General features: G+C 65.9%; 56 protein-coding genes (2 of these 56 cut by a window edge). 21 read left to right on the top strand and 35 right to left on the bottom strand.

Features of this window, described 5'->3' with window-relative positions:
- Positions 1-855, bottom strand: partial view of an acetyl/propionyl/methylcrotonyl-CoA carboxylase subunit alpha gene (locus VGN66_RS09185; protein WP_327518495.1) — the start only. Its footprint begins 1,026 nt before the window's first position; 855 of the gene's 1,881 nt are visible here — the first part of the coding sequence; the start codon lies at positions 853-855; the stop codon falls past the left edge of the window.
- A gap of 158 nt (positions 856-1,013) precedes the next feature.
- Here VGN66_RS09185 and VGN66_RS09180 point away from each other — a divergent pair, with 158 nt between their 5' ends.
- Positions 1,014-1,406, top strand: a complete 393-nt coding sequence (locus tag VGN66_RS09180) for an endonuclease domain-containing protein (RefSeq protein WP_327518494.1) — start codon at positions 1,014-1,016, stop codon at positions 1,404-1,406.
- A gap of 130 nt (positions 1,407-1,536) precedes the next feature.
- On the opposite strand, the gene VGN66_RS09175 is transcribed toward VGN66_RS09180, so the two are convergent.
- From VGN66_RS09175 to VGN66_RS09150, 6 genes are read right to left on the bottom strand one after another with little or no spacing between them, the layout of a single operon-like run.
- The gene (locus VGN66_RS09175; RefSeq protein WP_327518493.1) at positions 1,537-1,809 is read right to left on the bottom strand and encodes a hypothetical protein; all 273 of its coding nucleotides are present in this window, start codon (positions 1,807-1,809) and stop codon (positions 1,537-1,539) included.
- A 7-nt stretch (positions 1,810-1,816) separates the two neighbouring features.
- The gene (locus VGN66_RS09170) at positions 1,817-3,418 is read right to left on the bottom strand and encodes a carboxyl transferase domain-containing protein (RefSeq protein ID WP_327518492.1); all 1,602 of its coding nucleotides are present in this window, start codon (positions 3,416-3,418) and stop codon (positions 1,817-1,819) included.
- Positions 3,415-4,176 (bottom strand): hypothetical protein, encoded by a 762-nt coding sequence (locus VGN66_RS09165; protein WP_327518491.1) that lies wholly within the window; start codon positions 4,174-4,176, stop codon positions 3,415-3,417. The genes VGN66_RS09170 and VGN66_RS09165 overlap by 4 nt, the downstream gene beginning before the upstream one ends.
- Positions 4,173-5,789, bottom strand: coding sequence for an AbgT family transporter (locus VGN66_RS09160; protein ID WP_327518490.1), 1,617 nt, complete (start codon positions 5,787-5,789; stop codon positions 4,173-4,175). The genes VGN66_RS09165 and VGN66_RS09160 overlap by 4 nt, the downstream gene beginning before the upstream one ends.
- Complete coding sequence (locus VGN66_RS09155) at positions 5,786-6,247, bottom strand: hypothetical protein (protein ID WP_327518489.1); 462 nt, start codon at positions 6,245-6,247, stop codon at positions 5,786-5,788. Before VGN66_RS09155 ends, VGN66_RS09160 begins: the two co-directional genes overlap by 4 nt.
- A 9-nt stretch (positions 6,248-6,256) precedes the next feature.
- On the bottom strand, positions 6,257-7,414 hold the full coding sequence (locus VGN66_RS09150) for an isovaleryl-CoA dehydrogenase (protein ID WP_327518488.1): 1,158 nt from the start codon (positions 7,412-7,414) through the stop codon (positions 6,257-6,259).
- Between the two features lie 92 nt (positions 7,415-7,506).
- Here VGN66_RS09150 and VGN66_RS09145 point away from each other — a divergent pair, with 92 nt between their 5' ends.
- A complete protein-coding gene (locus VGN66_RS09145; protein WP_327518487.1) occupies positions 7,507-8,367 on the top strand; it encodes a LysR family transcriptional regulator in 861 nt (286 codons plus the stop codon).
- A 58-nt stretch (positions 8,368-8,425) separates the two neighbouring features.
- Here the strand turns inward: VGN66_RS09145 and VGN66_RS09140 are convergent, their stop codons facing one another.
- Positions 8,426-8,758 (bottom strand): hypothetical protein, encoded by a 333-nt coding sequence (locus VGN66_RS09140; RefSeq protein ID WP_327518486.1) that lies wholly within the window; start codon positions 8,756-8,758, stop codon positions 8,426-8,428.
- A gap of 216 nt (positions 8,759-8,974) precedes the next feature.
- On the opposite strand from VGN66_RS09140, the gene VGN66_RS09135 reads away from it, so the two are divergent.
- The 4 genes from VGN66_RS09135 (at position 8,975) to VGN66_RS09120 (ending at position 11,791) form a co-directional block, all read left to right on the top strand.
- Positions 8,975-9,430, top strand: coding sequence for a MaoC family dehydratase (locus tag VGN66_RS09135; RefSeq protein WP_327518485.1), 456 nt, complete (start codon positions 8,975-8,977; stop codon positions 9,428-9,430).
- Positions 9,427-9,933, top strand: a complete 507-nt coding sequence (locus VGN66_RS09130) for a (2Fe-2S)-binding protein (RefSeq protein ID WP_327518484.1) — start codon at positions 9,427-9,429, stop codon at positions 9,931-9,933. The genes VGN66_RS09135 and VGN66_RS09130 overlap by 4 nt, the downstream gene beginning before the upstream one ends.
- Before the next feature lie 220 nt (positions 9,934-10,153).
- Positions 10,154-11,008 (top strand): RcnB family protein, encoded by an 855-nt coding sequence (locus tag VGN66_RS09125; RefSeq protein ID WP_327518483.1) that lies wholly within the window; start codon positions 10,154-10,156, stop codon positions 11,006-11,008.
- Between the two features lie 84 nt (positions 11,009-11,092).
- Positions 11,093-11,791, top strand: coding sequence for a 2OG-Fe(II) oxygenase (locus tag VGN66_RS09120; protein WP_327518482.1), 699 nt, complete (start codon positions 11,093-11,095; stop codon positions 11,789-11,791).
- A gap of 169 nt (positions 11,792-11,960) precedes the next feature.
- Here VGN66_RS09120 and VGN66_RS09115 read toward each other — a convergent pair whose 3' ends face one another.
- From VGN66_RS09115 to VGN66_RS09105, 3 genes are all read right to left on the bottom strand, one after another.
- Positions 11,961-12,350, bottom strand: a complete 390-nt coding sequence (locus tag VGN66_RS09115) for a response regulator (RefSeq protein WP_224920632.1) — start codon at positions 12,348-12,350, stop codon at positions 11,961-11,963.
- 62 nt (positions 12,351-12,412) lie between these two features.
- The gene (locus VGN66_RS09110) at positions 12,413-14,839 is read right to left on the bottom strand and encodes an ATP-binding protein (protein WP_327518481.1); all 2,427 of its coding nucleotides are present in this window, start codon (positions 14,837-14,839) and stop codon (positions 12,413-12,415) included.
- Complete coding sequence (locus tag VGN66_RS09105) at positions 14,836-16,161, bottom strand: GGDEF domain-containing phosphodiesterase (RefSeq protein ID WP_327518480.1); 1,326 nt, start codon at positions 16,159-16,161, stop codon at positions 14,836-14,838. Before VGN66_RS09105 ends, VGN66_RS09110 begins: the two co-directional genes overlap by 4 nt.
- A gap of 597 nt (positions 16,162-16,758) precedes the next feature.
- Between VGN66_RS09105 and VGN66_RS09100 the strand changes: the two genes are divergently transcribed.
- Entirely contained in the window at positions 16,759-17,901 is a 1,143-nt protein-coding gene (locus VGN66_RS09100; RefSeq protein WP_327518479.1) for an SET domain-containing protein, read from the top strand.
- Here the strand turns inward: VGN66_RS09100 and VGN66_RS09095 are convergent, their stop codons facing one another.
- From VGN66_RS09095 to VGN66_RS09085, 3 genes are read right to left on the bottom strand one after another with little or no spacing between them, the layout of a single operon-like run.
- Entirely contained in the window at positions 17,902-18,564 is a 663-nt protein-coding gene (locus tag VGN66_RS09095; RefSeq protein WP_327518478.1) for a hypothetical protein, read from the bottom strand. It lies immediately after the preceding gene.
- A gap of 57 nt (positions 18,565-18,621) precedes the next feature.
- Complete coding sequence (locus VGN66_RS09090) at positions 18,622-20,469, bottom strand: CHASE4 domain-containing protein (RefSeq protein WP_327518477.1); 1,848 nt, start codon at positions 20,467-20,469, stop codon at positions 18,622-18,624.
- Between the two features lie 14 nt (positions 20,470-20,483).
- On the bottom strand, positions 20,484-22,334 hold the full coding sequence (locus VGN66_RS09085; RefSeq protein ID WP_327518588.1) for a two-component system response regulator: 1,851 nt from the start codon (positions 22,332-22,334) through the stop codon (positions 20,484-20,486).
- Between the two features lie 426 nt (positions 22,335-22,760).
- Between VGN66_RS09085 and VGN66_RS09080 the strand changes: the two genes are divergently transcribed.
- Both VGN66_RS09080 and VGN66_RS09075 read left to right on the top strand, forming a co-directional pair.
- On the top strand, positions 22,761-25,796 hold the full coding sequence (locus tag VGN66_RS09080; protein WP_327518476.1) for a TonB-dependent receptor domain-containing protein: 3,036 nt from the start codon (positions 22,761-22,763) through the stop codon (positions 25,794-25,796).
- A 78-nt stretch (positions 25,797-25,874) separates the two neighbouring features.
- Complete coding sequence (locus tag VGN66_RS09075) at positions 25,875-27,380, top strand: glucoamylase family protein (protein WP_327518475.1); 1,506 nt, start codon at positions 25,875-25,877, stop codon at positions 27,378-27,380.
- Between the two features lie 208 nt (positions 27,381-27,588).
- Here VGN66_RS09075 and lepA read toward each other — a convergent pair whose 3' ends face one another.
- Positions 27,589-29,397, bottom strand: a complete 1,809-nt coding sequence (gene lepA / locus VGN66_RS09070; protein ID WP_327518474.1) for a translation elongation factor 4 — start codon at positions 29,395-29,397, stop codon at positions 27,589-27,591.
- A gap of 65 nt (positions 29,398-29,462) precedes the next feature.
- Between lepA and VGN66_RS09065 the strand changes: the two genes are divergently transcribed.
- The 6 genes from VGN66_RS09065 (at position 29,463) to VGN66_RS09040 (ending at position 33,345) form a co-directional block, all read left to right on the top strand.
- A complete protein-coding gene (locus VGN66_RS09065; RefSeq protein WP_327518473.1) occupies positions 29,463-29,936 on the top strand; it encodes a phosphoglycerate mutase family protein in 474 nt (157 codons plus the stop codon).
- Between the two features lie 185 nt (positions 29,937-30,121).
- The gene (locus VGN66_RS09060; RefSeq protein ID WP_224920619.1) at positions 30,122-30,961 is read left to right on the top strand and encodes a CsgG/HfaB family protein; all 840 of its coding nucleotides are present in this window, start codon (positions 30,122-30,124) and stop codon (positions 30,959-30,961) included.
- A 188-nt stretch (positions 30,962-31,149) separates the two neighbouring features.
- Complete coding sequence (locus VGN66_RS09055) at positions 31,150-31,815, top strand: DUF6975 family protein (protein ID WP_327518472.1); 666 nt, start codon at positions 31,150-31,152, stop codon at positions 31,813-31,815.
- Positions 31,816-31,883: 68 nt separating this feature from the next.
- Positions 31,884-32,732, top strand: a complete 849-nt coding sequence (locus tag VGN66_RS09050; protein WP_327518471.1) for a MoxR family ATPase — start codon at positions 31,884-31,886, stop codon at positions 32,730-32,732.
- Between the two features lie 62 nt (positions 32,733-32,794).
- On the top strand, positions 32,795-33,043 hold the full coding sequence (locus tag VGN66_RS09045; RefSeq protein ID WP_327518470.1) for a type II toxin-antitoxin system ParD family antitoxin: 249 nt from the start codon (positions 32,795-32,797) through the stop codon (positions 33,041-33,043).
- The gene (locus VGN66_RS09040) at positions 33,040-33,345 is read left to right on the top strand and encodes a type II toxin-antitoxin system RelE/ParE family toxin (RefSeq protein WP_327518469.1); all 306 of its coding nucleotides are present in this window, start codon (positions 33,040-33,042) and stop codon (positions 33,343-33,345) included. Before VGN66_RS09045 ends, VGN66_RS09040 begins: the two co-directional genes overlap by 4 nt.
- A gap of 3 nt (positions 33,346-33,348) precedes the next feature.
- Here VGN66_RS09040 and VGN66_RS09035 read toward each other — a convergent pair whose 3' ends face one another.
- From VGN66_RS09035 to VGN66_RS09010, 6 genes are all read right to left on the bottom strand, one after another.
- Entirely contained in the window at positions 33,349-34,350 is a 1,002-nt protein-coding gene (locus tag VGN66_RS09035; RefSeq protein WP_327518468.1) for an NADPH:quinone oxidoreductase family protein, read from the bottom strand.
- Positions 34,313-34,942 carry a 3-isopropylmalate dehydratase small subunit gene (gene leuD / locus VGN66_RS09030; RefSeq protein ID WP_327518467.1) on the bottom strand — a complete coding sequence of 210 codons (630 nt, stop codon included), beginning with the start codon at positions 34,940-34,942 and terminating at the stop codon, positions 34,313-34,315. The genes VGN66_RS09035 and leuD overlap by 38 nt, the downstream gene beginning before the upstream one ends.
- 97 nt (positions 34,943-35,039) lie before the next feature.
- Positions 35,040-35,168, bottom strand: a complete 129-nt coding sequence (locus tag VGN66_RS09025) for a hypothetical protein (protein ID WP_327518466.1) — start codon at positions 35,166-35,168, stop codon at positions 35,040-35,042.
- Between the two features lie 3 nt (positions 35,169-35,171).
- A complete protein-coding gene (gene leuC, locus VGN66_RS09020) occupies positions 35,172-36,620 on the bottom strand; it encodes a 3-isopropylmalate dehydratase large subunit (protein ID WP_327518465.1) in 1,449 nt (482 codons plus the stop codon).
- Between the two features lie 71 nt (positions 36,621-36,691).
- Complete coding sequence (locus VGN66_RS09015) at positions 36,692-38,179, bottom strand: SulP family inorganic anion transporter (protein ID WP_327518587.1); 1,488 nt, start codon at positions 38,177-38,179, stop codon at positions 36,692-36,694.
- A gap of 76 nt (positions 38,180-38,255) precedes the next feature.
- Entirely contained in the window at positions 38,256-39,347 is a 1,092-nt protein-coding gene (locus VGN66_RS09010) for a transcriptional regulator (RefSeq protein ID WP_327518464.1), read from the bottom strand.
- 90 nt (positions 39,348-39,437) lie between these two features.
- On the opposite strand from VGN66_RS09010, the gene VGN66_RS09005 reads away from it, so the two are divergent.
- On the top strand, positions 39,438-39,980 hold the full coding sequence (locus VGN66_RS09005; RefSeq protein ID WP_327518463.1) for a hypothetical protein: 543 nt from the start codon (positions 39,438-39,440) through the stop codon (positions 39,978-39,980).
- A gap of 179 nt (positions 39,981-40,159) precedes the next feature.
- On the opposite strand, the gene VGN66_RS09000 is transcribed toward VGN66_RS09005, so the two are convergent.
- From VGN66_RS09000 to VGN66_RS08990, 3 genes are read right to left on the bottom strand one after another with little or no spacing between them, the layout of a single operon-like run.
- Positions 40,160-40,810 carry a CoA transferase subunit B gene (locus tag VGN66_RS09000; protein WP_327518462.1) on the bottom strand — a complete coding sequence of 217 codons (651 nt, stop codon included), beginning with the start codon at positions 40,808-40,810 and terminating at the stop codon, positions 40,160-40,162.
- Positions 40,811-40,814: 4 nt separating this feature from the next.
- Positions 40,815-41,756 (bottom strand): HAD family acid phosphatase, encoded by a 942-nt coding sequence (locus tag VGN66_RS08995; RefSeq protein WP_327518461.1) that lies wholly within the window; start codon positions 41,754-41,756, stop codon positions 40,815-40,817.
- On the bottom strand, positions 41,753-42,472 hold the full coding sequence (locus VGN66_RS08990; protein WP_327518460.1) for a CoA transferase subunit A: 720 nt from the start codon (positions 42,470-42,472) through the stop codon (positions 41,753-41,755). The genes VGN66_RS08995 and VGN66_RS08990 overlap by 4 nt, the downstream gene beginning before the upstream one ends.
- A 209-nt stretch (positions 42,473-42,681) precedes the next feature.
- Between VGN66_RS08990 and VGN66_RS08985 the strand changes: the two genes are divergently transcribed.
- Positions 42,682-42,903 (top strand): hypothetical protein, encoded by a 222-nt coding sequence (locus VGN66_RS08985; RefSeq protein ID WP_327518459.1) that lies wholly within the window; start codon positions 42,682-42,684, stop codon positions 42,901-42,903.
- Positions 42,904-42,965: 62 nt separating this feature from the next.
- Here VGN66_RS08985 and VGN66_RS08980 read toward each other — a convergent pair whose 3' ends face one another.
- Positions 42,966-43,238 carry a GlsB/YeaQ/YmgE family stress response membrane protein gene (locus tag VGN66_RS08980; RefSeq protein ID WP_414713188.1) on the bottom strand — a complete coding sequence of 91 codons (273 nt, stop codon included), beginning with the start codon at positions 43,236-43,238 and terminating at the stop codon, positions 42,966-42,968.
- 107 nt (positions 43,239-43,345) lie between these two features.
- Between VGN66_RS08980 and VGN66_RS08975 the strand changes: the two genes are divergently transcribed.
- Positions 43,346-43,870 carry a gamma carbonic anhydrase family protein gene (locus tag VGN66_RS08975; protein ID WP_327518458.1) on the top strand — a complete coding sequence of 175 codons (525 nt, stop codon included), beginning with the start codon at positions 43,346-43,348 and terminating at the stop codon, positions 43,868-43,870.
- A gap of 188 nt (positions 43,871-44,058) precedes the next feature.
- Positions 44,059-45,042 (top strand): nitronate monooxygenase family protein, encoded by a 984-nt coding sequence (locus VGN66_RS08970; protein ID WP_327518457.1) that lies wholly within the window; start codon positions 44,059-44,061, stop codon positions 45,040-45,042.
- 262 nt (positions 45,043-45,304) lie between these two features.
- Here the strand turns inward: VGN66_RS08970 and def are convergent, their stop codons facing one another.
- Positions 45,305-45,832: a peptide deformylase gene (gene def / locus VGN66_RS08965; RefSeq protein WP_224920602.1), complete on the bottom strand. Its 528-nt coding sequence runs from the start codon at positions 45,830-45,832 to the stop codon at positions 45,305-45,307.
- A gap of 69 nt (positions 45,833-45,901) precedes the next feature.
- Entirely contained in the window at positions 45,902-46,498 is a 597-nt protein-coding gene (gene recR, locus VGN66_RS08960) for a recombination mediator RecR (RefSeq protein ID WP_224920601.1), read from the bottom strand.
- A gap of 53 nt (positions 46,499-46,551) precedes the next feature.
- Here recR and fmt point away from each other — a divergent pair, with 53 nt between their 5' ends.
- Both fmt and truA read left to right on the top strand, forming a co-directional pair.
- Positions 46,552-47,517 (top strand): methionyl-tRNA formyltransferase, encoded by a 966-nt coding sequence (gene fmt / locus VGN66_RS08955; protein ID WP_327518456.1) that lies wholly within the window; start codon positions 46,552-46,554, stop codon positions 47,515-47,517.
- The gene (truA, locus tag VGN66_RS08950; RefSeq protein WP_327518455.1) at positions 47,514-48,254 is read left to right on the top strand and encodes a tRNA pseudouridine(38-40) synthase TruA; all 741 of its coding nucleotides are present in this window, start codon (positions 47,514-47,516) and stop codon (positions 48,252-48,254) included. The genes fmt and truA overlap by 4 nt, the downstream gene beginning before the upstream one ends.
- On the opposite strand, the gene VGN66_RS08945 is transcribed toward truA, so the two are convergent.
- The 8 genes from VGN66_RS08945 to VGN66_RS08910 form a co-directional block, all read right to left on the bottom strand.
- Positions 48,251-49,447, bottom strand: coding sequence for a class I SAM-dependent RNA methyltransferase (locus VGN66_RS08945; protein ID WP_327518454.1), 1,197 nt, complete (start codon positions 49,445-49,447; stop codon positions 48,251-48,253). The two genes, truA and VGN66_RS08945, sit on opposite strands and share 4 nt — an antisense overlap.
- Complete coding sequence (locus VGN66_RS08940) at positions 49,444-50,841, bottom strand: NAD(P)H-hydrate dehydratase (RefSeq protein ID WP_327518453.1); 1,398 nt, start codon at positions 50,839-50,841, stop codon at positions 49,444-49,446. The genes VGN66_RS08945 and VGN66_RS08940 overlap by 4 nt, the downstream gene beginning before the upstream one ends.
- Positions 50,841-51,548 carry an N-acetylmuramoyl-L-alanine amidase gene (locus VGN66_RS08935; RefSeq protein WP_327518452.1) on the bottom strand — a complete coding sequence of 236 codons (708 nt, stop codon included), beginning with the start codon at positions 51,546-51,548 and terminating at the stop codon, positions 50,841-50,843. Before VGN66_RS08935 ends, VGN66_RS08940 begins: the two co-directional genes overlap by 1 nt.
- 54 nt (positions 51,549-51,602) lie before the next feature.
- On the bottom strand, positions 51,603-52,463 hold the full coding sequence (locus VGN66_RS08930) for a CheR family methyltransferase (RefSeq protein ID WP_414713187.1): 861 nt from the start codon (positions 52,461-52,463) through the stop codon (positions 51,603-51,605).
- Positions 52,463-53,521 carry a chemotaxis protein CheB gene (locus tag VGN66_RS08925; RefSeq protein WP_327518450.1) on the bottom strand — a complete coding sequence of 353 codons (1,059 nt, stop codon included), beginning with the start codon at positions 53,519-53,521 and terminating at the stop codon, positions 52,463-52,465. The genes VGN66_RS08930 and VGN66_RS08925 overlap by 1 nt, the downstream gene beginning before the upstream one ends.
- A 13-nt stretch (positions 53,522-53,534) precedes the next feature.
- Entirely contained in the window at positions 53,535-53,900 is a 366-nt protein-coding gene (locus VGN66_RS08920) for a response regulator (protein ID WP_224921095.1), read from the bottom strand.
- 74 nt (positions 53,901-53,974) lie between these two features.
- On the bottom strand, positions 53,975-54,409 hold the full coding sequence (locus tag VGN66_RS08915; RefSeq protein WP_327518449.1) for a chemotaxis protein CheW: 435 nt from the start codon (positions 54,407-54,409) through the stop codon (positions 53,975-53,977).
- Positions 54,406-54,523, bottom strand: partial view of a chemotaxis protein CheA gene (locus VGN66_RS08910; RefSeq protein WP_327518448.1) — the 3' end only. The gene runs 2,192 nt beyond the window's last position; the window shows 118 of its 2,310 coding nt (coding positions 2,193-2,310); its start codon lies beyond the right edge, outside the window; its stop codon occupies positions 54,406-54,408. The genes VGN66_RS08915 and VGN66_RS08910 overlap by 4 nt, the downstream gene beginning before the upstream one ends.

The following is a 54,523-nucleotide window of genomic DNA, read 5'->3' as shown; positions in this document are numbered from 1 at the left end:
GTGGAGGCCTTCGGAGGCGTCGGCGATGAATTCGATCGTCCCCGCGCCGACATAGTTGACCGCGCGCGCGGCCTTTACCGCGGCGTCGCACACGGCGAAGCGGGTGGCGTTGTCCATGCCGGGCGCGGGGGCTTCCTCGATCACCTTTTGGTGGCGGCGCTGCATCGAACAGTCGCGTTCGAACAAATGGACGATATTGCCGTGGCTGTCGCCGAACACCTGCACCTCGATATGGCGCGGGGCGAGGATGTATTTTTCGATCAGTACCTGGGTGTTGCCGAACGAGGACGCGGCCTCACGCTGGCAGCTGGCGAGCGCGTCGGCGAAGTCGGCGGCGGCGTCGACGCGGCGCATCCCCTTGCCCCCGCCGCCCGCGACCGCCTTGATCAGCACGGGGTAGCCGATCCGGTCGGCTTCGGATTGCAGGCGTTCGGGCGACTGGTCCTCGCCGAGATAGCCGGGGGTGACGGGGACGCGGGCGTCCTGCATCAGCTTCTTGGCCGCGTCCTTGAGGCCCATGGCGCGGATGCTGTCGGGATTGGGGCCGACCCAGATCAGGCCGGCGGCCTGAACGGCTTCGGCGAACTCGGCATTTTCGGACAGGAAGCCGTAGCCCGGGTGGATCGCCTCCGCCCCGGTTTGCCTGGCGGCGGCGATGATGCGGTCGCCGATCAGGTAGGAGTCGCGCGCGGGGGATGCGCCGATATGCACCGCCTCATCCGCGCTGCGGACGTAGAGCGCGTTGGCGTCGGCGTCGGAATAGACCGCGACGGTGCGGATGCCGAGTCGCCGCGCGGTGCGGATGATGCGGCAGGCGATCTCGCCGCGGTTGGCGATGAGGAGGGATTGGATCATGGGTTCTTCCAAATTCCTCCCCCAGCTTGCTGGGGGAGGGGGGCGTAGCTGCGAGCAGCGATGTGCCGGGGGCACATCGCCGCAGCGGAGCCGGCTTGCAAAGCAAGCCGTGGGCGAAGCATGGTGGAGGGGCGCGCGAAGCGCGAAAGGGCGGTCACATGCTGAAGGGCAATGGCAAGTCGTACCGCCGCGCGAAACAGGCGCGCCGCGCGCTGACGCTGCCCGAGGGGCTGTTGTGGCGCGAGTTGCGCGGGCGCGAGGGCGACAAATGGCGCAAGCAGCATCCGGCGGGGCCGTACATTCTCGATTTTTACTGCGACCGCGCGAAACTGTGCGTCGAGGTGGATGGCGAGGCGCATGAATATGGCGACCGGCCTGAACGCGATGCGCGGCGGGATGCCTGGCTGGCGACGCAAGGGGTTGCGACGCTGCGGATTCCGGCGAGCGAAGTCCTGGGCAATTTGAGCGGCGTCCTGACCCACATTCAGCGCATTACCGATGAGACGTGCAATTCCTCCCCCACCGGGGGAGGTGGCACGCCGAAGGCGTGACGGAGGGGCCGCCCCGCAGAGGGCGGTGTTTGAGGAAGGGTCCACCGCCGTCTGCGCGGCGGCCCCTCCACCACCGCTTCGCGGCGGTCCCCCTCCCCCAGCAAGCTGGGGGAGGAATTGGCATACTAGCTCAATCATCCCGCAAATCATCGAAAGACAGTCTAACGGCCTGCCAATCTTCCCAAGCGTTCTCCATGTCGATGTCGTCGTAACCCCGTGCGGCTACGATCATCTCCAGATGGCTGCGTCGCATCGCAATACAGGCCGCGTTGTCTCGCGCCGACAGCACTTCCCGCTCGGTCAGCGGGGCGCCTTTCTCACGCTCCAAGTTCAGCAGCACCGCTACAAAAGCGGGTACAGGGACTATCAGGATAGGGTCGGCGCTCTCACTCTCTTCGCTCATCGCCCCCTCACATCCGAAACACGCCAAAGCGTGTCCCCTCCTCCACCGGCGCGTTGAGCGTCGCCGCGAACGCCAGGCCCAGCACGTCGCGGGTCTGGGCCGGGTCGACGATTCCGTCGTCCCATAGGCGGGCGGTGGCGTGCCAGGGGTTGCCTTCGTCTTCGTAGCGTTGGCGGACCGGGGCCTTGAAGGCTTCGGCTTCCTCGGGCGACCAGTTGGCGGCGTCGCGATGCACCGTCGCCAGCACGCTTGCCGCCTGTTCGCCGCCCATCACGCTGATGCGGCTGTTGGGCCAGCTGAACAGGAAGCGGGGGGAATAGGCGCGGCCGCACATGCCGTAATTGCCGGCGCCGAACGACCCGCCGATCAGGACGGTGATCTTGGGGACGCTCGCGGTCGCGACTGCGGTCACCAGCTTGGCGCCGTGTTTGGCGATGCCCTCGGCCTCGTATTTTCCGCCGACCATGAAGCCGCTGATATTCTGAAGGAACAGCAAGGGGATGCGGCGTTGGCAGGCGAGTTCGATGAAGTGTGCGCCCTTGACCGCGCTTTCGCTGAACAACACGCCGTTATTGGCGAGGATCGCGACGGGGATACCCCAGATGTGGGCGAAGCCGCAGACCAAAGTGGTGCCGTAGAGCGCCTTGAACTCGTGGAATTCGCTGCCGTCGACCAGCCGTGCGATGACTTCGTGGACGTCATAGGGGGCGCGGACGTCGGTGGGGACGATGCCGTACAGCTCCTCCGCGTCGAACTTCGGCGGGCGCGGGTCGCGGATTTCGATGTCGGGCTTGCGGTCGGCGGGAAGGTGGCTGACGATGTCGCGGACGATGGTGAGCGCGTGCTCGTCATTGTCGGCGACATGGTCGACCACGCCCGATTTGCGCCCGTGCAGGTCGCCGCCACCCAGATCCTCGGCGCTGATTTCCTCACCCGTCGCGGCTTTGACCAGCGGTGGGCCGGCGAGGAAGATCGTGCCCTGTTCGCGCACGATCACGCTCTCGTCGGACATCGCGGGGACATAGGCGCCGCCCGCGGTGCAACTGCCCATGACGCAGGCGATCTGGGGGATGCCCTTGGCGCTCATGTTCGCCTGGTTGAAGAAGATGCGGCCGAAATGGTCGCGGTCGGGGAACACTTCGGCCTGATGCGGCAGGTTCGCGCCGCCGCTGTCGACGAGGTAGATGCACGGCAGCCGGTTGGCCTCCGCAATCTCCTGCGCGCGCAGATGCTTTTTGACGGTCATCGGGTAATAGGTGCCGCCCTTTACCGTCGCATCGTTGCAGACGATCATGCAGGTGCGGCCCGAGACGCGGCCGATGCCGGCGATCATGCCGGCGCCGGGGACTTCGCCGTCATACATGTCGCAGGCGGCGAGCTGGCCGATTTCGAGGAAGGGGGCGCCGGGGTCGAGCAGGCGTTCGACGCGTTCTCGTGGAAGAAGTTTGCCGCGCGACGTGTGGCGCTCGCGGCTCTTCTCGTTGCCGCCCAGTGCGGCCTGCGCGACATCGGCGCGGAGCTTTTCGGCCAGCGCGCGGTTGTGCGCGGCGTTGGTGCGGAAGCCTTCGTCCTCGGGGGAGAGGATCGATTTCAGGACGGGACCGCTCACTCTGCATTCTCCTGTAGGTCGGGCAGCCAGCGGCCCTGCATCCATGCATCGGCGGCGGCGCAGATGCGGTCGGGATAGTTGGGGAGGTCATTGCCGACGAGGGGAAGGCCGAAACCCGCGATGACCTGCGCCACGCCGGCGGTGTCGAGGTCGATGCCCAAGGCACGGGCGTGGCGGGCGATTTCCATCTCTTGCCCCCAGAAATAGACTTTGGTGGCGGCGACATTGGCCTGCATCTGGCGGACCTCTTCGACCCGGCCGTCGCTGACCAGCCACAGCCAGATGTCGGGCATGAGCAGATCGACCGGGGCGTCGGGGCGCCATTCGAGCGCGTCGCCCTCAACGATGCGGATCTTGGCCCCTGCCCCGCCCGGCAGGCGGGCGAACAGGTCGAGTTCGGCGTGGAGGGCGATCACGTCGGGATCGCGCTCGATCACCGTCACCCGCGTCACGCTGTCGCGCATTGCGGTGACTGCTGCGACCCAGCCCATGCCGAGGCCGAAGATCGCGACATGGCCGCTGGCGTAATGGACGCCGATCGCCTGGCTTTCGATCTCGAGCGGGGTCAGCGACATCCAGGTGTCGCCGTCGCGGGTGAGCGCGCGGACATTGTCGACCAGCGCGGGCGGGCTCCAATAGCCGCGCGTCAGCACCATTGCCGGGGGGTGTAGCGTCCAGCGCCCGCTGGCCAGCGGGCGGTACAGATCCTCGAACAGCGCGGTGCCGAGGTCGAGCAGCGGATCGACAGCGGCGATCACGCGCCTCCACCTGTGGGCGGGGCGTAGAACACCCCTGCCCCCGGCCCGAGCGGCAGATCGAGTGCCACCCAGGCGATGACCATCGAGATGCCGAGCGTCATGAAGGTCAGCGCATAGGGCAGCATCAGCGCGAGCAGCGAGCCGACGCCGAACGAGCCGTCCCAGCGCCGCGCAAAGGCGAGGATCAGCGGGAAATAGCTCATCAACGGGGTCATGATGTTGGTGTAGCTGTCGCCCATGCGGTAGGCGGCGGTGGTCATTTCCGGGCTGATCCCGAGCAGCATGAACATCGGCACGACGACCGGGGCGAGCGCGCTCCACTTGGCGCTGGCCGAGCCGATGAACAGGTCGAGGAAGCTGGACAGCAGCAGCACGCTGACCAGCAGGATCGGCGCGGGGAGCGCGAAGGTCTGGAGCGCCTCGGCGCCGTTGATCGCGATGATCGGGCCGACATTGGACCAGTTGAACATCGCCACGAAATGCGCGGCGAAGAATACGAACACGATGTACGGCGCGAGGCTGGCGATGCCTTCGCGCATCATGCGGGTGACATCGTCGGCGGACTTGATCGATCCGGTCGCGGTGCCGAAGGCGATGCCGCAGCTGACGAACATCAGGAAGAAGCCGGCGATCAGCGCGCCGTAAAAGGGCTGAAGCTGCGCGGTCCCCTCGGCCGCCTCGTTGATCAGCGGGGTATAGCCCGGCGCCAGCGTGAGGATCGCGTAGAGCGCGATCACCGCCAGCGCGGCGAGGCCGGCGCGGCGCAGGCCGCGGCGTTCGTCGGCGGTGACTTCGGAGCGGGCGAGCTCGGCGGTTACTTCCGCGTCCGCCTCCCCTCCCCAGTTGCCGAGGCGCGGTTCGACCACCTTGTCGGTGATGAACCAGATGGCGGGGGTGAAGACGATGACGATCGACAGGATGAACCACCAGTTGCCGACCGGGTTCATCGTCCAGCCCGGCTCGACGATCCGCGCGGCTTCCTGCGTGAAGCCGAACAGCAGCACGTCGATCTGGCCCGGGGTGATGTTGCCGGCATAGCCGCCCGACACGGCCGCAAAGGCGGCGGCTAGCCCTGCGACGGGGTGGCGCCCGGCGGCGGCATAGACGATCGCGGCGAGCGGGATGAACACGACATAGGCGGCGTCGGAGGCGTGGTGCGAGACCATGCCGATGATCGCGACGATCGGGGTCAGGATTGCGCGCGGCGCGTTGGCGAGGCTGGCGCGGATGAGGGCCGAGAACATGCCCGACCGCTCCGCCACCGCTGCGCCGAGCATGATCACGAGGATCAGGCCCAATGGCGCAAAGCCGCTCATCGTGCGCGGCATGTCGACCAGCAGCTTGCCGATATTGGCTTCGGAAAACAGGCTGGCGGCGGTGTAGGTGAGCACCCCGCCCTCCAGCGTCGCGCCGGTGGGCGCCTCATCGCCGGTATAGGGGAGCGATGCCGACCATCCGGCCCAGTCGCCGATCGCGCTGAGCGCCATCAATGCGATGATGAGATAGACGAAGATCATCGTCGGTTCGGGCAGCAGATTGCCCGCCCGCTCGACAAAGCCCAGAAAACCGCGCTGGCGGCGCGCGGCATCGTCCGAAAGGCTGGAGGTCGTCATGGCGCGTCGTCTCCAATCGGGGGGAGAAAAAACGCTGCCGTTCTTGCAATGCAGTTGTCGGGCAGCTTCTTGCGACCGGCGCGACGCCAGCCCGAAGCCTCGATCTCTTCGGCGACGAAAGCGCCCGCCCAGGTTGTCGAATCTCGCTGACCATATTCCGCGCCAAGCGCCGCTGCCAGCAAAGGATCGACACCGGCCATCGGGGCCTCGCCATTCTCTGCAGCGCGGATGGCGGCAGCGTTGCCTTCAGAAGAACGGCAAATGGTTTCCATATCCACGATCAACCGGTGGCTGCGCCGATAGCCGCCGCCCAGCCGTTCCATCATTTTGTGCGTCTCGATGGTCGTTAGAACCTCCGACGCCTTTGGATCCGACGATGCGAGGGCATTCTCGTAGAGTGTGTAGAGCTGCTTGTGCGTCAGCGCTTCCAGCGCATCCTTCGTCCATTCTATCGCCATTGGTTTCCCTTACGCCGCGCCGACCAATTCCCGTCCGATCAGCATGCGGCGAATTTCATTCGTCCCCGCGCCGATGTCCAGCAGCTTGGCGTCGCGCAGGAAGCGTTCGACCGGCCAGTCCTTGGTATAGCCCGCGCCGCCAAGTGCCTGCACCGCCTCACCCGCGACCTTGAAGGCGTTTTCGGATGCCAGCAGGATCGCGCCGGCGGCGTCGAAGCGGGTGGTCTTGCCCGCGTCGCATGCCTTGGCGACGGCATAGACGTACGCGCGGGCGGAGTTGAGCGCGACATACATGTCGGCGACCTTGGCCTGCATCAGCTGGAAGCTGCCGATCGCCTGGCCGAACTGCTGGCGTTCGCGCAGGTATGGCAGGACGACGTCGAGGCACGCCTGCATGATCCCGAGCTGAATGCCCGCCAGCACGGTGCGTTCGTAATCGAGGCCGCTCATCAGCACGCCGACGCCGCCGTTGAGCGGGCCCATGACGTTTTCTTCCGGCACCTCGCAATCGGTGAAGACGAGTTCGGCGGTGGGCGACCCGCGCATCCCCATCTTGTCGATCTTTTGCCCGATCTCGAACCCCTTCATCCCCTTTTCGATGATGAAGGTGGTGATGCCGCGGCTGCCTTCGCCGGTCTTGGCATAGACGACCAAGGTGTCGGCATAGGCGGCGTTGGTGATCCAGAATTTGGTGCCGTTGAGGACGTAGCGGTCGCCCTTGTGCTCGGCGCGCAGCTTCATGCTGACAACGTCGCTGCCCGCGCCGGCTTCGGACATGGCGAGGCTGCCGACATGTTCGCCGCTGATCAGCTTGGGCAGGTATTTCGCCTTCTGCTCGGCGTTCGCCCAGCGACCGATCTGGTTGACGCAGAGGTTGGAGTGCGCGCCGTAGGACAGGCCGATCGAGGCCGAGGCGCGGCTGACTTCCTCGCACGCGATGACATGTTCGAGATAGCCGAGGCCGAGGCCGCCATCCTCCTCCGCGATGGTGATGCCATGCAGGCCGAGTGCGCCCATCGGTGCCCAGAGTTCATCGCGCGGGAACCAGTCGTCGGCGTCGATCTTTGCCGCGAGCGGCGCGATCTGTTCGCGTGAGAAGCGTTCGGTGGTCTCACGGATCATGTCCGCGGTTTCGCCGAGTGCGAAATCCATCTGGGGCAGGCTCATGGCGCTCTCCTGAACTTGTTTTGCCGCATCCTAGCGCCCGATGCGCGCTGCGGGAAATTGAAAGGCGGCGCGGGACAGCATAGACGGTGTCTATGATCGAACGCTATTTGCTGCGCTATTTCCTCGCCGTCATCGATAGCGGGACGTTCACCGCCGCCGCCGCGCAGATGGCGGTGTCGCAACCCACGCTGTCGGCGGGGATCGCCAAGCTGGAGCGCGAGGCGGGCGCGAAGCTGTTGCGCCGGTCGAGCCAGCGGATCGAGCTGACCGAGGCGGGGTCGCAATTCGCGGTGCATGCGCGGCGGATCGAGCGCGAGTTCAACCTGGCGGCAGCGGCGGTCGGCGGGATCGCGCAGCCCGCGACACTGCGGCTGGGGGTGCTGACGACGATCGCGAGTGGCGAGCTGGCGGCTTTGATCGCGCGGACTGCCGCCGATGCGCCGGGGCTGGCGGTCGAGCTGGTCGAGGGCAATGCGACGGTGCTGGCGCAGCATATCGCGCGCGGGCGGGTCGATCTGGCGCTCACGGCAGTGCATGGCGATGCCGTGGGCGATGGCGAGGCGTTGCGCAGCGAACCCTATCTGCTGGCCCTGCCTGTCGGGCATCGGCTGGCCGGGGAAGCGGCGCTGCCGGGCGAGGCGCTGGCGGGCGAGACGATGATCGTGCGGCGCAGCTGCGAGGCGCTGCCGGAGACCAGCCGTTATTTCACCCGGCGCGGCATCCGCCCGAGCTTTGCGCTGCGCACGCCGAATGACGACCGCGCGCTGGCGATGGTCGCGGCGGGGCTGGGCGCGACGGTGGTGCCGGCGTCGCACCGGCATCCGGGGGTGGCCAATCCGGCGCTGATCGGGTTCGATCTGCGGCGGACGCTGGTGCTGGTGCGGGGGGAGGATGCGCGCGAGGGGATGGCGGCGGTTGGGGACGCGGTGCGGGGGGTGTTTGGGGTGGGTTAGGCTGACAGGGTGCGATTGCGGGTGTCGGGGCGGGGGTCTGGTGTCTGCTATTGGGTGGTTAGCTGAAATTGCTACGTTGAAACTTCCATCGCTTGAAGGCTTGCCAAGCGGCGCTGCAGGTTAGTGCTAGTGACAAGACCATCCCACTAGCGGCTATCGAAGCGCCTGCCACTAGCAGCGACATAAGAAACAGATCGCCCTCAATCTCCGCTGGCTCAGGGAGCATTTTCATGACGACGTAAAACACAGCTATTGACCCAAAAAACGCGGCAATTCCGAAACTGAACCGGGTTCCGGGCTCAACCCAGCGCAACTGTTCACGGCACCAGGAAACTGCGAGGAGCGAGGGCAAAACAAATGCCACCATCAGGATCGATTCGACTGCTGTCATGCGGCGACGATATCCCTCGTGTGAATGACCGGAAAGGGTCGTGTACCGACATTCCGCTTTTATGAGCCTCGGCCCGTACACGGCCGTCTACGCGGCCGCCCCTCCACCACCGCCTTCGGCGGCGGTCCCCCTCCCCTGAGCAAGCTCAGGGGAGGAATGATTTGGGACTGACAAACCCGGTTCGCGCGTTAAGTGGGGCGTCAGAGGGAGACGGTGATGGCGGGACGCTATTTCGATCAGTGGCAGGTGGGCGACCGGATCGTCCATGATCTGCGCCGCACGGTGACCGAGACGGATAATCTGCTGATCTCTACCCTCACCCATAATCCCCAGCCGCTGCACCTCGATGCGGAGTTTGCAGGCGCGACCGAGTTTGGGCGGATCGTCGTCAATGGCACCTTCACCTTCGCGCTCATGGTCGGGATTTCGGTCGGCGATACGACGCTGGGCACTTTGGTCGCTAATCTGGGCTATGACGAGGTGCGGATGCCGAGCCCGGTGTTTATCGGCGATACGCTGCGTGCCGAGACCGAGGTGGTGGCGCTGCGCCCGTCCAGGTCGCGGCCGGGACAGGGCGTCGTCACCTTTCGCCATGTGATGCTCAACCAGCGCGACGAGACGGTGTGCACCTGCCTGCGCAGCGCGCTGCTGCATGCTAAAGCGACTGCATGACCCGCTTTACCGTCAACAATCAGCCGGTTTCCTACAAACTCGATCCGGCCACGCCGCTGCTGTGGGCGCTGCGCGATGCGTCGAACCTGACGGGCACCAAATATGGCTGTGGCACCGGCGCGTGCGGAGCGTGCACGGTGGATATCGACGGGAATGCGGTGCGGTCGTGTCAGGTGAGCATCGGCGCGGTCGAGGGGACGTTCGTCACGACGATCGAGGGGCTTTCGGCCGAGGGCAACCACCCGGTGCAGCAGGCGCTGATTGCCGAGAATGTCGTGCAGTGCGGGTACTGCATCCCCGGCATCGTGATGAATGTGGTCGCGCTGCTGCGCAAGAACCGCAACCCGTCGGATGACGAGATCATGGGGGCGATCACCAATTTGTGCCGCTGTGGCATCTATCCCCGGCTGATCGAGGCAATCGGGCGTGCGGCGCGGGTGGCGCGCGGTGAGGAAGAGATCACGATCGATCGGGGCATCCCGGTCGAGACCGGCGGAGAGTAGCGTTGTGTTCAGCTTCGCTGAGCGGCACCGGCCCGCTCCCCCACCCGGCCACCCATAAAATACTGTCGTTGGGTGGCCGGGTGGGGGAGCGGGCCGGCGCCGCCAACCCTAACCAAAGCTTTCAATTGGCTGTCAGTCCAATTCAGAAGTGTGTCAGCCGAATCGATGTAAATCCGCGTTAGTCTGAACGCCGGCGCTTTGTCGGGGAGCGGAGGAAAGCATGAAGAAGATAATTTTGGCGGCGCTGATCGGCGCAACCATTCTGACCCCCGCTGCGGCAATCGCGCAGGAACGCGGGCGTGAAGGCCGCCGGTCCGAGGCGCGCGAGCAACGCCAGCAACAGCGGCAGGAATTCCGTGGCCAGCGGCAGGAACAGCGGCAGGAACAGCGGCAGGAACGCCCGCAATTCCAGCGTCCCGAGCGTCCGCAGCCGCAGGTCCAGCAGCCGCGGCGCCCTGCCCCGGCCGTTGCGCCGCAGGTGCGTGAGCAGCGCCGCGACTTCCGCGAGGAGCGTCGCGATGACCGTCGGGACTTCCGCGAGGAACGGCGCGATGACCGCCGCGACTTGCGCGGGGCGATCATGGGCTCGCAGACGCGCGAAGATCGGCGCGATGACCGGCGCGAGTATCGTGACGACCGTCGCGATGATCGCCGGGACTATCGTGGCGACCGCCGCGACGACCGGCGCGATTATCGTCAGGACCGCCGCTATGGCGACTGGCGCGACCAGCAGCAATATCGCCGCGGCTGGGACGACAACCGCAACTGGAACCGTGGCTGGCGGGGTGATCGCCGCTATGACTGGAGCGACTATCGCGCGCGCAACCGGCACGTCTATCGCCTGCCGCGCTACTACGCGCCACGCGGGTACCATTATGGCTATCGCCGCTTTTCGATCGGCCTGACCATTGGTTCGATGCTGTTCGCACCGGATTACTGGATCAACGATCCGGCCTATTACCGCCTGCCGCCGGCTTATGGTGGGTATCGCTGGGTGCGCTATTACAATGATGCGCTGCTGGTCGATGTCCGCTCCGGCTATGTCGTCGACGTGATCCACGACATCTTCTGGTAAGCGAGGACGCAGGTCACGCAGGGAGGTCCGGCCGGCAACGGTCGGGCCTCTTGCGTTTCGCGGCCCTCGCGGCAAATTGGCGGCATGAGCATCTTCTCGCGTTTCAGGGCCCCGGCCGAATCCAGCAGCCGTGCCCGCCTGAGCCAGGCGGTGACTGCACGGGTCGAGGCCAATCCCGCGATGCGCCGGGCAAAGGTCGACGCGGCGCAGGTCTATTACCACCCCGATTTCCTGACCGGCGCCGAGTGCGATTCGCTGATCCGGCTGATCGACGCCAATCGCCGGCCCTCGACATTGCTGTCGCAGTCGGAGGACCCGAATTTCCGGACCAGTGAAAGCTGTGACCTCGATCGCTGGTCGGCGGACGTCCAGCCGATCGACGAGCGGATGGCGGAATTGCTCGGGATTCCGCCGGAAAATGGCGAGACGATGCAGGGGCAGCGCTATGCGCCCGGGCAGCAGTTTCGCGCGCATTATGACTGGTTCAACGAACAGCAGGATTACTGGCCGGCGATGAAGGCATCGGGCGGGCAGCGGACCTGGACCGCGATGATCTACCTCAACGATGTCGAAGAGGGCGGCGCGACCTGGTTCCCGCAGGCGGGGGTGCGCGTCGCGCCCAAGCGCGGATTGCTGCTCGCGTGGAACAACATGAAGCCCGATGGGTCGCCCAATATCGGCACGCTGCACGAAGGGACGCCGGTGGTGAAGGGCGTCAAATACATCATCACCAAATGGTTTCGCGAGCACGCCTGGATCAACATGCCGATCCGGACATATTGAACGGGCAGATCAGTAGCGTCCCCTTGCCATCACATCCTCCCCCGCCAGGGGGAGGTGGCAGCGTAGCTGACGGACGGGGAGGAAGCACGACGGCAAGAGGCTCGAGGGCACAGCCGTCCTCCCCCTCCGTCGCCTTCGGCGACACCTCCCCTGGCGGGGGAGGATCAATTTACAAAATCATGTCGTCGCCGCTGCGCAGCGCGAGGACGCGGCCGATCGTGTCGAACAGCGCGTCCATCGCCACTGGCTTGAACAGCACTTCATCGGCACCGGCGGCAAGGCAGCGTTCGCGCAGGTCGACCGCGGTGTCCGCGGTGACCACGATCACCGGAAGCTCCGCCTTGGTGTCGCCGCGCGCGCGGATGCGCTCGATCGCTTCGATCCCGTCCATGCCCGGCATGCGCAGATCGACCAGCACCACGTCGTAATCGCCCGCCCCGATCATGGTCAGGCCCTCTTCCGCATGTGCGGCTTCGGCCATCGTAGCACCGGCGACATTGAGCATGTCGCGCACCACGCGGCGGTTCATCGGATCGTCCTCGATGAAGAGGATGTTCATTGCGCGACCAACTCGGAAATGGGGGCGGTCAGGACCGGGGAATTCATAGGCGTGCTATCACCCTAAGCCGCTTGCGATACAAGCGTCGTGCGACGGGATGTCGCACAAATTTCAGTACGCGCCCCCGTGAGCGCCGCGACCAGCGCGGGTCCTTTCACAGGCTTAACGATAATCAGATCGATTCCGGTGTCGTAGAGCCGTTGTTCGGCCTCAGGCTCGGGCTTGCTCCACAGCGCTGCAGTGCGCACGTCAGCCGGTGCGGCTGCGGCAAGTTCGGTCAGTTTTTCAATGGGATCGGCCTCACCCGCTGCCAGCGTCCCCTGATCCGCGAGGATCAGCGCAGGGCCGGCGCCGCGCGCGAGCGCCACCGCTTCGTCAATCGAGGCAGCGAAATGGACCGCGGCAAAATGCGGGGTGAACAGCGCGCGCATCATGCCGCGAACGATCGGGTTGCGGTCGAGCACGACGACGGTTTCGCCCTCCCCCGTCACCTCGATCGCCGAATCGGGTACCTCCGCCGGGCGGAGCGGGAGATCGACGGTGAAGGTCGATCCCTCGCCGACCACGCTGGCGACCGAGACGGTGCCGCCGAGCGCGTGGGCAAGGTTGCGGACGATGGCGAGGCCAAGGCCGGTGCCGCCGAACTGGCGGGTGGTGCCGGCGTCGACCTGTTTGAAGGATTCGAACACCTCGTCGAACTTGTCGGCGGGGATGCCGATGCCGGTGTCGCGGATTGCGACCCGCAACCGCTCGCCGGACGCCTCGACCACGACCGACAATGCGCCGGTTTCGGTGAACTTCACGGCGTTGGACAACAGGTTGAACACGATCTGGCGCAAACGGCCCGGATCGGTCTCGATCCAGCGCGGCGTCCCGTCATGGCTGAGGGTGAAGGCGAGGCCCTTGGCGTGCGCCTGTTCTTCCCAGATCCGGGTCACGTCGTGCAGCGTGGTGTGGAGATCCGTAGCGGTCATTTCGACCGTCAGATTGCCCGTCTCCATCTTGGCGACGTCGAGGATGTCGTCGACCAGCGCGCGCATCGTCATGCCGGCGCCATGGACGATGTTGATGCGATCGCGCGTCTCCTCCGGCACGCTGGCGTCGCGCAGCATGATCTGGGTCATGCCGAGAATGCCGTTGAGCGGGGTGCGGATTTCGTGGCTGGTGGTCGCGAGGAATTCGGTCTTGGCCTTGAGCGCCTTTTCGAGCGCGACATTGGTTTCGGCGAGGACGGTGTTCGCCTGACGCACCTGATTGCGGCTGCGGCGGATCGTGAACAGGCCGATGCTCAACAAGGTCACGATGACCAGCGATGCGCCGCCAAGGCCGATGAACAGCGTGCGCTGAAACTCCGCTGCGCGCCGCAATTCCGCCGCCTGGAGGTTGGCGATGCGCAGTTCCTGGTTCGCATAATCGAACCGCGCGGCCATCAGCGCCGTGCTGGCCGAGGTGGCGAGCTTGGCGGCTTCGTCGTTGAGCTTTCGAAGCCGTTCGAGATGCACAAGCGCAAGCGTGCTGTTCCCCTGAACGCGATAGATCTGATAGGCAGTGTGGTGCGCATCGCGCATCCCCAGGGGCGTCTTGGCCAGATCGACGCCGGCAAAGGCCCGCTGGATCAACCGGTTCGCGGAATCGATACGCCCTTGGCGACGCGCAGATTCGGCGGCGACCGCCAGCAGCGCCAATTCGCCATTGTGTTCGGGATCCAGGCGAATAAGCCCGCTCGCTTCGGCGATGATGGCATCCGCCTCCGCAAATCGCTTCTGATCCAACAGGGAGTGCGCGATGTTGGTCAGGATCTGCGGAATATTGGTCGCATTCGCGGCCTTCGCCAGTTGAAGTGCCTTACGATATTCTTGCTCCGCTTGCCGCGGCTCCTCCAACTGAAGCAGGACATTGCCGCGATTGTTCAGCAGCGACATTTGCAAGCGCGCGTCATCATTATAGATAGCCGCAGCTTGCTTGTAGTATTTCTCGGCACTTCGAAGATCGCGTGATTTTGTATAAAGTGACGCGATCAACTGCAGCGCAATAGATTGGTTTCGTTTTTCATTCAGCGCTGCAAAGATATTGTGCGCCTCCTGCAAGGAGGCCAGCGCCTCGGCGAAGCGCATCTGCCCTTCCTGCACCCCGGCCCGCGCGATCAGCAAATCACCGCGCAATTTGATCGGCGACTGGTCTGCACTGATGAGTCGCAGCGCGCGGGAAATTCGTGGCGCGGCCTGGGCAGATTTACGCAGCCGCACCAGCGCTTCGCTTTGAAGCCACAATGCGGTCGCTTCCGCAGTTGCGCGGGCACGCACATCGGGGATGGTGGCAGCTTGACGCTGCGCCTGTTCCGCATAGGTCAGCGCGGTTTGCGGGTTCGCGACCATCGCCGACTTGGCATTCTCGATCAGCGTATCGGCGGCGCGCTGCTGCGCGGCCGCAGGGACGGCGAGCCCGAGTGCCAGCCAGCAGAGAAAGAGGGCAAGGCCCCTCAGCATCATCCGCTCTTGCGCCAGAAATTCTCGGTGCGGCCAAAGCTGGGGCGCATGGTCGCGACCGACTTGAAGCCTTCTTCGTCGAGATAGCGGACGAACGCATCGAGCGCGATCGGGCGGCTGATCAGATAGCCCTGGACCATGTCGCAGCCCATGACGCTGAGCAGCGCAAGCGCGGCCGGGGTTTCGACGCCCTCGGCCGTGACCTCCATCTCCAGCGCGTGCGCCAGGTCGATGGTCGAGCGGACGATCAGCGGATCGCGATTGCTGCTGGTCAGCTGCATCACGAACATCTTGTCGATCTTGAGCTCGGTCGCGGGAAGCTGTTTGAGATAGGCGAGCGAGGACAGGCCCGCGCCATAATCGTCGATCGCGAGCGGGATTCCGATCCCTGCGAAGGTCTGGAGATGGCGGATCGCGCTGTCGGGATCGCGGATCACGGCAGTCTCGGTAATCTCGAACCCGATCTTCGCGCCGGATTCGGTGATGATCCGGCATGCCTCGGCGACGAAGGCGTCGTCGGCGAGCAACACGCCCGAAATGTTGATGAACACCGGCATGTCATGGCCATGCGCAGCCAGCACCTGCTGATCGGCGATCACCTGGCGCAGCGTCCACAGCGTCAAGCCGACAATCTCGCCGCCATCCTCCGCCGCGTTGATGAATTCGCCCGGCAGGATCAGCCCGCGCACGGGATGGTGCCAGCGGACCAGCGCCTCGGCACCGGTCACCATTTCGCGGCGGACATTCACCTTGGGCTGATATTGCAGGAACAGCTGACCCGCCGCGATCGCGCGCGGCAGTTCGCGGACCAGTGCCGCGCCGTCGAACGCGGCATGGGCCTGCGACAGGTCGATCGAGACGATCCCGGCGTCGGTGCGCGCCTGCTCAAGCGCAGCCTCAGCCCCCTCGGTCAGCCGCACTTCGTCGTCATCGCCGAACGGCGCGACCGCGATGCCCCAGACCAGCTGAATCAGATGGCGTTCGCCGTCGAGATCGACCGAACGCGCAAAGGATTGCGCGAGCCGCTCGACCAGCGCGCGCGCCGCGACCGGGCTCTCCGCCTCGTAACTAAGCTCGATCAGCGCGCGACCGGCGGTCACGCTGCGCACGCCCGGCTCCAGATCGCTCATGCGATCGGCAAGATCATGGATCAGCGTGTCGGCGCGCGGTCGACCAAGATGGCGCCGCAGCGACTGAAAATTGGCGATCTCGCACAACGCCATCACGCGCCAGCGGGTGCAGGCCGCGCCGCCCGCGCCGCGCGCGACCGCGATGTCCGATTGGTCGCCGGGTGCGTCGCCCTCGACCTCAGCGCCGTCATTCATGGCGATACGCCCCGCCCCGAAAGGCGAACCGCGAAAACCGGCGGGGTCGAAACGGTCATACATGCGACCGGCCTAACACCCAGTGCTGAAGGAAGTTTTAAGGAAGCAGCCGCGCCGGGATCACCGATCTAGGTAATTTCCCGATAGTCCCTACCATTTGATTCATCATGAATTTTCAGTTAATCAAAATGGGTGCACCTCGTGTGCACGATGGGAGAAAAAACATGTTTGCATTCTTTTTCCGGGAAACCACCGGCGAGGACATCCGCCCCTGGTAACCTTTTTACGGCCCGGGCTGGCGGCGTGATGGATGGTCCCTCACGCTAGACCTGCCCGGGCTGACCTCCTCAAGAATGGCCGCCATCCGATTGGGATTGCGGCCTTTATTTTTTCGTATCCGTTTCCGATGCGAAACTATCCTCTGATGCCCTGCATTGCTGCTCGGCTCGCGAAAATGCGACCAGACCGCAGCTTGACTCCCTTTTGCCGCAGCCCCAGCGCCGCGAATCGAATCGGCGCGACTCGCGGAGTCACCGCGAGTCGCGCTTTGACGCGCGAGTCGGAACACGGTAAATGAAACCCTAATCAGGGGGTTTTATGACGGGCGATGTCTGGTTTCTGATCGCGATGACGTTCAGCTTCGCCGCCTATGGCGTGTATCTGCTGGGCCTGCGCCGCGCGACCGTCCGCCCCAACCGCGCCTCGTGGCTGATCTGGAGCGCATCCGCCGCGGCCGAGGCGCTGACCTATGCCGCGGTCAATCCCGGATCGCCGCAGGGCTGGGTCTTCATCCTCTCCGCCGGCTGCTGCCTGATCGTCACCGCGTTCCTGTGGCGCGGTTCCAACTGGGCGCCGCCGACGACGATCGAGGCCTTTTGCATGTCCGCGTGCCTGATCGCGCTGTTGATCTGGGTCGCGTTCCGCGAGGCCTATTGGGCGCATATGCTGGTCGTCGCCGCCGTCCCGGTCAGCTTCTACCCGACCTGGGTGAGCGTGTGGAAGGACCGCAGCGCCGAGCGCTCGCCCGCCTGGGGCCTGTGGACCGTCGGCGACCTCGCCACCCTGTTGGTTGCGGCGCGCGCGGGTGGGTCGGGGCCGGACGAATTCGCGTACATCTTCGTCGAGCTCGCCTGCCATGCCAGCATCTGGTTCATGATCGGCCTCGCCACGATCAACCCGCTGCGTTCGTTCGGCTGGGCGCGCGGCGGGCTGGTCGTGCTCGACCGCTACCGCCATCAACGCAACCTGTTCACGGTCGGCGAGAACCATCTGGGCAAGGCGGTCTACGCCACCTGTCGCTTTGCCGAGGGCGCGGAGTTGATGCGCTTCACCGGGCGTCGGTTCCATGTCGACGACATCCCCAGCCTGATGCGCGGGAGCGACGACCGCTTCGTGCAGGTGACGCCCGATCATTATATGGGGCCGTCGGGGCAGCTCGACGATCTGGTCAATCATAGCTGTGACCCCAATGCCGGGCTGCGCTTTACCGACGATGGGGTGATCCTGGTCGCGCTGCGCGACATCGTGTCGGGTGAAGAGATCAGCTGGGACTATTCGACCACGCTCGCGCAATCCAACTGGCACATGATCTGCCAGTGCCGCGCGCCCGACTGCCGCCGCGTGATCGGCAATTTCGATACGCTCGCCCCCGACCGGCAGGAGTTTTTCCGCGCCCGTAACCTTGTCGCGCCGTATCTGCGGCGCAAGGATGCGGTGATGCCGGTGCGGCGGGCGAGCTGACTATTTGATCGGCGGCAGCGGTTCGCGCAGCGGTTTGCGCGGGCCGGCCAGTTCGCGCGCAATATCGGCCGCAATCGCCCGCGAATCCGCGTCGCCGCGAGCCTTCAACAGGTCGCGCCGTACCTCCATCCGCGCGCGCCTTACCGCAAGGGGCAGCGCGGCGATGGCGATATATTCGCGCACTGCCTTGAGCCAGCGCGAGTCCGGCAGGGCCGTGTCCTCCGCCGTGCGCGCGAACGGATAGGAGATGACGCGATAGTCATCGCCCTCGCGCTTCAGGAACAGCAAGACCCGTTGTTTGGGGTGAAAAGTGTAGCGGGTGCAACCGCCGCCATACGCTTCAGGATGCGCGCGGACGAGTTCGCGGGGGTCGCTGGGCCGGGCGGCCGCGGTCTCGGGTGCCAGCACTCCAGGCGCATAGACCGATATCCGATCGCGACCGTGCTCCCAACCGGGTGCCCCTTTCAGGATGGCGAGTGATGCGAACAGGATTTCCGGGTCGCCATCGGCCCCTGTCCGCTGGTCGAATGGCTGCGCGACGATGATGGCATCGGATTGCGCGACCAGCTCCAGTGTGGTCGGGACGCGATAGCCGGGCGCGACGCTGCACGCATGGGCAGCGGGTGCGGCAAGCAGTGCCAGTGCAAGGAAGAGACTGCGCATGGCCCACCCCTGTCGCAGCGCGTCAGTGATAGCGAGGGACGAAACCAGTCGCGATCCTCAGGCCGCGACGTCTTCCCGCACCAGATCCGACGCGGCGAGTTCGAGCACTGCACTCGCCCCGATCCCGACGCCTTCGCTGAGCAACGTCAGGCTGCCGCCCATCGCGACCATCGTGTTGGCGCACCAGTGCAGGCCGAGCCCGCCCGATTTGTTGATGCGGGTCGAAAAGCCGCGCTGGAACAGCTGCGGTGCCTTTTCGGGGTCGAAGCCCTCGCCGTCATCGGTGATGCGGATTTCCATGCGCCCGCCGGTCTCGCGGATCGATACGGCGATGCTGCCCCCGCCCCGCCCGGTCGCGGCGATTGCCTCGGCGGCGTTGGAGAAGAGGTTGCCGACCACCTGACTGAGCAGCACGCGGTTGGCGAGCACCCAGTGCGGTGTGGACGGGAAGTGAAACGCGATCGAGCTGGCGCCCGAATAGCGCGCGATCGTGGCGTTGCGCGCGACGATATCGGTGACGTCACAGGTTTCGAGCGGCGGGCGTTCATGCGCCTGTTCCTGCTGGCGCCCGATGATTTCGAGGACATTGTGGAGGGCGTCGCGGCCGATGCCGAGCTGTTCCTTGCGTGCTTCCCGCGCCTGCATCTCGCTCGACAGCGCGGCGGCGACGAAGGCGACGAGCTTGTGGCGGCGCGCCAGCGGGATGCTGTCGTCCGCCAGCTCACCCAGGGCGCGGTCGAGCAATGCGCGGTCGGTGGCCGGTCCCTCGCCCAGCCCCTGGCTCAGCACCGTGCTGATCGGATTGAGCGCGTTGCGGACATTGTGCATCACCGCGACCGCGCTTTCGGACTGGCCGAGCTTGAACGACTGCGCCTCAACCTGCTCGCGCAGGTCCTTGAGCTGGCTCAGCATCGCGTTGAAGCTGACCACCAGGCTGCCGATCTCGTCGCGGCGCGGCGTGTCGGCGAGCGGGACCAGATTACCCGATCCGCGGACCACACCCATATGCTGTTCGACCCGGTTGAGTGGGCGCAGCACCAGCCGGCCGATCATCACGCTGAGCACCGCCATCACCAGCAGCATCAGCGCGGTGGTGCCGATGACCGCGAGCTGGAGCATGTTGCGGCCAAGGTTCGACAGCTCGCGCGGGACGCGGAAGGTGGCGCTGGCGACGCTGCCGCCGCCCTCCCCCGGCACTGGCACTGCAACCGCGAGGTCGCGCTCCCCGGCATCGACGCGCGGCGCCGAGACGGGGGCGTCGAGCGCGATCCCGGCGCGCAGCTGAAGCAGATTGCCCAGCTGCTGCGAGGTGATCATGCGCGCCATCACGACATGGCCGCGCGGATCGCCGGTGCCGTCGGTGCGCCGGACCTGCGCGATGCCGATCGCGGCGATGCGGTTGCCGAGCCGTGCGTAGAAACTCGCGCTGTTATCCTTGGCCAGTGCGCGGCGGAAATCGATGCGGCGGATTTCGGCGAGCAGCTGCGCGCGCATCTGCGGTGAATCCGTGCCGGTCTCCAGGTCCAGCCAGCGCGCGATCACGACCTCACCGTCCGGGCGGACATAGGCCATGCCATTGACGCCGAGATTGACCATCGCGGAGGTGGCGAAGCTGTCCTCCTCGAACGCGCGGTTGGGCGCGCCCATGTAATCGTAGCTTTCGTTCCAGTCGCCATAGTCGCGCACCGATGCCTCGACCTTGGAGGCATATTCGGTCAGCGCGGCGCGGGTGCGTTCGACATGGCCGTCGATCGCCTGCGCCTCGAGCCGGTCAAAGCTGGGGGTGATGACGAGGGCGAGCAACAGCGTGATGCTGGCAGCACCAAGCAGCGCGACCCCGGTCAGGATCGCGACGAGCTTGGCACCCAGCGAGCGCGGGATGCGGGACCGGAAGCGTTGCAACATCGATCGCGCCGCGGTCACCCGAAGGTGCCGGTGCTCGGCATGGCGACAGGCGCCTCGGGTTCATCGTCGCCCATGAACCGTTCGTGCGCGGCGCGGATCGCGACATCGGCCTCGAGCGGGCGGGCGAGATAATAGCCCTGGATATGGCTGCACCCGGCGAGGCGCAGCGCCTGAAGATGCGCGGCGGTTTCGACACCCTCGGCGACCACTTCCAGCCCCAGCGCGCGGCCGAGATGGATGATCGAATTCACGATCGCCGCGCTCTCACGCTCCTTGCCCATGCCGTCGATGAAGCTGCGATCGATCTTGAGGCAATCGAGCGCGAATTTGCGGATGTTGTAGAGCGAGGAATAGCCAGTGCCGAAATCGTCGAGCGCGATGCGGAAGCCCATCTGGCGCAGGCGATAGAGGGTATCGGCGGCGCGCTCGGCATTGTCGAAGATCGCGGTTTCGGTGATTTCGATCTGCACGCGGCGCGGCTCGATCCCGGCGCGCTGGACGCGTTCGACAACATGGCCGACGAAATTCTGGCGGCGGAACTGGCGCGGCGAGAAATTGACCGAGACATATTGGCCCGGCCATTTCGCCAGCATCTTGAGCGATTCATCGAGCACCCAGTCGCCCAGCTCGTGGATCAGGTTCGATTCCTCGGCGATCGGGATGAACATGCCGGGCGAGATCGGGCCATATTCGGGGCTGTTCCAGCGCAGCAAGGCTTCGAACGCGACGATCTCAAGCCGGTCGCGCGCGACGATCGGCTGATAGACGAGGCGCAGTTCGCCATTGGCGATGGCCTGGCTCAGCCCGCCTTCGATCTGGCGGCGGAAGCGGATCGATTCGTCCATGCTCTCATCGAACACGCGCACGACACCGCGGCCGGCGCGCTTGCTTTCATTGAGCGACAGGTCGGCGCGGCGCATCACGTCGATCGGGTCATGCTTCATGCCCGGTTCGATGATGACGAGGCCGGCCGAGGCCGAACCCTGCACCGAATGGCCGAACACGGTGAAGGTCTTGGTGCAGGCGAGCAGCAGCCGTTCGACCGCCGCGATTGCCTCGCCTTCGCCCGCCACCTTCATCAGCACCGCGAATTCGTCGCCGCCCAGCCGCGCGACAAAGCCGCCCGGCGGCACCGCGCCCTCGATCGTGGAGCAGACCATGCGGATCAGCTCGTCGCCGGCGAGATGCCCGAACGTGTCGTTGACCAGCTTGAACCGGTCGAGGTCCATCATCGCCATCGCGAAAATATCAGGACCGCGCACATGATCGGTCAGCGCGCGCATGAAGGCGAGCCGGTTGGGGGCGTCGGTCAGGCTGTCGTGGTTGGCGAGATGGCTGGCCTTGCTTTCGTTCGCGGCGAGCTCGGCCTTTTGCTCTTCGAGCAGCGCCATGGCGCGCGCGAGCTGTTGATCGACTTCCCAGCGCTTGCCGAGTGCGGTCGCGGTCTGGACGACCTCTTCCACCTGAAACGGCTTGGCGATGTAGAAGATCTTGTCGGCGGGGCCGGCGGCGCGGCTGATTTCGAGCGGGGAGAAATCGGAATAGCCGGTGACGATGACGATGTTGATATCAGGGTCGATCGCGCGGATGCGCTTGGCGGTTTCCTTGCCGTCGATGCCCGGCGGCATGCGCACGTCGATGAACGCGACCGAGAAGCGGTCCCCGCTGGCATTTGCCTGAGCGACCGCGTCAACGCCATCCAGCCCCTGCATGCAATGGACCGTCACGAACTCCGGGGCATCCTCGACCGGCGCGCTCTCGACCTCGTCATCGCCGAACAGTTCGGCGGCCATCGCGTCGAGCGCAGCACCCTGCGCCGCCCCGATCCCGCTGCCCTTGAAGCACTGGCGATAGGATTCGTGCATCCCTGCTTCATCGTCCACGATCAGAATGCGCAAGGCAAAGTCCCCTCTTCCACTTGCATCCCGCGTACGCGCTCAGGGTTAAGGCGAGGTAAAAGGGTTAACGCCGCGTTCCCCATCGGCTCCGGGCGATGCCCTAAAAAAAGGGGGCGCCGCGGACTGGCCGGGCGCCCCGTCGAGTTCAGGAGGGGAATGCGTCTCCGCACACCGGCTTTATGCGGCGGGCGCGGCGTCGCGACCACGGTCAGACTCTGACGCCTGCGGCCCGCGCGATACCCAAAACGTGCGCGGGAACTTTTTCTATACACCCGCCATGAAACCGGTTACAGTTTTCGCGCCAAGAACATAATAGGCGGGCCGTCGAGTCGCCCAACGCGGGTGCTCGACTGTTCTCAGGGTAAACGTTGTCAAACCTCCAGGGGGGATGCTGTGAAGTCTTCACATTCCGCAAATAACGGTCTTATTCGTGGCTCGCGCCTGCGCGCTGCCGCTGCTGCACTCGCATGGTCGAGCGCCGGCACTGTTCTCGCCATTGGTCTCGCCGTCCCGGCGCAGGCTCAGGTCTCCTCGTCGCTGCGCGGCACGGTCACGGCCGAAGGTGGTGTCAGCCAAGTCACCGTCGTCAATGTCGACACCGGCTTCACCCGCACCAGCACGCCGACTGCCGACGGCGGCTACCAGTTCGCATCGCTCCCCCCCGGCAACTACCGGCTTGAGGTGACGACCCCCAGCGGCGTGCGCCGCACCGACGAGTTCCGGCTCGCGGTCGCGCAGAACGCCGTGTTCGATTTCGACCTGTCGACCCCGGACGTCGCCAGCGCAGATGGCGGTGAAGAGATCATCATCACCGGCGGCCGCATCCGTTCGATGCAGGGCGGCGAAGTCGGCACGACGATCTCCGAGCGCCTGATCGAGCAGCTGCCGCAAAACAACCGCAACTTCCTCGCCTTTGCCGACCTGGCGCCGGGCGTTCAGTTCATCACCGGATCGAACGGGCAGTCGCGCCTGCAGGGCGGCGCCCAGAACTCCAATTCGGTCAACATCTTCATCGATGGCATCGGCCAGAAGGACTATGTCCTCAAGAACGGCATCACCGGGCAGGATTCGACCCAGGGCAACCCGTTCCCGCAGTCGGCGATTGGCGAATACCGCGTCATCAGCTCGAACTACAAGGCGGAGTTCGACCAGGTCAGTTCGGTGGCGATCACGGCAGTTACCAAGTCGGGCACCAATAAGTTCGAAGGTTCGGGCTTTGTCGATTTCACCAACCAGGATCTTCGCGACGGAACGCCCACCGAAATCCTGCGCCCCGGCGCGACCGGCAAGGTTCGCACCCGCGACTTGCAGTTCGGCGGCACGCTGGGCGGCCCGATCATCAAGGACGTGTTGCACTTCTTTGCCGCCTATGAAGGCAAGCGCCGCATCGAGCCGCGCAACGTCACCTTCCCGTCGTCGCTGACCGGTGCGCAGCCACTGCTGCCCACCAGCCTCGCCGGAAACTACGGGTCGTTCAACGAAGAGTTCAACGAGAACCTGTATTTCGGCAAGATCAACTTCACGCCGACCGACCAGGACCTGTTCGAATTCACCGGCAAGTATCGCGACGAGACCGGCGAGCAGTTCAACAGCGGCATTGCAGCGTTCGAGACGCGCACGCTGGCGCGGGTCAAGGAAATCCGCGGCACCGGCCGGTGGCAGCACAGCGCCGAAAGCTGGATCAACGACTTCAAGGTCGCCTATGAAGACGTAGAGTGGAATCCGCGCCCGGCGACCGAGGCGAACCGTAACGTCTATCGCGTGCGCATCCCCGATCCGTCGCGTCCCGGCAGCTTCCTCGACGGCAACATTCTGGAGACCGGTGGTGGCACCAATTTCCAGAACAAGGGCCAGAAGGGCTGGCAGGTCTCGAACGACTTCACCTATACCGGCCTTGAAGGGCACACCATCAAGCTGGGCGTGAAGGCCAAGTGGGTGACGCTCAACTCGCTGCAGCTGAACGGCTTCAACCCGGTGTTCCGCTACTTCACGCCGCTCGGCGCGACGACGCTGAACACGACGGCGCCGTACCAGATGACCTTCCAGTCCCTTACGGGCGGTTTTGGTGACGCACAGATCAGCTCGAAGAACTTCCAGCTGGGCATCTATGCGCAGGACGATTGGGACGTGACCGATCGCCTGACCGTCAATCTCGGCCTGCGTTGGGATTATGAGCGGACCCCGGCGTTCCTCGACTATGTCCATCCGGCGGCGCAGGTCGCGGCGGTCAGCGCGGCGAACTATCCGAACCTCAACGGCGCCAATTACAACATCAACGACTATATCTCGACCGGTAACGAGCGGAAGGCGTTCACCGGCGCGTTCCAGCCGCGTATCGGCTTCAACTACAAGCTCGACGAAGCGGGCCGGTTTGCGATCTTTGGCGGCTTTGGCCGTTCGTACGACCGCACCCAGTTCGACTTCATCCAGCAGGAACTGGCGCAGGGTTCGGCAGCAGGCCGTACGTTCAACTTCAACGTCCCGGGCGATACGGTGAACGTCTGCACGCCGAGCGCGACCTGTATTGCGTACAACCCAACCTTCCAGACCGAGGCAGGGCGCGCAGCGCTGGTCGCCGGTCTGCCGGCGGGCGCTGGGCGCGAGCTGCGCTTCATCAAGAACGACATCAAGATGCCGTATTCGGACCAGTACAGCCTCGGCCTGCGCGGCGACTTCGGGCTGCTTAACGCCGAAATCGGCTATTCGCATGTCGAGAGCCGCGATGGCTTTGTCTATCTGCTGGGCAACCGTCGTCCGGGCGGGCTGTTCTTCCCGGCGACCGGCGCTCCGGACGCGCCGTTCGGCTTCCCGCCTTCGCCGTTCGGGTCGATCATCATCGGCGACAACGGGCTGGCAACCAACGCCGACACCGGCTTTGTCAAGCTGATCAAGCGCTATACCCAGGCCTCGCCCTGGAGCATCGATGCGACCTACACCTACACCAAGGCGAACGAAAACCGGCAGTTTGGCGAGGTCTTCTCGCTCGACTATTCGAGCATCGACGAATATCCCTTCCGTCCTTCGGCGGGCGTGCGCAGCCATCGCTTCGTGATGGCGGGTACGGTCGATGTTCCGGGCGGCATCACGCTGGCGACCAAGTTCCAGATCGCATCGCCGGTCTGGCTCAAGCGCTTTGTGACGACGCCGGGCGTCGGTACGCCGGGGACCAAGGACATCGTTGCGATCGAAGCGGAAGGCAACGGCGACAAGTGGGGCTATCGTCAGCTCGACCTGTCGGCGACCAAGGAGTTCAAGCTGGGCTTCATCACCAATGAAACCCGCATCTGGGCACGCATCGACATCATCAACCTGATGAACGACCGCAACTATAACGGGTTCAACTCGACCACGGGTCTGCGCGACTTCAACAACTACAACATCGACGGCCCGCCGCGTACGGTGAAGGTCTCGGCCGGGTTCAACTTCTAATCCCGGTCCGGTGAGTGGGGCGCGCGGACGGTTTTCCCCGTCCGCGCGCCTTTTTTTGTGTGTAAAGGAGTATCCATCATGGCGTTCCGCCTTTCCTCGATCGGCCTTGCTGCCCTGCCGCTGATCGCCGCCTGCGCGACCGTGCCGGCGATGTCCCCCACCCCCGCCGCCGCACCGTCGCCGGTCCCGGTTTCGAGCGAGGGGAGGTTTGTCGAGGATCTCTCGCGCCGCACCTTTGATTATTTCTGGGATACGACCAGCGTCGACACCTGCCTTGCGCCGGACCGCTGGCCGTCGAACCCCTTTTCCAGCATCGCCGCGACGGGCTATGCGCTGACCGCCTATGGCATTGGTGCCGAGCGTGGGTATGTGACCCGCGATCAGGCCGCCGAGCGGACGCGCAAGTGCATGGAATTCTACTGGAATGCGCCGCAGGGTCCCGCAGTGAGCGGCACCGCGGGGCATAAGGGCTTTTTCTACCACTTCCTCAAGAACGGCGACGGCACCCGCTATCGCAACACCGAGCTGTCGACGGTCGATACCACGCTGTTGCTGGGCGGCGTGCTGTTCGCGCAAAGCTATTTCGACCGCGACACGCCGACCGAGGCGGCGATCCGTGATCTCGCGGAGAAGATCTATGCCCGGATCGACTGGACCTTTGTCCAGCGCGAGCGCAGCACGATTCCGTCGGCGAACAGCAAAGGCGGCAAGGCGATCGCGATGGGATGGTATCCCGAGCGCGGCACTGGCGGCGACTTCGGGACGCATGACTGGGTCGGCTATGACGAGGGGATGCTGGTCTATATCCTCGCGCTCGGCTCCCCCACCCATCCGGTGGGCAAGGATGCGTGGGACAGCGGCTGGGCGGGCAAGCTCGGCAAGAGCTGGGGCACTTACTATGGGCAGGAGCATCTGCAGTTCGAGCCGCTGTTCGGGCACCAGTACAGCCATGTCTGGGTCGATTTCCGCGGCATCCAGGACGCGTTCATGGCCGGCAAGGGCATCGATTATTTCGAGAATAGCCGCCGCGCGACGCTCGCCCAGCGCGCTTATGGAATCGACAATCCGGGCAAATGGACCGGCTATTCAGGCGACATCTGGGGCTGGACCGCTTCGGATGGTCCCGGCGGCGCGGCCAATGGGCGGGTCGTCAATGGCAAGGCCCGCGAGTTTCAGGGCTATTCCGCGCGTGGCGTGAGCAGCTACCGCATCGTCGATGATGGCACGATTGTCCCGACTGCCGCAGGCGGATCGGTCGCATTCGCGCCGGAGATCGCCCTGCCCGCGCTGATGGCGATGCGCGCCAAATATGGCGACAAGCTGTACCAGCGCTACGGCTTCAAGGACGCGTTCAACCCGAGCTATACCTTCACCGATGCCGGCAGCCGCGATGGCGTGGTCGATGCCAAGGATGGCTGGTTCGCGCGCGATTACCTGGGCATCGACCAGGGGCCGATCCTGGCGATGCTGGAGAACCACCGCAGCGGCCTGGTGTGGAAGACGATGCGCAAGAACCCGCATATCCGCCGCGGGCTGGAGCGCGCCGGATTCAAGGGTGGCTGGCTGGATAAGGCGGGGGAGTAAGGCGCGGCCTGCCCCCCAATATCCTCCCCCGCCAGGGGGAGGTGGCGCCGAAGGCGTCGGAGGGGGAGGACGGCGACGTCCTCTCCGCTCCAGCCGATCCCATTCCTCCCCCTCCGTCACGCTGCGCGTGCCACCTCCCCCTTGCGGGGGAGGATTGAGAAAGGACTGTGGTTGAAGCTCCCCCTCCCTTTCAGGGAGGGGAGAAGGGTTATTCCTCGCCCATCCGCAGCGCGGCGATGAAGGCTTCCTGCGGGATGCTGACCGAGCCGTACTCGCGCATCTTCGCCTTGCCCTTTTTCTGCTTGTCCAGCAGCTTGCGCTTGCGGGTGGCGTCGCCGCCATAGCATTTGGCGGTGACGTCCTTGCGCATTGCGCTGATCGTTTCGCGCGCGATCACTTTGCCGCCGATCGCCGCCTGGATCGGGATCTTGAACAAATGGCGTGGGATCAGTTCCTTGAGCCGCTCGACCATGCCGCGGCCGCGCACTTCGGCGGTGGCACGGTGGACGATCATGCTAAGTGCGTCGACCGCCTCTTCATTGACGAGGATGCCCATCTTGACGAGGTCGCCCTCGCGATAGCCGATCTGTTCGTAATCAAAGCTGGCATAGCCCTTCGACAGCGACTTCAGGCGATCGTAGAAGTCGAACACCACTTCGTTGAGCGGCAATTCATAGGTCGCCTGTGCGCGGCCACCGACATAGGTCAGGTTCTTCTGGATGCCGCGCCGGTCTTGACACAGTTTCAGGATCGAGCCGAGATATTCGTCGGGGACATAGATCACCGCCTGAATCCACGGTTCGGCGATGCTTTCGATCTTGTTGGGATCGGGCATGTCGGCCGGGTTGTGCAGCTCGATATGCCCGCCGCCATGCGTAAGCTCGATCTGGTACACCACCGACGGCGCGGTGGTGATGAGGTCGAGGTCGTACTCGCGCATCAGCCGTTCCTGGATGATCTCCAGATGCAGCAACCCCAGGAACCCGCAGCGGAAGCCGAAGCCGAGCGCGGCGCTGGTTTCCATCTCGAAGCTGAACGAGGCGTCGTTGAGGCGCAGCTTGCTGATGCTCTCACGCAGCTTTTCAAAGTCGTTGGCATCAACCGGGAACAGGCCGCAGAACACGACCGGCTGGACTTCCTTGAACCCCGGCAGCGCTTCGGCCGCAGGGCGCTTGGCATCGGTCAGCGTGTCGCCGACGCGCGCCTGTGCCACTTCCTTGATCTGTGCGGTGATGAAGCCGATTTCGCCGGGGCCAAGGTCGGGTAGCTGTTCGATCTTGGGCCGGAACGCGCCGACGCGATCGACCAGATGGGTCGTGCCGGCGGCCATGAACTTGATCTGCTGACCCTTTTTGATCGTGCCGTCGATCACGCGGATCAGGATGACGACGCCGAGATACGGGTCATACCAGCTGTCGACCAGCATCGCCTTGAGCGGCGCGTTGATATCGCCCTTCGGCGCCGGGATGCGCTCGACGACCGCGTTCAGGATCTCGTCGATGCCGATGCCCGACTTGGCCGAGGCGAGCACGGCGCCCGAGGCGTCGATGCCGATCACTTCCTCGATTTCGTTGCGGACCTTTTCCGGTTCGGCGCTGGGCAGGTCGATCTTGTTGATCACCGGCACGATCTCATGGTCATGCTCGATCGACTGATAGACGTTCGCCAGCGTCTGCGCCTCGACGCCCTGCGCCGCGTCGACCACCAGCAGCGCGCCCTCGCACGCGGCGAGGCTGCGGCTCACTTCATAGGCGAAGTCGACATGGCCCGGCGTGTCCATCAGGTTGAGGACATAGTCGAGCCCGTCCGGCCCCTTCCAGTCGAGGCGCACGGTCTGCGCCTTGATGGTGATGCCGCGTTCCTTCTCGATGTCCATATTGTCGAGCACCTGCTCGGACATCTCACGCGCGGTCAGGCCGCCGGTGCGCTGGATCAGCCGATCGGCCAGAGTCGACTTGCCATGATCGATATGCGCGATGATCGAAAAGTTACGGATGCGGGAAAGGTCGGTTGCCATAGACCGCGCGCGTTAGCAGGGGTGCGGCACTTGCGGAAGATACCCCGTGGGGACAGTGTGCGGCAATGCGCCTGACCCTGATCGCCCTCGCCGCCCTTCTCCCCCTCCCCGCGCTCGCCGCGCAGGAGCAGCCGACGATCCATGTCGTCCGCCATTTCGACACACCGAAGGGCGAGAAGGACCCCGATCTGCTGCCACAGGGCGTCGGCCGGGCCGAGGCGCTGGCGCGGTGGTTTCGGGGCAAGCGGCTGTGCGCGATTCTGGTGACGCAGTATAAGCGCACGCGCCAGACCGCCGCGCCGACGGCGGCCGGGCGTAGTATCGCGATCCAGAGCTATGATGCGGCCGATACGGCGGGCGCGGTCGCGCGGGCGAAGGCTTCGGCCTGCCCGGTGCTGATCGTCGGGCACAGCAATACCGTTCCCGACATCGTTGAGACGCTGGGCGGCACGCGCCCCGCAGACCTGAAGCATGAAGACTTCGGCGATGTGTGGACGGTTGCCGAGGGGAAGACGGCGCAGACCACCGTCGCGCCCTGAAACCCGCGATCATTCCGGGTAGCAGGCGGCGCTTTTCCCGATGCGCCCTTACGCCGGATGCGATATGACCGGTGCGGGGGCCGGGGGCTTTCCGTGTCAGAAGATGTCAGTTGAAGGCGCGCGTGCCACGGGGCAGCGTCGCCACGGCTTTGGGGCAGAATGCTCCATCAAGGGAGGGAATATCCATGCGTCTCGTCCGCAATCTGATCGCCGCCACTGCGCTCGCCTCAATGGCGGCCGGGCCGATCGCCGCTTCCGCGCAGACCGCAACCAGCGCGTCGGGCAAAACCTACAAGGACGGCACGACCAAAGGCGCGTCGTCCGGGCGCCGGGATCAGGAGCGCGGCCAGCGTGAAATCCCGCGCTGCACCAAGAATCTCGGCACGATCGCGATCGTCGAACCCGACAAGCAATGGTGGCGCGAACTGAACCTTGGCAGCCCCGAGGCGGTGATCAAGGTATTCGTCCAGCAATCGGGCTGCTTCACCATCGTCAATCGCGGCCGCGCGATGCAGAGCCGCGCGATGGAGCGCGCGCTGCAGGAGCAGGGTGAGATGCAGGGCGGCCAGAATATCGGCAAGGGCCAGGTCCGCACCGCCGATTACTTCCTTCAGCCCGACATCGTGTCGTCGAACAAGGATTCGGGCGGCAGCGCGGTCGGTGGTGCGATCGGCGGCCTGCTGGGCCGTCGCGGCGGCATTCTGGGCGGCGTCGGCGCGCTCGCGGGTGGCCTGAAGGTCAGCAAGAAGGAAGCCAGCGTCACCCTGTCGATGGTCGATGCGCGCACCACCGAGGAAAAGGCGCTGACCGAAGGCTATGCGCGCAAGACCGATGTCGGCTTCGCCGCCGGCGGCGGTGCCGGCTGGTGGGGCGGCTTTGCTGCGGCTGGTGGCGGCGGCTATCAGAACACCGAAATCGGCCAGGTGATCGTCCTCGCCTATCTCGATGCCTATACCAAGCTGGTCTATGAGCTGGGCGGTCTGCCCGACGATGCGGCGGCGGCGGCTCCGCCCGCGCGGCGCTGAACCACGGTCAAATCGTTGAAATCACGGGCCGGAATTACCCATTCCGGCCCTTTTTTTCGCCCCCGACTTCCGAAGGATCACTTAACGCCGCATCAACCACGTCTTTACGCGGTTCGGTATAGACCTGTGGGGCAAAGCGACTCCCCAGGGATGCCGGATGGGCCGGCAATGTTGCTTCGCGGGGGACCATGAAACCTGAAACGGCACGGACAGCAGGATTAAGCGGCGCCTCTGGCACGCTGGTCGCGCTCGTCGCCGCTGATGGCAGCGCGACGCACCCCTATCTGACGCGATTGTCGAGCGGAATCGCGCCGTTGCGCGACCTGGGTGACCTGGTCCATCAGATTTGCCTGCTGCACGCGCGCCACCCCGATCTGTTCGAACAGGCAGCAGCGCATTCGCGCCAGCCGGCCGCCGCCGAATGGCTCGCCCAGTCGGCGCAGGGCTTTGCCGCCGAGCGCGCCTATCTCGTCCGGCTGGTCGCCGCCGCCGGGCCGCTGCCGAGCACGCCGGGCCAGGCCGCATCGGAAGCTGCGGTCACCGCCCAGCGCCACGCGCTCGACATGCTCGCCCAGTCCGACCGCAATGGCTGTGCCGATGGCACCGCAATCGCGCTCGCGCTCGACTGGCCTGCGATCCGCGCAGTGCTTGACGTTCTTGCCGGGCGCGTCGGGATCGACCCGATCGAAAACCAGCTGCCCCCCGCGTTTGAAACCGCGACGGTGATCGATGTGCTGGCCGGATCGCTGTCGGTCGAGCGCGCGATGGCGTTCGGCGCGCAGCAAATGCTGGCGCAGCATCGCGGCCTGATCGACCTGCTCGAGGCCCGCGCCTCGGCGCGCGGGAAATACTAACCCGCTTGCGCGCGACGGCCTTCCCCGGCTAGTCCATACCCGATCTTCCAATTTGACCGGGGACGGGAATGCGCTTCGAAGGCACGCAGGATTATGTCGCAACCGACGACCTCAAGGTTGCGGTCAACGCCGCCGTCACGCTGCGCCGCCCGCTGCTGGTCAAGGGTGAGCCGGGCACGGGCAAGACGGTTCTGGCCTATGAAATCGCCAAGGCGGTCGGCGCGCCGCTGATCGAGTGGAACGTCAAATCGACGACCAAGGCGCATCAGGGCCTGTATGAATATGACGCGGTCGCGCGCCTTCGCGACGGCCAGCTCGGCGACCCGCGCGTCCATGAGATCGGCAACTATATCCGCAAGGGCAAATTGTGGGACGCGTTCACGTCGCCTCAGCTCCCCGTGCTGCTGATCGACGAGATCGACAAGGCCGATATCGAATTCCCCAACGACCTGCTGCACGAACTCGATCGCATGGAATTCCATGTCTACGAAACCGGCGAAACCGTGCGCGCCGCCGAGCGCCCGATCGTCGTGATCACGTCCAACAACGAAAAGGAACTGCCTGACGCGTTCCTGCGCCGCTGTTTCTTCCACTACATCAAATTCCCCGATCGCGGCACGATGCAGGCGATCATCGACGTCCATTTCCCCGGCATCCAGAAGATCCTGGTGAGCAAGGCGATGGATATCTTTTACGACATCCGCGAGGTGCCGGGCCTGAAGAAAAAGCCGAGCACCAGCGAGTTGCTCGACTGGCTCAAGCTGCTGCTGCACGAGGACATGCCGCTCGACGTGCTGCAATCGCGCGATCCAACCAAGGCGATCCCTCCCCTCCACGGCGCGCTGCTCAAGAATGAGCAGGATGTGATGCTGTTTGAGCGGCTGGCGTTCATGGCGCGGCGGCAGCAGGGGAAATAGGCGCCGGGGTTGGCAGCGGCACGGCTATTCATATATATTCGTAATGAATAGTGGAGACCGTCATGGCAAATACCAGTCTCAGCCTAGGCGAGCATTGGGAGAAGTTCATTCGCAGCGAAGTCGGTAGCGGACGCTACGGCTCGGCAAGCGAAGTGGTGCGCGATGGGTTGCGGGCGCTGGAGGAGCGCAAAGCGCATCTGGAGGCGTTGCGTGCGCACCTCTCGGAAGGTGCAGCCCAGGCGCGGGACGGCGAGTTCGTCGAGGACTATTCCGCTGATCGCGTCATCGCCGCGCTGGATCGCGAGGGGTGACGTCGTTTCGCGTCACCCCGCGCGCATTTGAAGACCTTAAGACGATCGGACGCTACACGCTGCGCCAATGGGGCCGTCAGCAGCGAGATGCTTATTTGCGCGGGCTGGATGCGCGGTTCGCGTGGTTGGCGGAACACCCCATGCTCGGTCGAGCGCGGGACGAGGTCGCGCCGGGCTACCGCAGCTTTCGCCACGAGGCGCATGTCATCTTCTACCTGATCCGCGTGGACGGGATCGACATCATCGGCGTGCCTCATCAGGCGATGGACATTGCCGCCCGCCTCAGCCCTGAGACGGATTAGCGCCTAGTCCGCCACCCGCACCACCAATTTCCCGATCGCGCCGCGGTCGGCGAGTTTGGCGATGGCCTTGCCGCCGTCCTCGAATGCGAACACCTCGCTGACGTGCGGGTTGATCTTGCCCGCCTCCCACAGGCGGAACAGGTGGTCGACATGCGCGGCGTTGGCCTTGGGGTCGCGGGCGGCGAAGGCGCCCCAGAACACGCCACAGACGTCGCAGCTTTTGAGCAGGGTGAGGTTGAGCGCGAGCTTGGGGATGCCCGCCGGGAAGCCGACGACGAGGTAGCGTCCTTCCCATGCGATCGAGCGTAGCGCGGGTTCGGCATAATCGCCGCCGACCGGATCGTAGATGACGTTCGCGCCATCGGGGCCGACCGCCGCCTTGAACTGTTCCGCCAGCGCCTTGGACGCGTCCTTGTCGAACGGGGCGCGGCCATAGACGACGGTTTCGTCTGCACCGGCAGCTTTGGCAGCGGCAGCCTTCTCGTCGCTCGACACCGCAGCGACCACGCGCGCGCCGAATGCCTTGCCGAGTTCGATCGCCGACAGGCCGATGCCGCCCGCTGCGCCGAGGATCAGCAGCGTGTCACCGGCCTTCAAATGCCCGCGATCGAGCAGCGCATGGATACTGGTGCCATAGGTCATCAGGAGCGCCGCACCCTGTTCGAAACTCTTGCTCTCGGGAAGCGGATAGAGGCGACGGCGTTCGACCACGACCTTTTCGGCGAGGCCGTTCCAGCCGGTCGATCCGAGCACGCGGTCGCCGGGCTTGAGGTCGGTCACGCCCTCCCCCACCGACTCCACCACGCCGGCGATTTCGCCGCCCGGCGCGAACGGGCGCGGGGGTTTGAACTGGTACTTGTCCTCGATGATAATCACATCGGGGAAGTTGATCGCACAGGCCTTGACCGCGACCACCACCTCACCGGGCTTCGCCACCGGATCCGGCAGCTCACCCATGGTTAGAGTTTCAGGTCCGCCCACTTCCTTCGACAACAAGGCCCGCATCACCGCTCTCCCTCTTGAGCCAGGGCCGCGCGTCGGCGACCATCGACTCATATTTCGAAATTACGGTATCTCTTGCCAGTGTCAGCCCGACCTCGTCCAGCCCCTGCATCAGGCAATCGCGGCGGAACGGGTCCATCTCGAAGCTGGAGCGGTCCTGAAACGGGGTGGTGACGGTCATCGTCTCGAGGTCGATCGTCACGGGATCGGTCTTCGCCACCTCGATCAGCCGGTCGATCGCCTCCTGCGGCAACACCACCGCGACGATGCCGTTCTTGAACGCATTGCCCGAAAAGATGTCCGAATAGCTCGGCGCGATCACCGCGGTGATGCCCATATCCTTCAGCGCCCAGGCGGCGTGCTCGCGGCTCGACCCGCACCCGAAATTGTCGCCCGCGATCAGGATCGGCGATCCGGCATAATCGGGGTCGTCGAAAATGTTGCCCGGCTGCGCGCGCACCGTTTCGAAGGCACCCTTGCCGAGCCCTTCGCGGCTGATCGTCTTGAGCCAGTGCGCGGGGATGATGATATCGGTGTCGATATTCTTGGCGCCCCACGGATAGGCGCGCCCTTCGACCTTGCGGACGGGGTCCATGTTCAGCTCCAGCTCTGCAATTGGCGCACAACAATGCTGGCGGCGCCATTGCGCCACCCGGTGTCTCGCCCGCTTAACGTGAATCCGGCCAGCGCGCTCAGCGCACCGGGGCGGCTACCTGCGCGCTCGCCCGCGCCTCGCCGACCGTGAAACTGGTGGTCGAATAGACCGCCGCCGCGCCGCTGAGGATCGTGCCCGTGATCAATGCCACCAATACGCGCTTCACCGGTCATTCCCCCGCCTGGGCCCCCATCAGGTCCCGCACGTCCGTCAGTCGCCCGGTTACCGCCGCCGCCGCCGCCATTGCCGGCGAAACGAGGTGCGTCCGGGCGCCCGGACCCTGCCGTCCTACGAAATTTCTGTTGGAAGTGGAAGCACATCGTTCGCCCGGCGGCACCTTGTCCGGGTTCATCGCGAGACACATCGAACAGCCCGGTTCGCGCCACTCAAAGCCCGCAGCGGTGAAGATGCGGTCCAGCCCCTCGGCCTCGGCCTGCCGCTTCACCAGGCCAGAGCCGGGGACGATCAGCGCCTGACGCACGCCATCCGCAACCTTGCGCCCGTTGACCACTGCCGCCGCCGCACGCAGATCCTCGATCCGGCTGTTGGTGCAGCTGCCGATGAAGATATTCTCGACCGCAATGTCCTGCATCCGCGTGCCAGGTGTGAGGCCCATATAGTCGAGCGACTTTTGCGCCGCGACGCGCTTGGACGGATCGGCGAAGCTCTCCGGATCGGGGACGATGCCCGTGATCGGCACGACATCTTCGGGGCTGGTGCCCCAGGTGAGCGACGGGGCGATATCACTGCCGTGCAACGTGACCACGCGATCATAGACCGCGCCCGGATCGCTCGGCAGGCTGCGCCACCACTCGAGCGCCTTGTCCCACTGCTCGCCCTGCGGCGCCATCGGGCGGCCCTTGAGATAGGCGTAGGTGGTCTCGTCCGGCGCGATTAGGCCGGAGCGCGCGCCGCCCTCGATCGACATGTTGCTGACCGTCAGCCGCCCCTCGACCGACAGAGCGCGGATCACGTCGCCGGTATATTCGACGACATAACCGGTGCCGCCCGCCGCGCCGGTCTTGCCGATGATCGCGAGGATCACGTCCTTGGCGCTGACACCGTAACCCAGCGTCCCGTCGACGCGGATTTCCATCGTCTTCGACTGGCTGAGCAGCAAGGTCTGGGTCGCCAGCACATGCTCGACCTCGCTCGTCCCGATGCCGAAGGCGAGCGCGCCGAGCGCGCCATGCGCCGAGGTATGGCTGTCGCCGCACACGAGGGTCGTGCCCGGCAGGGTGAAGCCCTGTTCCGGCCCGACGACATGGACGATCCCCTGTTCCGGCGACGTCGCGCCGAAATAGTCGATGCCGAACTCGGCGACATTGCGCTCGAGCGCCGCGAGCTGCTGCGCGCTTTCGTGATCGGCGATCGGGAGGCGCTTGCCCGCCGCATCGACCCGCGCGGTGGTCGGCAGATTATGGTCGGGCACCGCCAGCGTCAGGTCCGGGCGGCGCACCCGGCGACCGGCGGCACGAAGCCCCTCGAACGCCTGCGGACTGGTCACCTCATGGACGAGGTGGCGGTCGATGTAGATGAGGCAGGTGCCGTCCTCACGCCGTTCGACGACGTGCGCGGCCCAGATCTTCTCGTAGAGCGTGAGTGGTTTGCTGGCCATGATGCGGACCCCTTACGCCTTTGTTGCGCGCGGGCAAGCGCAGGCGACATTTTCTAAGGCAAAGCGGCGCTTCAGTGGCCAACGACTCCGAGCGACGCGAATGGCTTGTCATGCTCGCCATAGCGTTCGACGAGCGATGCGCTGGCCTCGTTGAGTCCGATCACCTCGACCGCCTTGCCCTCGCCGCGCAGCCGCAGGACGATCTTGTCGAGCACCCCGGTCGCCGAAATGTCCCAGAAGTGCGCGTCGGTCAGGTCGATCGTGACCGACTGAACCGCGTCCTCGCGGAACGCGATTGTCTCCATGATCCGGTCGGTCGAGGCAAAGAAGATCTGGCCGCAGATGGTGTAGCTGCGGGTGCGTCCATCGGCGCTCAGCGCGGTGTCGATCGTGACAAGCTGACGTACCTTGCCGGCGAAGAAGATGCCCGACAGCAGCACGCCCGCGAGCACGCCCATCGACAGGTCATGCGTCCACACGACAATGATGACGGTCGCCAGCATCACCACGCTCGACTGCCACGGATGGACGCGCAGGTCGGCGAAGGACTGCCAGCGGAAGGTGCTGACCGACACGAACACCATCACCGCGACCAAAGCCGGCATCGGGATCTGCGCCACCCACGGGCCGAGCACGACGATTAGGATCAGCAGCAAGATGCCCGCGGCAAAGGTCGACAGGCGGCGGCGTCCGCCCGACTTCACGTTGATCACCGACTGGCCGATCATCGCACAGCCGCCCATGCCGCCGACCATGCCGGTGAAGAAATTGGCGATCCCCTGCCCCAGCGTCTCGCGCTGCTTGTCCGAGCGGGTTTCGGTCATGTCATCGACGATCTGTGCGGTCAGGAGCGATTCGAGCAGGCCGACCGCTGCCATCGCCAGCGAAAAGGGCGCGATGATGCGCAGCGTTCCCCAGGTCAGCGGCACCTGTGGCCAATGGAACATCGGCAGCGCTTCGGGCAGCTTGCCCATTTCGCCCACCGTGTTGACGTCGATGCCCATGCCGATCGTCACCGCGGCGAGCAGCACGATCGCGACCAACGGCGACGGGACCGCGCTGGTGATGCGCGGGAGCAGGTAGATGATCGCCAGCCCCGCCGCGACCATCGCATAGGTCTCCCAACCCACCCCGGTCAGCTGGGGCAGCTGCGCCATGAAGATCAGGATCGCGAGCGCGTTGACGAAGCCGGTGATCACCGAGCGCGAGACGAAGCGCATCAGGAGGTCTAGCCGCAGCAGCGCGGCGATGCCCTGAAACACGCCCATCAGGATCGTCGCGGCGAACAGATATTCGACGCCATGATCGCGTACCAGCGGCCCCACAAGCACCGCCACCGCCGCCGTCGCCGCCGAGATCATGCCGGGGCGACCACCGGTGATCGCGATGATCACCGCGATCGAGAAGCTGGCATAGAGCCCGACGCTGGGGTCCACACCGGCGATCAACGCGAACCCGATCGCCTCCGGGATCAGCGCCAGCGCGACGACGAGGCCCGACACGATCTCGCGCCCCGGATTGGTCAGCCAGTCGCGGCGGACATTCGAGGCGAAGGACATATGGACATCGGCCATCGCGCGGCCTCCTCGGTTCTGCTGGGTCGGAACGTGCTGCAATGCAGCGATGGGCCCGTCCCTAGTCCTGCTGCTCCGGCTGATCAACCGGTGTGGCCCCCATCCCGCGCCACAGCCCCGCCGCCGTGAATCCGCCGAACAGCGCGCCCTCCGCGACGCTCGTCACGATCCGGCTGCGCAACCCGAAGCCGGTTTCGCCGAGAAATGCGCCAATGCGACCGAGGTCGAGCCGTGCGCCCTCCATCGTCTGGGTCAGCACGTCGATGCTCCCCGCTAGCAGCCGCCCGCCGAGCAACGCGATGATCAGGCCCGCCGCTGCGCCAAGGACCATTCCGGCGAGCCCGGCATGGCGCTTGGTGCTGCCCGCGCGTCGTGTGGTGATCCAGAACGCCAGCCCGACCGCGGTTCCCAGCGCAAGCCCCTCCGGCGCGCCGGTAATCCCTTCGGGTGCACGACCGAGCAGCAAGGCGAAAGCGTCGATGCCAAGCAGCTTGGCGACTGCTCCGATGATCAAGCCCGCGGAGGCGCCACCGGCGATCGTCAACGGTGAGCGCGCGCCACGGCGCTGAACCGTCGCCGCGACGCCGAACGCGACCGCACCGCCCCCGATCGCAGCGACAGCGATGGTGATGCACGCGAGTACCAGCACGAACGACAGAGCCCCGCTTTGCGCAGGCACCGCCAGCGTCGCGCCGAGCACGCCATAGGTCAGACCGCCAGCCACACCCGCCGCGACCGCACCGGCAGTCCCGGTCGCGCCCATGCGCCAGATTGGCGACTGCACGAGCGCCGCGTCGAGCACCGCCGGCGTCGGCGGAAACGGCGGCTCGGCCCCCTCCCCCTCGACCGCGCCGATGAAGCGATAGCCGAACTTGGGCACCGTCGCGATGAAGCGCGGGTCGCCTGCCTCATCGCCCAATGTCCGGCGCAGCGTGCGGATGCACTGGGTCAGCGCCTCGTCGGTCACCGGAATGCCGCGCCACACCGCGTCCATGAACCGGTCCTTAGTCACCAGCTGCCCCCGCTCGCGTACCAGCAGGATCAGCGCATCGAGATAGCGCGCGTTGAGCGGCACTTGCGCCCCGTCACGACGCAGCTGGCGCTCGGCCGTGTCGAGCTCGAAGCCCGCGAAACGATAGATGGCCGGTTGCATGTCGATTTCAGCGAAGCCTCAGATCCTGCTCATGCCGCTCACCCCCGCTGCGCGGCATGGATCGACCGCAGCAGTCATGGAGGCAAGCAAATGGTCGAACAAGCAAAGAGTGGCAGTGGGTGGCGCAATCCGTGGCGGTTGATCGGATGGGGCGGCATCGCCGCGCTGATGCTGACCCCGGCGGTGGCAATGCAGCTCACCGATGAGGTCAACTGGACGATCGGGGATTTCCTGTTCGCGGCGCTGATGTTCGGCGGCGTCGGGCTGGCGGTCGAGCTGACGGTGCGCGCCAATCCCGCCTGGACCTATCGCGCAGGCGTGGGGATCGCGCTGGCGGCGTCGTTCCTGACCGTCTGGATCAACCTTGCGGTCGGGATCGTCGGCGATGAGGACAATCCGGTCAACGCGCTGTTCTTCCTGGTGCCGCTGGTCGCGATGGCGGGAAGCTTGCTCGGCGGCTTTCGGGCGCACTTCATGGCGGTCGCAGCGGCACTGGCAGCGGCGGCCCAGATTGGCGTGATGCTCTATATCTGGGCGACCGGTCAGGGCTTCCCGATCGGGGTCACGGTGTTTTTCGGGACACTCTGGCTGGTCGCTGCGGCGCTGTTCCGTCAGGCGGCGCGGCAGAGCTAAAGCGCATTCCTCCCCTGCCCCGCAGGGGAGGTGGCAGCACGAAGTGCTGACGGAGGGGCGGCCGCGCAGACGCCCGTGAACAGCACGACAAAATTCCGCCCTCTGCGGGGCGGCCCCTCCACCACCGCCTTCGGCGGCGGTCCCCCTCCCCTGAGCAAGCTCAGGGGAGGAATTGGACGTCACACCGCCGCCAGTGCGACCTCGTACGCCGCAGTCGTCTTCGCCGCGACCTCGTCCTGCGTCACGCCGGGGGCCAGTTCGATCAGGCGGAAGGGCGAGTCATGGTCGGGGCGCTGGAACACCGCCAGGTCGGTGATGATCATGTCGACCACGCCCTTGCCGGTCAGCGGCAGCGAGCATTCGGGGATGAACTTGGGGCTGCCGTCCTTGGCATTATGCTCCATCACCACGATGATCTTCTTGACCCCGGCGACCAGATCCATCGCGCCGCCCATGCCCTTGATCATCTTGCCCGGGATCATCCAGTTGGCGATGTCGCCGGTCTGGCTGATCTCCATCGCGCCGAGCACGGTCAGGTCGATATGCCCGCCGCGGATCATCGCAAAGCTGTCCGCGCTGCTGAAATAGACCGACTGGGGCAGTTCGCTGATCGTCTGCTTGCCGGCGTTGATCAGGTCGGGATCTTCCTCGCCCTCGAACGGGAACGGGCCGATGCCGAGCATGCCGTTTTCCGACTGCAACGTCACCTCGACCCCCTCGGGGATATGGTTGGCGACCAGAGTCGGGATGCCGATGCCGAGATTGACGTAGAAACCGTCCTGCAATTCCTTTGCGGCGCGCGCGGCCATTTCGTCGCGGGTCCAGGGCATCCTCTTACTCCTTGGGCAATTCGGTTGTCGGGGTCGCGGTGCTGCGCACCGGGTTGGGCAGCAGGAACCAGCCTGCGCCCCAGAGCGGAGCGACCATCGTCTCGGTCGCGGCGGCGGGGCGGCGCGCGGCGTCCCCGGCATCGAAGGTATCGCTGAAGTCGCCCAGCGCGTCGCCGACGATCGCGATGACGCAATAGCCGGCGGCAACGGTGCGACGCACCTGATCGCCCGCGACCGCCGGGTCACCGCCGCGCAGGACCAGCGTCTTGCCGGGCGACAGCTCGCCAAAGCCAAGCCTGCCGAGCAACGCGGCCGCCGCTTTGCCGTCGGAAGGACGCCGCGCGCTGGTGAAGATCGCCTGCACGCCCTCACGCCGCAACGCGTCGATGCCTTCGACCGCGCCCGGCACTGCGCTAACCTGATCGCTGCCGTCGCCGAACCAGCGGCGGTAGCGCGCGTCGGGATCGCTGCCCGCGCTTTCGTCGAGGTCGAACAGGATCGCGAACGGCTTGGCGTCGCACGGCACATAGCGCGGCGCGTCAAGGCTCGCCCCCTCCGCCAGCACGACGCCGTTCACGGTTCCACCGGCCTTGCGCGCCGCGACCTGGCGTTCGACATAGACCCAGAGCGACTGATAGGCCTGAAGCGACGCCGCCGCCGATTCCGCCGACCCCTGGGCTGATGCAGCCGCCGACGCCTGCAACTGCGCCGTCAATGCGCGCGCCTCGGGCGTCGCGAACGTCGGGGCGACGTCGTCGGGCGTTGCCGCTACCGGCGCGGAGGTCGCGGCAGCAACCGGCTGTGGTGCCGGCTCCGGCTTGTCGCGCCCCAATATCCGCTTCCCCGCGATCGATCCGCCCGCGACGATCGGGATCGCCGCCGCGACGCATCCGCCGCAGAGCAACCCCGCCGCGCCGAGCGTCAGCAGGGCGCGCAGCCGGCTCACGCCGCCTCGGTGTCGCTGGTCCGCTGGCGGACCGTGCGGAACTCGATCTTCTTGTCATAGGGCGCGCCGATGATCATCCGCTTCACATAGATGCCGGGCAGATGGATCGCGTCGGGGTCGAGGCTGCCGACCGGCACCACTTCCTCGACCTCGGCGACGCAGATATTGGCGGCGGTCGCCATCGGCTGGTTGAAGTTGCGCGCGGTCTTGCGGAAGATCAGGTTGCCCGCCTCGTCCGCTTTCCATCCCTTGATGATCGACAGGTCGGCGCGGATGCCGCGTTCGAGGATATACTCCTGCCCGTCGAACACCTTCACTTCCTTGCCCTCGGCCACCTTCGTGCCGACGCCGGTCTTGGTGTAGAAGCCGGGGATGCCCGCCCCGCCGGCGCGGCAGCGCTCGGCCAGCGTGCCCTGGGGGCAGAATTCGACCTCGAGCTCGCCCGCCAGATATTGCCGCTCGAACTCCTTGTTCTCACCGACATAGGAGGAGATCATCTTGCGGACCTGGCGGCTGCGCAGCAGCTTGCCGAGACCCTCGTTATCGATCCCGGCATTGTTGCTAGCGATGGTCAGGTCGCGCGTTCCGGCGGCCTGGATCGCGTCGATCAGCCGTTCGGGAATGCCACACAGGCCGAAGCCGCCCGCGCAAATCGTCATGCCGTCGTGCAGCAGGCCTTCCAGCGCCGCCTCGGCAGTCGGGTACAGCTTGTTCATCGCCGCGAGTCTCTCCTAACCCCAATGATCGCGGCGATAGTCGCGGGGGGTCGGCGCGGTCAAGCAAACCTGAACCGACTTTCAACTTTGCAGGTGCCGCAATGCGACGAATCACTGCTGCGTTGCGGCAAATACGTGGGTCGCGGCATTGAAGAATTAACCAATGCCCGATAGCATTTGATCGGTTTCCGGGGGCGGGATCAGATCACATGCTTGAATTTTCGGTATTCATGTACGGCCTTTTGGCAGGCTTTGTCCTCATTTCGGCAGAGCAGAACCGTCGCGCGGCGCGGCCCAATCCGGCGATGGTCAACGCGGTCGGCTGGGGCCTGTTCTCGATGTCATCGACGCTCGCCGTGTTGTGCGGCGCGGTGGGGATTGCGCTGCTGTTCGGTGCGCGCGTTCCCGGACTGCCCGCCCTTGCCGGATAAAAAAACGGGGCGGCCGGATGGCCACCCCGTAAGGGCTTGGGAAGGGTAGCGTGAAGTGTCCGTTACCGGACCGAGCCGCGACGAACCAGGTTGACGATCGCGAGCAGCACGACCGCGCCGAGGAACGAGATCAGCAGCGAGGTGACGTTGAACGCACCGTCCGTGATCGACGCGCCGCCGATCAGCGGGGTGATCAGAAAGCCGGCGAGCAGCGCGCCGACGATGCCGACCACGATGTTGAGTAAAATTCCCTGCTGGGCATCCGTGCGCATCACGATGCTGGCCAGCCAGCCAAGCACACCGCCCACGATCAGCAGTACAATAAGATTGATCATCCGAGGTCTCCCATATCCGTCTCGGCGCCGCCGAGTTACAAGCAATACGGTTGAAACTGCAGGACGTTCCGCCCCCGACGTATTTTGCCGCTGAACGGGAGAGTCGCATGCCGATCTATGCTTTTGAAGATGTCGCGCCGCAGATCGACCCCGACGCATGGGTCGCGCCCAGCGCCGACGTGATCGGCGATGCCCGGCTGGCGGCGGGATCGAGCGTGTGGTTCGGTGCCGTAATCCGGGCGGACAATACGCCGATCATCCTCGGGCCGCGCAGCAATGTGCAGGAGGGGGCGATGCTGCACTCCGACCCCGGCGCACCGCTGACCGTGGGAGAGGATTGCACGATCGGGCATCACGCGATCCTGCACGGCTGTACGATCGGCAACCGCGTGCTGATCGGCATGGGCGCGATCATCCTCAACCGCGCAGTGATCGGCGATGATTGCCTGATTGGTGCCGGCGCGCTGGTGACCGAAGGCAAGGAATTCCCGCCCGGCAGCCTGATCGTCGGCAGCCCGGCCCGCGCGATTCGCGAGGTCGATGCGACGACTCGCGCCGGGTTGCTGTACTCGGCGCAGAATTATGCGGAGCGGCAGCGGCGGTTTCGGGCTGGGTTGCGGCGGGTGGATTGAGCCCCGTCGTCGTCCGGGGCTTGACCCGGGACAGGGCTTCTTCTTTGCGCTCGAACAAGGCAGCCCAGCCCCGGATCAAGTCCGGGGCGACGGGGAAATGGTGGCGAGTTTAGAATTTCCGGTACGCCCACCCTTACCGTTTACGTAAAGCATCTGGACACGCAATTCGGTTCGTCTATGAAACGGGTATGGCCCTGCCCGCTCTCTTCGATCGCCTGCGGCTCCCCGTCATCGGGTCCCCGCTTTTCATTGTCTCCGGTCCCGAACTGGTCATTGCCCAGTGCAAGGCGGGCATCGTCGGCTCGTTCCCCGCGCTCAACGCGCGGCCGCAGAGCCAGCTCGACGAATGGCTGCACCAGATCACCGAGGAACTGGCGGCGTGGAACCGCGACAATCCCGATCGCCCGGCCGCGCCCTACGCGGTCAATCAGATCGTCCACCGCTCGAACGACCGGCTTGAGGCGGATCTTGTCACCTGCGGCAAATGGCAGGTGCCGATCGTGATCACGTCGTTGGGCGCGCAGGAAGCGCTCAATCAGGCGGTGCATGGCTGGGGCGGCATCGCGCTTCACGATGTCATCAACGACCGATTCGCACACAAGGCGGTTGAAAAGGGCGCGGATGGCCTGATCCTCGTCTGCACCGGCGCGGGCGGTCATGCCGGACAGCTCAGCCCGTTCGCGTTCGTGCAGGAAACGCGCAGCTGGTTCGACGGCCCGATCGCGCTGTCCGGCTCGATCGCCAACGGCAATGCGGTGCTGGCGGCGCAGGCGATGGGCGCGGACCTTGCCTATATCGGGTCGCCCTTCATCGCGACGGCGGAAGCGAATGCCGAAGCCAGCTACAAGCAGGGTATCGTTGCGGGCAGTGCGTCCGATATTGTCTATACAAATCTGTTCACCGGCGTGCACGGCAATTACCTGCGCCAGTCGATCGAGGCGGCGGGGCTGGACCCCGACAATCTGCCGGCGAGCGACCCCAGCGCGATGAACTTCGGATCGGGCGGCAACAGCAAGGCGAAGGCGTGGCGCGACATCTGGGGTTCGGGTCAGGGCATCGGCGCGGTGCGCGAAGTTCAACCGGTGGCGACGTTCGTGGACCGGCTGGACGCCGAGTATCGCGCGGCGAAGGCGCGGATTGCCGGGCTGTCGAACGGCGGTTGGAGCGCCTGACTTAACTAATGCTCGTCACCCCGGCCTTGTGCCGGGGTCCACCGGGCGGCAAGCGCGAAGCAAGAGGCTCAAGCGCTACGCAGGTGGACGGGTGGACCCCGGCACAAGGCCGGGGTGACAAATTTATTTAGAGGATGCCGTTACGCCCTCGTCGCCCCGGGCCCGACCCGGGGCCGGGCTGCCTTGTTTCGGCGAACTAGGAAGAAGAAGCCCCGTCCCGGGTCAAGCCCGGGACGACGAAAATGAGGTTATCGGATGAACCTCAAGCCGCCATGCGGCGCGCTTTTTCCAGCTTCTTCATGATCATCTGGCGCTTGAGCCGCGACAGGTGGTCGAGGAACACGATCCCCTCGAGATGATCCATCTCATGCTGGATGCAGGTCGCGAGCAGGCCGGTGAACTGCTCGTCATGCGCCACGCCATGTTCGTCCAGCCACTTGACCCGGCAGGTCGCGGGGCGATCGACATCGGCGAACTGGTCGGGGACCGACAGGCAGCCTTCGGTATAGGTGCTCATCTCATCCGCGGGATCGAGGATTTCGGGGTTGATGAAGACGCGCGGCGCCTTGATCGGCTTGCCCTCTTCGTCCTCTTCCTCCTGAAGGTCCATGACCAGCACGCGCTTGGGCACGCCGACCTGGATCGCGGCGAGGCCGATGCCGGGGGCGTCGTACATCGTGTCGAACATGTCGGCGATCAGCGCGCGCAGATCGTCATCGACCGTCTCGACCGGGGTGGAGATGGTCTTGAGACGCGGATCGGGAACTTCGAGGATCGGGAGAATAGCCATCGCGCCAATTTAGGTGTTGCCCCTCGCGGGGTCAATTCCGCGCGACCCGCAGAATTCCGATCAGAGTGATCAGGCGACCGGCCGCCGCGCGCGCAGCGCCTGCGCCAGCGTGCCCTCATCCAGGTAATCCAGCTCGCCGCCGACCGGCAGGCCGTGCGCCAGCTGGGTCAGCCGCACCGGATAGCCCTCCAGCCGCTCGGCGATGTAATGCGCGGTAGTCTGGCCCTCCAGCGTCGCGTTCATCGCCAGCACGACTTCATCCACGCCGCCTGCGGCGATGCGGGTGACGAGGCTGTCGATCGCCAGATCCTCGGGCCGCACCCCGTCGAGCGCCGAGAGCTTGCCGCCAAGCACATGGAATTTCCCCGGAAACAGCCGCGAGCGTTCCAGCGCCCACAAATCCGCGACTTCTTCGACCACGCACAATTGCCGCGTGTCGCGACGCGGGTCGGCGCACACCGCGCACGGATCGGTGGTGTCGACATTGCCGCAAGTCGAACAGGTCGCCAGCCGCTCGCTCACCGCCTCCAATGCACGCAGTAACGGGTCGAGCGCCGTTTCGCGCTTCTTGAGCAAATGCAACACCGCCCGCCGCGCCGATCGCGGGCCAAGGCCGGGGAGCCGCGACAGGGCTTGGGTGAGGGTTTCGATCTCGGGCGATGCCATGGATGCGACATAGGGGCTTGCCTGCCCCCATGCCAAGCGGCGAAGGGGGCATCATGCGGATCATCTTCATGGGCACCCCCGACTTCGCGGTGCCGACCCTCAATGCGCTGGTCGACGCGGGCCATGATGTCGTCGCGGCGTATAGCCAGCCGCCGCGCCCCGGCGGGCGGCGCGGCAAGGCGCTGACCCCCTCCCCCGTCCATGCCCGTGCGGAGGAACTGGGGATCGCGGTGCGCACGCCGCTGTCGTTCAAGAAGGACCCCGACGCCGTTGCCGCCTTTGCCGCGCTGAACGCCGATGTCGCGGTGGTCGCGGCCTATGGCCTGATCCTGCCGCTCAGCGTGCTGGAGGCCCCGCGCCTCGGCGGCCTCAACGTTCATGGCTCGCTCCTCCCCCGCTGGCGCGGTGCGGCACCGGTCCAGCGCGCGATTCTGGCGGGCGATGCTGAGACCGGCGTCGGCATCATGCAGATGGAGGCCGGGCTCGACACCGGCCCGGTGCGGCTGGAGGGGCGCACGCCGATCGACGGCAAGACTGCGGGCGAACTGACCGCCGAGCTGGCGGAACTGGGCGCGCGGCTGATGGTGCAGGTACTTGCCGATTTCGACGGGCATCCGGCGGTGGCTCAGCCGGAGGATGGCGTCACTTACGCGGCGAAGATCGACAAGGCGGAGACCCGGCTGAACTTCGACCAGCCCGCCGAGGCGGTCGAACGGCAGATCCGCGCGTTCAACCCGCCGGGCGCGTGGTTCGAGCATGACGGCGAACGGATCAGAGTCCTCGCCGCCGACCTTCTCCCTCTCTCCGCTTGCGGGGAGAGGGTTGGGGAGAGGGGCACGATCCTCGACCCAGCAGCACTGCCCCTCTCCCAACCCTCTCCCCAAGGGGGAGAGGACTTTGTCATCGCCTGCTCCACCGGAGCCATCCGCCCCACTCTCGTCCAGCGCGCCGGGCGCGGCGTGGTCACCACCCGCGAACTGCTCAACGGTTTCCCGATTCCCCCCGGAACCCAGCTGTGACCCGCTTCGCGCTGACCATCGAATATGACGGCCGCCCCTTCATGGGCTGGCAATATCAGGACCATGGCCCAAGCGTGCAGGGGGCGATCGAGGATGCGCTGCACGGGATCACCGGCGAGGATGCGCTGGTCCACGCCGCCGGGCGCACCGATGCCGGGGTCCATGCGCTCGGCATGCGCGCGCATACGGAGGTCGAGAAGGACATCGCCCCGTTCCGGCTGATGGAGGCGCTCAACGCGCACCTCCGCAAGGTGCCGGTCGCGATCCTCGCGTGCGAACTGGTCCCCGACGACTGGCATGCGCGCTTTTCCTGCACCGCGCGCCATTATGTCTATCGCATCGCCAACCGCCGCGCGCCGCTGACCTTCGATGCGGGGCTGAAATGGCGCGTCCCCGCAGAGCTCGACGCCGATGCGATGCACGATGCCGCGCAGATCCTGGTCGGCACGCACGACTTCACCACCTTCCGATCGGTGCATTGCCAGTCGGCCAGCCCGCTCAAGTCGCTCGATCGGCTCGATGTGGTGCGGACCGGCGACGAGATTGCGATCCACGCCTCGGCGCGCTCGTTCCTGCATCATCAGGTGCGGTCGATGGTCGGGTGCCTGTCGATGGTCGGGCGCGGGCAATGGTCCGCCGCCGACCTGCGCGCGGCGCTGGAGGCAAAGGACCGCGCCCGGCTTGGCCTCAACGCGCCGTCCGACGGGCTGTATTTCGTGAAGGCGGATTATCCCTAGCGGCTAAACTTCGCCGCCAGCTCCGCATGCGTCGACCAGCGGAACTGCCCCACCGGCTGCACCCAATCGAGGCGATAGCCACCCTTGACCAGCGCCTCGGCATCGCGCGCGAACGTCGCCGGATTGCACGATACATAGGCGATCACCGGCGCCTTGCTCGCTGCCAGCTCGATCGCCTGCTCCTTCGCCCCCGCGCGCGGGGGATCGAGGATCACGGCGTCGAACAGGTCGAGTTCCTTGGCAGTCAGTGGGCGGCGGAACAGGTCGCGATGCTCGGCGAACACCTGGCGCAAGCCGCGCCCGGCGGCGGCCTTGAGCGACAGGATCGCGTCGCGCGCGCCTTCGCCGGCATAGACCTTGGCCTTGGGGTCCATCGCGAAGGTGAAGGTGCCGAGCCCGGCAAACAGGTCGGCGATCGTCTTCGCCCCGCCGACCGCCTCACGCACCGCATCGACCAAAGCCGTCTCACCCTCAGGCGTCGCCTGCAGGAAACTCGCCGCCGGGAATGGCACCGCCACGCCGCCGAAGCTGACCGTCACCGGATCGGGCTCCCAGCGCGCTTCCGGGCCCAGCCCGTCATCGACGCTGAGCCGCCCGAGCGCATGGCGCATTGCGAACGCCGTCACCGCCTCCACCGCCTTGAGGCTATCGGTGACCAGTCCGTCGACCAGGATATCCGGCCCCTGATCGGTCAGCGCGAGGTGGACATTAACCCGCCGGCTTTCGGGCAAATACGACGCGAGCAGCCCGCGCAGCGGCTGGAGCAGCGAGAACAGCCAGGGATCGAGCACCTCGCATTGCTGGACGTCGATCAGCCGGTGGCTGGACTGTTCGGTAAAGCCCAGATGCACCTGCCGCCCGCGCCGCTCGGCATGCAACGTCGCCCGGCGGCGCGTGCGCGGTGGCGACAGCATCGGTGCGCGAATCTCGGCGGTCAGGCCATGCTGCGCCAGCGCCCCGGCGATCCGCCCCGTCAGAAACTGGGCATAGGCGGCATCGTCGAGATGCTGAAGCTGGCACCCGCCGCATTCGGGAAAGTGGCGGCACGGCGGCTCGACATGGCGCGGCCCACGCGCGACTGAGCCATCGGCGCGCAGCCGGTCGCCCGGTGCGGCCAGCGCGGCATGGCGCCCGTCCGCGGTTACCCCATCCCCGCGTGCGGCAACCCGCACGATCGTTTCGTCTTCACTCATCGCGCACGCTCATAGGCCTGCGGGAGCGCATCCGCCAGTTCGTCGGCGAGGAAACACCGGTCGAGCATCCGCGCGGCCTGCCCGTGCAGCCAGACGCCCGCGCTGGCCGCATCGAGCGGATCGCGCCCCTGCGCCAGCATCGCCGCAATCGACCCCGCCAGCACATCGCCGGTCCCCGCGACCGAAAGCCACGGGTTGCCCATTGCTGCAACATTGGCCGAGCCATCGGGTGCAGCAATCACCGTGTCCGCGCCCTTGAACACGACCACCGCATTGGACCGTCGCGCAGCATCCTGCGCACGTTCGATCTTGCTCCCCGTCCCCGCGCCGAACAGCGCATCAAATTCGCCGGCGTGCGGCGTGAGCACTACCGGCGCGGCGCGGTCCTTGAGCACCGTTAAGTCGAGCAAAAGCAGCGCATCGCCATCGATCACCAGCGGCAGCTCGCTCGCCAGCGCGGCATCCAGTTTCTCGCGCGCGCGATCGTCGCGGCCCAGCCCCGGCCCGATCACCACCGCTCCGATCCGCTGGTCGTCCAGCGCTTCCGCACTCCAGCGCTGGCGGACGATCGCGTGGGGCGGACTCGGTAAGCCGCCGGTCAGCAGCAGGACATAGCCCGCCCCTGCGCGATAGGCCGCCCGCGCCGCCAGCTCCGACGCGCCGTGCATCGGGCCGGACACCACCGCGACCATGCCGCGATTATATTTGTGTGCATCCGGACCGGGCATTGCGATCCTTGGTCGCGCCAGCGTGCGCACCTGCGCCTCGCTTTCCCCAAGCCCGATCTCCACCAGCCGCACCGCCCCGCATCGCTGCGCCACAGGCTGCAACAGATGCGCGGGCTTGAGCGCACCCAGCGCCAGCGTCACGTCGAACGCAGCAAGTGTCGCCCCGAAATCCCCGCCGCCATCGGTCTCGGCCCCGCTCGGCAAATCGACTGCGATCGACAGCCCCGCCTGCGCCACCAGTGCGTTGACGATCTCCGCCAGCACCGGATCGAGCGCCCGGGTCAGGCCGGTACCGAACAGCGCATCGACCAGCACCGGCGCAGCCTCAGTCGCGCCCGACAGCGCCTCAACCGCTCCGCCCCACGCCGCCCGCGCCGCAGCGGCAGCGTCAGTCTTCGGCTCGCCCAGCGCCGCAACCCGCACCGGCACGCCCCGACTCGCCAGCACCCGCGCCGCGACGTAGCCGTCGCCGCCATTATTGCCCGGCCCGCACAGGATCAGCACCTCGCTGCCTGCCGCGAGCCGGTGAACCCACTCGGCAACGCTCGTTCCCGCACGCTCCATCAGCGCCGCAACGCTCGATCCAGCCGCAATCGCGCGCTCCTCCGCCGCGCGCATCGCTGCGGCGGTCAGGATCGGCGCCCCTTCGGGCACATTGAGGAACATCAGTCTTCGCCCTGGGGCTTGGGCAGCAGCAGCGCGAGCAACAGCATCCGGCATTCGGCGTCGATCGTGCCGTCGATCAGCTCGGGCCGGAAGCGCCGCTGAAACGCTACCGTCGCCGCCAGCGGATCGCGCACATCATAGCCGAACCGCTCGAGCGCCAGCAGAAAGCCGCCATCGGTCCAGCCCGGGTCCATCAGATTCTTGGTCGGGCGCGGCAGCGCCAGCCGCAGCCGCGCCAGCTTGCCCCATGGGAACAGCTCGCCCGGATCCTGCTTGCGCGCCGGCGCAATGTCCGAATGGCCGACGACATTGCCGCGCGTGATCGCGTAGCGGTCCTTGATATCGGCGACCAGCCGGATCACCGCGTCGATCTGTTCGTCGGGAAACGGGCGATAGCCATATTCATGGCCGGGATTGACGATCTCGATCCCCACCGACGCCGAATTGACGTCGGTCACGCCGCGCCAGTGCGACCCGCCCGCATGCCACGCGCGCTTGTCCTCCGGCACCATGCGCACGACCTGCCCGTCCTCCGCCACCACATAATGGCTCGACACCCCGAAGTCGGGATCACGCAGCCGCTCGATCGCCTCTTCGGAACTGCGCATGCCGGTATAGTGCAGCACGATCATGCTGACCGGCAGCAGCCGTTCGTTGAAATTGGGCGAAGGCGCCTCGATGATGTTGAGTTCGGCCCGGTCCTGCATGCGCTGAGGGATGCGGCGGCGCGCGCCGAAACGCAAGCCGGTTGAAACCCGGTGTCAGCCGAACGCAGCCGCCGGCGGGACGCAACGTGCGGTGTCGGCGCGATACAGGCCGCGAATCCGCGCGCATGGCACGAACGCATCGGTCTGCCCGATCACCGTCTCCCCGGCCCCCAGCAGCAGCGCGCCACCATCGCGGACCGCGCTGCGCAACGTCTGATAGGCGCGGCTGCGCATCGCCGGGGGGAAGTAGAACAGGACGTTGCGGCACAGCACCAGGTCGAACTTGCCCGGTGGCGCGGCGTCCTGCGCCAGATTATGGCGGCGGAACTGGATGCGGCGGGCGAGTTCGGGGCGGACGACCCATTCGGTGCCGTCCTGTTCGAACCACGTCATCATCCGCCGGATCGGCAGTCCGCGCTGGATCTCGAACTGCGAAAAACGCCCCGCACGTGCACGATCGACCGTCGCGGCCGACACGTCGGTCGCGACGATTTCAGGGAACGGCAAGCCGCGCGCGATATAGGCTTCCTCGAACAGCATCGCGAGCGAGTAGGGTTCTTGCCCGGTCGAACAACCCGCCGACCAGATGCGCAGCCGGCGCCCGGGCTGATCGGCCGTGATCGCCGCTGCGGCTTCGACCACCAGCTCCAGAACACCGGCGTCACGAAAGAAGGAGGTTTCGTTGTTGAGCAGCGCATCGACCACCGCATCGGCGAGCGGCCCGGTCGGGGTGCCGGTCAGGCGCGCGATCAACTGGTCCACGCTGTCGAGGCCATGCGCGCGCAGCACGGTCTTCAGCGCGGTTTCGATCCGCCACGCGCGGTTGGCGGCGATCTGTTGCCCGGTGCGCTGTTCCAACAATGCACCAATGACACTGATTGCACCGGATGACGCAAAGGGCTGGGTTGCCGACATCAGCGCGGCCGCCGCTGGCTGGCGACCATGCGTCCGATCTCATCGGGGGGCAGCACCGCGCTCGCGCTCGCGGCGACCGCGCCGGGCATGCCCCACACGACCGAGCTGGCGCGATCCTGCGCCAGTATCGCGCCGCCCGCGCCGATCAGGTCGCGCGCTCCGATCGATCCGTCACGACCCATGCCTGACAGCATCACGCCAAGGCCACGCTTGCCATAAACCTCCGCCACCGATTCGAGCATCGGATCGACCGACGGCATGCACCCGCTGACCGAACGCTCATCGGTCAGCCGGATCGCGACGCCCTCGCTACTGCGGACGCAGCGGAGATGGGCATGGCCGGGCGCGACCAGCATCCGGCCGGGGCGCACCCGCATATGATCCTCGGCAACCTCGCACGGGCGACCGGCGAGCACCGCGAGCTGCGCGGCGAAATAGCTCATGAACGATGCGGGCAGATGCTGGGTCACCAGAATCGGGACCTCGAAGCTCGGCGGGATCGCGCGCAGCATCTGGCTCAGCGCATGGATGCCACCGGTCGATGCGCCGACCGCGACGATATCGAATTCCTGTGGCACGCCGCTCGGCAAACGGCTCGGCCCGACCAGTTCGCCCGCACGATCGGTAAGGCGGGTCAGCCGTTCCTCCAGCGTCTCGGCGAACTTGCCGGCAAAGCTGCCCACGCCCGGCTTGACCAGCGTATCGGCGGCACCCAGCGCCAGCGCCTGCACCGCGGCGGCGGCACCGCGTTCGGCGGCAGAGGACACGACCAGGATCTTCGCCCCCTGCCCCGCGACCAGCAGGTCGGGCAGACCGGTCAGCCCGTGAACGCCGGGCATCTCGAGATCGAGCAGGATCACATCGGCGCGGTTCGACGCCAGAAAGGCGAGCGCGCCCGGAACATTGCTGACCGCCCCGACCACGGCAAAGCCGCGCATCCCCTCAATCATCCGGCTCAGCACCGCGCGGGCGACGGCCGAATCATCGACGATCAGGATGCGAACGACATCGTCGCGCGGATCCGGCGGGCTGCCGGCCGCGAGGGGACTGCCAGACATTTGGGAAATTTCCTTAAGCGACGCCGACGATCTGAAGCTTGCTCTCCAGCGTCTCGCGGTCGAACGGCTTCATCACATATTCGTCAGCACCCGCCTCAATCGCGGCGCGGATATAGGCCATCCCGTTTTCGGTGGTGCAGAACACCACTTTCGGCTTGTTGGCGATACCGCTGTCCTTCAGCGCGCGCAGGAAATCCATCCCGCTCATCACCGGCATGTTCCAGTCGAGCAGCACCACGTCCGGCGATGCCTCAAGGCATGCCTCGAGCGCCTCGCGCCCGTCGCCGGCCTCACGCACTTCAAAATTCAACGTCTCGAGGATGTGCCGCGCGACCTTTCGGATCACCTTGGAGTCATCGACGACGAGGCAGGTTTTCATACGAGACACTTCCCGGTTCTGCGGAACTGACGATGACTATGGAATAAATACGTAAGTAGGACGTTAATTGCGGATCAGGTGGTCGGCGCAACAAGGCCCGGGACCAGCGCCGCCAGATCGATCGTCAGGATTGGCTCGCCGTCGCGCTCGATCAGCCCACGCCCGGCCTGCTGCCACATTCCCGACAGCGGCACCCCCGCTGCCAGCGGCTGCGGCTCGAACGGCGCGACATCGTCGAGCGCGTCGACCAGCATCGCATAATGATGGCCATCGACCGGCGTGATTACCGCGCGACCGCCAGCGGCCTCGCCCGGCTCCAGCCCCAGCGCGGCGCGGGTATCGATCACGGTCACCACCCGGCTGCGCAGCGCGGCGAGCCCGCGGACATGGCCCTGCGCACGCGGCACCGCGACGATGTTGCCGATATCGACCACCGATTCGACCTGATTGGCGTCGATCGCAACCGATTGCCCGGCGATATGCGCGATCAGGAACAGCTGTTCGGTCATCGCGTGCCTCCCCGCGCAACTTCGGCGATCGCGCCGAGCAGCGCCTCGCGATCATAACGATAGATGGTCCCATCGCTGCCGCCGCGCTTGCGACTGCGCAGCCGCACCACCGGC

It is taken from the genome of Sphingomonas sp., assembly GCF_035998645.1.
Lineage (GTDB): Bacteria > Pseudomonadota > Alphaproteobacteria > Sphingomonadales > Sphingomonadaceae > Sphingomonas.
Note: the sequence above shows the minus strand (reverse complement) of the source record. Positions and strands in the feature narration are given on the sequence as shown.

What these genes read in the sequence shown, in the direction of transcription:
- def (WP_224920602.1), bottom strand. Translation starts at nt 45,832, where the DNA reads ATGGCTATTCTCCCGATCCTCGAAGTTCCCGATCCGCGTCTCAAGACC.
- VGN66_RS09150 (WP_327518488.1), bottom strand. Translation starts at nt 7,414, where the DNA reads ATGAGCCTGCCCCAGATGGATTTCGCACTCGGCGAAACCGCGGACATG.
- VGN66_RS09110 (WP_327518481.1), bottom strand. Translation starts at nt 14,839, where the DNA reads ATGATGCTGAGGGGCCTTGCCCTCTTTCTCTGCTGGCTGGCACTCGGG.
- leuC (WP_327518465.1), bottom strand. Translation starts at nt 36,620, where the DNA reads ATGGCCAGCAAACCACTCACGCTCTACGAGAAGATCTGGGCCGCGCAC.
- VGN66_RS09175 (WP_327518493.1), bottom strand. Translation starts at nt 1,809, where the DNA reads ATGAGCGAAGAGAGTGAGAGCGCCGACCCTATCCTGATAGTCCCTGTA.
- VGN66_RS08935 (WP_327518452.1), bottom strand. Translation starts at nt 51,548, where the DNA reads ATGCAGGACCGGGCCGAACTCAACATCATCGAGGCGCCTTCGCCCAAT.
- VGN66_RS08985 (WP_327518459.1), top strand. Translation starts at nt 42,682, where the DNA reads ATGCTTGAATTTTCGGTATTCATGTACGGCCTTTTGGCAGGCTTTGTC.
- VGN66_RS09015 (WP_327518587.1), bottom strand. Translation starts at nt 38,179, where the DNA reads ATGTCCTTCGCCTCGAATGTCCGCCGCGACTGGCTGACCAATCCGGGG.
- VGN66_RS09160 (WP_327518490.1), bottom strand. Translation starts at nt 5,789, where the DNA reads ATGACGACCTCCAGCCTTTCGGACGATGCCGCGCGCCGCCAGCGCGGT.
- VGN66_RS08970 (WP_327518457.1), top strand. Translation starts at nt 44,059, where the DNA reads ATGGCCCTGCCCGCTCTCTTCGATCGCCTGCGGCTCCCCGTCATCGGG.
- VGN66_RS09100 (WP_327518479.1), top strand. Translation starts at nt 16,759, where the DNA reads ATGACGGGCGATGTCTGGTTTCTGATCGCGATGACGTTCAGCTTCGCC.
- VGN66_RS09010 (WP_327518464.1), bottom strand. Translation starts at nt 39,347, where the DNA reads ATGCAACCGGCCATCTATCGTTTCGCGGGCTTCGAGCTCGACACGGCC.
- VGN66_RS09035 (WP_327518468.1), bottom strand. Translation starts at nt 34,350, where the DNA reads ATGCGGGCCTTGTTGTCGAAGGAAGTGGGCGGACCTGAAACTCTAACC.
- VGN66_RS08940 (WP_327518453.1), bottom strand. Translation starts at nt 50,841, where the DNA reads ATGTTCCTCAATGTGCCCGAAGGGGCGCCGATCCTGACCGCCGCAGCG.
- VGN66_RS09060 (WP_224920619.1), top strand. Translation starts at nt 30,122, where the DNA reads ATGCGTCTCGTCCGCAATCTGATCGCCGCCACTGCGCTCGCCTCAATG.
- lepA (WP_327518474.1), bottom strand. Translation starts at nt 29,397, where the DNA reads ATGGCAACCGACCTTTCCCGCATCCGTAACTTTTCGATCATCGCGCAT.
- VGN66_RS08980 (WP_414713188.1), bottom strand. Translation starts at nt 43,238, where the DNA reads ATGATCAATCTTATTGTACTGCTGATCGTGGGCGGTGTGCTTGGCTGG.
- VGN66_RS09180 (WP_327518494.1), top strand. Translation starts at nt 1,014, where the DNA reads ATGCTGAAGGGCAATGGCAAGTCGTACCGCCGCGCGAAACAGGCGCGC.
- VGN66_RS09130 (WP_327518484.1), top strand. Translation starts at nt 9,427, where the DNA reads ATGACCCGCTTTACCGTCAACAATCAGCCGGTTTCCTACAAACTCGAT.
- VGN66_RS09090 (WP_327518477.1), bottom strand. Translation starts at nt 20,469, where the DNA reads ATGTTGCAACGCTTCCGGTCCCGCATCCCGCGCTCGCTGGGTGCCAAG.
- VGN66_RS09125 (WP_327518483.1), top strand. Translation starts at nt 10,154, where the DNA reads ATGAAGAAGATAATTTTGGCGGCGCTGATCGGCGCAACCATTCTGACC.
- recR (WP_224920601.1), bottom strand. Translation starts at nt 46,498, where the DNA reads ATGGCATCGCCCGAGATCGAAACCCTCACCCAAGCCCTGTCGCGGCTC.
- VGN66_RS09045 (WP_327518470.1), top strand. Translation starts at nt 32,795, where the DNA reads ATGGCAAATACCAGTCTCAGCCTAGGCGAGCATTGGGAGAAGTTCATT.
- VGN66_RS09135 (WP_327518485.1), top strand. Translation starts at nt 8,975, where the DNA reads ATGGCGGGACGCTATTTCGATCAGTGGCAGGTGGGCGACCGGATCGTC.
- VGN66_RS09115 (WP_224920632.1), bottom strand. Translation starts at nt 12,350, where the DNA reads ATGAACATCCTCTTCATCGAGGACGATCCGATGAACCGCCGCGTGGTG.
- VGN66_RS09005 (WP_327518463.1), top strand. Translation starts at nt 39,438, where the DNA reads ATGGTCGAACAAGCAAAGAGTGGCAGTGGGTGGCGCAATCCGTGGCGG.
- VGN66_RS09105 (WP_327518480.1), bottom strand. Translation starts at nt 16,161, where the DNA reads ATGAATGACGGCGCTGAGGTCGAGGGCGACGCACCCGGCGACCAATCG.
- VGN66_RS08920 (WP_224921095.1), bottom strand. Translation starts at nt 53,900, where the DNA reads ATGAAAACCTGCCTCGTCGTCGATGACTCCAAGGTGATCCGAAAGGTC.
- VGN66_RS09085 (WP_327518588.1), bottom strand. Translation starts at nt 22,334, where the DNA reads ATGCACGAATCCTATCGCCAGTGCTTCAAGGGCAGCGGGATCGGGGCG.
- VGN66_RS09145 (WP_327518487.1), top strand. Translation starts at nt 7,507, where the DNA reads ATGATCGAACGCTATTTGCTGCGCTATTTCCTCGCCGTCATCGATAGC.
- VGN66_RS08945 (WP_327518454.1), bottom strand. Translation starts at nt 49,447, where the DNA reads ATGAGTGAAGACGAAACGATCGTGCGGGTTGCCGCACGCGGGGATGGG.
- VGN66_RS08925 (WP_327518450.1), bottom strand. Translation starts at nt 53,521, where the DNA reads ATGTCTGGCAGTCCCCTCGCGGCCGGCAGCCCGCCGGATCCGCGCGAC.
- VGN66_RS09075 (WP_327518475.1), top strand. Translation starts at nt 25,875, where the DNA reads ATGGCGTTCCGCCTTTCCTCGATCGGCCTTGCTGCCCTGCCGCTGATC.
- VGN66_RS09155 (WP_327518489.1), bottom strand. Translation starts at nt 6,247, where the DNA reads ATGGCGATAGAATGGACGAAGGATGCGCTGGAAGCGCTGACGCACAAG.
- VGN66_RS09055 (WP_327518472.1), top strand. Translation starts at nt 31,150, where the DNA reads ATGAAACCTGAAACGGCACGGACAGCAGGATTAAGCGGCGCCTCTGGC.
- VGN66_RS09140 (WP_327518486.1), bottom strand. Translation starts at nt 8,758, where the DNA reads ATGACAGCAGTCGAATCGATCCTGATGGTGGCATTTGTTTTGCCCTCG.
- VGN66_RS08990 (WP_327518460.1), bottom strand. Translation starts at nt 42,472, where the DNA reads ATGAACAAGCTGTACCCGACTGCCGAGGCGGCGCTGGAAGGCCTGCTG.
- VGN66_RS09120 (WP_327518482.1), top strand. Translation starts at nt 11,093, where the DNA reads ATGAGCATCTTCTCGCGTTTCAGGGCCCCGGCCGAATCCAGCAGCCGT.
- VGN66_RS08915 (WP_327518449.1), bottom strand. Translation starts at nt 54,409, where the DNA reads ATGACCGAACAGCTGTTCCTGATCGCGCATATCGCCGGGCAATCGGTT.
- leuD (WP_327518467.1), bottom strand. Translation starts at nt 34,942, where the DNA reads ATGGACCCCGTCCGCAAGGTCGAAGGGCGCGCCTATCCGTGGGGCGCC.
- VGN66_RS09065 (WP_327518473.1), top strand. Translation starts at nt 29,463, where the DNA reads ATGCGCCTGACCCTGATCGCCCTCGCCGCCCTTCTCCCCCTCCCCGCG.
- VGN66_RS08930 (WP_414713187.1), bottom strand. Translation starts at nt 52,463, where the DNA reads ATGTCGGCAACCCAGCCCTTTGCGTCATCCGGTGCAATCAGTGTCATT.
- VGN66_RS09050 (WP_327518471.1), top strand. Translation starts at nt 31,884, where the DNA reads ATGCGCTTCGAAGGCACGCAGGATTATGTCGCAACCGACGACCTCAAG.
- VGN66_RS09095 (WP_327518478.1), bottom strand. Translation starts at nt 18,564, where the DNA reads ATGCGCAGTCTCTTCCTTGCACTGGCACTGCTTGCCGCACCCGCTGCC.
- fmt (WP_327518456.1), top strand. Translation starts at nt 46,552, where the DNA reads ATGCGGATCATCTTCATGGGCACCCCCGACTTCGCGGTGCCGACCCTC.
- VGN66_RS09000 (WP_327518462.1), bottom strand. Translation starts at nt 40,810, where the DNA reads ATGCCCTGGACCCGCGACGAAATGGCCGCGCGCGCCGCAAAGGAATTG.
- VGN66_RS08975 (WP_327518458.1), top strand. Translation starts at nt 43,346, where the DNA reads ATGCCGATCTATGCTTTTGAAGATGTCGCGCCGCAGATCGACCCCGAC.